The following is a 56191-nucleotide window of genomic DNA, read 5'->3' as shown; positions in this document are numbered from 1 at the left end:
CCGCTTATCAGCGCTACTGGCTGTGGCTGCCGCTGGCGGCGCCCCTGCTGGCCGCGCTGGCGCCACTGTGCCCGACCCGCCGCGGCCAGGGTTTGCTGCTGGTGTGCGTGGCCGGCACGGGCCTGGCCGCCCTGCTGGCAACCGGTTACGCGATCGGGCCGCAAGGCTGGGCATGGTTTGGCTGGCAGGATGGCCTGTGGGCGCTGCCGGTCGGGCAATACGGCATGGGCTGGGGCGGCGCGCTGGTGTTGCTGGCGCTGCTGATGCAGCTGGCGCTGGGCGTGGCCCGCCTCGGCTATTTCCAGGGCAATGAATTCGTGGCGGGCGCGGTGCTGCTGTGCTCCGCGCTGTTAATCCTGTTCATTGCCTTCCCCGTGCTGAAATCGCTGTCGGGCGCTTTCCTGGACGAGGCCGGCGGCATCAGCGGCGCCGAAGCGTGGCACCGCCTGTCCAGCGAACGGATCTGGAACCTCGGTTGCCTGCAAGGGAAGAATACCTGCGGCGTGGCCTGGAATACGCTGGCGCTGGCGCTGGCGACCGCCGCCGGCACGACAGTGCTCGGCACGTTGCTGGCGCTGCTGACCGAGCGTTCCCTGGTGCGCGCCCGGCCACTGGTGCGGGTGCTGTCGACCTTGCCGATCGTGACGCCGCCATTCGTCGTGGGCCTGGGCCTGATCCTGCTGTTCGGCCGCGCCGGACTGGTCAACCAGGCGATCGAGCAACTGTTCGGCATCGAGCCGTCGCGCTGGTTCTACAGCGCCAAGGGCGTATGGCTGGCGCAAATGATCGCGTTCACGCCGATCGCCTACATGATGATGCGCAGCGTCGCACAATCGGTGGCCCCGACCCTGGAAGAAGCGGCGCAGACCCTGCGCGCCAAACCGATGCGGGCCTTCATGACGGTAACCTTGCCGTTGCTGGGCCCCGGCCTGGCCAACGCGTTCCTGGTGGGCTTTATTGAATCGATGGCCGACTTTGGCAACCCGATCGTGGTGGGCGGCCAGTTCTCCGTGCTGTCGACGGAAATTTTCTTCGCCATTGTCGGCGCCCAGCTCGACCCCGGCCGCGCCGCATCGCTGGCGCTGATTCTCAGCACCTTTGCGCTGGCCGTGTTTGTCCTGCAGCGCATGGCGCTGGGCAAAGGCAGTTATACCAGCATGTCCGGCAAGGGCGATAACGGCATTCCGCCGCCGCTGCCGGCGCCGGTGCGCCGCGTCGCCATGGGCGTGGCGATGCCCTGGCTGGCCTTTACCGCCATCATCTACCTGTTCGCGTTTGCCGGCGGTTTCGTCAAGCTGTGGGGCCGCGACTTCAGCCTGACCCTGCAGCACTTCCAGACCGGTTTTGGTTTTGAATGGGACCACGGCATCGTGTGGCTGGGCGCGGGCTGGGATTCGCTCTGGACCACGCTACGCCTGGCCGGCATGGCGGCGCCGCTGACGGCGATCCTGGGCCTGCTGATGGCGTACCTGCTGGCGCGCGTGCAGTTCCGTGGCCGTAACGCGTTTGAATTCGGCGCGCTGCTGGCGTTTGCCGTGCCGGGCACCGTACTGGGCGTGGCCTACGTGATGGCGTTCAACGTGCCGCCATTCGAACTGACCGGCACCGGCCTGATCATCCTGCTGTGCTTTGTCTTCCGCAACCTGCCCGTCAGCATCCGCGCCGGTTCGGCGGCATTGAAGCAAATCGACAAGAGCCTCGACGAGGCGTCCGCCATGCTGGGCGGCTCGACCCTGACCACATTGCGCCGCGTGGTGCTGCCGCTGCTGCGGCCGGCATTGGTGGCGTCGCTGGTGTATGGCTTCGTGCGCGCCATGACCACCGTGTCGTCGGTGATCTTCCTGGTCAGCGCCGAGTACGAACTGGCCACCACTTTCATTATCGGCCGCGTCGGCAATGGCGAATACGGCGTGGCGCTGGCGTATTGCACGGTGCTGACCATCCTGATGCTGGGCGCGACCGGCATGGTGCAGTGGCTGGTGGGCGAACGGAAACTGGGGCGCCGCACGACGCAAGCGGCGCCGGAGCAGGCGCAGGCGCAGGAACAAGCGCCGGCGCTGGCGCAGGCGTGACGACAATCAAGGAGAACACAATATGAAGCCGGGTATCGAATTCAGGAACATCACCAAGGCCTACACCGACAAGGGTGCGCTGGCCGTGAAGGGCATCAGTTTCACGGTGCCGAAAGGAACGCTGACCACCTTGCTGGGCCCGTCGGGCTGCGGCAAGACCACCACGCTGCGCATGATTGCCGGGCTGGAAAGCCCGACCGGCGGCGAGATCTGGATCGACGGCGCCAACGTCACCACGATGTCGGCGGCGGACCGCCACGTCAGCCTGGTCTTCCAGAACTATGCGCTGTTCCCGCACATGCGCATTGTCGACAATGTCGCGTATGGCCTGGTGGTGGCGGGCGTGGGGGCCGCCAGTATCGCGCAACGCGTGGAGGCCGCGTTGACCACCGTGGGCCTGACGGGCTACGGCGGGCGCTGGCCGGGTGAATTGTCCGGCGGCCAGCAACAGCGCGTGGCGCTGGCGCGGGCGCTGGTGCTGGAACCGGCCGTGCTGCTGTTCGACGAACCCTTGTCGAACCTGGACGCGCGGCTGCGGCGCCAGATGCGCGATGAAATCCGCGCGCTGCAGCAGCGCCTGCAACTGACGGTGGCGTACGTGACCCACGACCAGAGCGAGGCGCTGGCGGTGTCGGACCAGATCATCGTGATGCGCGACGGCCTGATCGCCCAGGCCGGCTCGCCGGCCGACCTGTACGAGCGGCCCAACAGCGAATTCGTGGCCGGCTTCATGGGCGAAGCCCTGCTGTTGCCGGGGCGTGTGACGATCGGCGGCGACGTGCGGCTGGGACCATTGAAATGGCGCGCGCCGAAATCCATGCCGGCCGGCGCCGTGAAAGTGGCGGTGCGTCCCGAGGCTTGGCGCGTGGGAGACGCCGGGGAATTCGGCCTGGCCGCGCAAGTGCTCAAGTCGACTTACCTGGGCGGCTTTTACGAATACACGCTGGCCACGGAAATCGGCGAGCTGTTCGTGGTGTGCCCCCACGTCGACCGCCCGCGGCGGCAGCAGGAAGCCGTCAGCCTGGGCATGCACGGACGGGGCATATCGCTGGTGGTCAATTAAACCGGACGGCGCCAGCGAAGCGCCACCGGGAACAAGGGTGAAGAGGAGAACGACATGGCATGTATTTCGAATCTCAACATCGGCGCCCGGCTGGCGCTGGGCTTCGGCCTGGTGCTGCTGTGCGCCGCCGCCTTGCTGGGCATAGGACTCTGGCGCATGGGTGTGCAACAGGCCGATACCGGGCAACTGGTCGGGGCCCGCCTGGCCAGCCTGACCGGCGCGCTGCAAATGCGCCAGGGCGGCGCGGCCATCGCACTGGCGTTGCGCCAACTGGCCGCGCCCACCGATGCCAACGAAAGCGCCGGGGCCGCGCGCAGGCTGGCCGACCTGCTGGCCGGCTACGATAGCGCCGAGCGGGCCCTGCAGGACGTCGTCATCGATGCCGAAGCACTGGCGGCGGCGCGCGCCAGCAAGCAGGCCCTGATGCCGCTGCTGGCCAGGATCCAGTCCATTATTGCAGAAGGCAATTACTTCGACGCGGCGGCCTTGCTCAAGAGCGACTTCACACCGTTGCATGAACGCTGGATGGACCGCCTGGGCTTGCTGGCCGAACGCGAGCAAGCCGCCATGGCCCGCACGCGGGACGCTTCATCTGAACAATACCAGGCGGCGCGGGCCGGCATGCTGGCGGTCGGTTTGCTGGGACTGGTGTTCGGCGCGGCGTGCGCGGCATACATCACGCGCTCGATCACCACGCCGCTGCGGCATGCCGCCCACATTGCCGATGCCATCGCGGCCGGCGACTTGCGCGTGGCGGTTGCCGATGGCGGCCGCGACGAGGCGGGCCAACTGATGCGCGCGCTCAGGCTGATGCAGGGTAACCTCGCGCAAGCGATGGCGCAGATCACCGGCAGCAGTGCGGCGGTGCTGACGGCCGCAGGCGATATCGCGGCGGGCAACAATGACCTTTCCAGCCGCACCGCGCGCCAGGCCGGCGCGCTGCACCAGGCGGCGCAAGCGATGCAACTGCTGGCCGGCACCGTGAATGGCAACGCGAACGATGCGCGCCAGGCCAGCGAGGCCGGCGACGCCGCGCGCGAACGGGCGCTGCGGGGGCAAGCCGTGGCAACCCGGGTGTCGGACACGATGGGGGTGATCAAGGCCGGGTCGGACAAGATCGTCGGTCACGTCGCGGTCATCGATGGCATCGCCTTCCAGACCAACTTGCTGGCCTTGAACGCGGCAGTGGAGGCGGCGCGCGCCGGAGAAACCGGGCGCGGTTTTGCCGTGGTGGCGGGCGAAGTGCGCGCGCTGGCGCAGCGCACGGCCGACGCGGCCAGGGAAATCAAGGGATTGATTGCCGAGTCGGCGGCGCAGATCGACCTGGGCAACAAGCTGGTGGATGAAGCGGCAGTGACGATGGCCGATATTGTCGCCGCCGTGTTGCGGGCGGCCCAGCTGGCGCGGCAAATCTCGGCGGCCAGCCGCGCGCAGGGCGACGGCATCGGCCAGGTCAGCAAGGTATTGGCCGAGCTGGAAGCGATGACACGGCAGAACGCGGCGCTGGTGGTACAGGCGGCCGCCGCGGCGGAAGGTTTGCGGGGCCAGTCGGCAACACTGGTGCGGGCGGTGGCGCGGTTCGAGCCGGGCAGCGGCACGCGGCCACTGCTGCTTGACGCGGGTTAAGCGACAGCGGCGGGGGACAGCAGTCGCGTCTGTGACGCCCATGATGCCCCCGCCCCGGCCGCACATGCGGCCGGTAATGCCGTTACTGCTTACTTGCGGTCGTTCTTGTGGCTTTGACGGCCGGCTTCGGCATGCTGCTCCGGCGTGCCGCCACGGGTACCGCCGGACGAGCCGCTATTGCCGGACGAACCGGAGGAACCGGAAGAGCCTGAAGAACCGGACGAGCCACGGTCCGAACCCGACGAACCACCCGAACCCGACTGGCGGTTGCCATCGTTTTTATGGCTCTGGCTGCCAGCTTCGCGGGCCTCTTCCGACGTGAACTCATGCGCCTTGCCGGAAGCATGCGCAGCACGCCCCCCTTCGGCCGCGATTTCACGCTGGCGTTCCGGATCCATCGATGCGAAACCACGGTTGCTGGTGTCGCCCGACTGCTTGCTGCCGCTGTCCTTGCTGGTGCTGTCCTTGCCGCCTTGTGCACTGCCCTGGTTGCCGCCACGGTTGCCGCGATCGTCATCGTCCTGGTCGCGGCCTTGATTTGGTTGCTTGGTCATAATGTGCTCCTTGATGGTTGGGGTAAGCCTTGTCACATCGGCATTGCCGCCTGGTGGCGGGGCGATGCGTTCAAGGAGTCGTCATGCTAAGCCGTCCGATGGCTCAAGGATGTAGGTGTGCCAGCGTTGTCCATGTAGGACTGGACCACGCAAAAATGGAACACAACCGTTACAGCGTGCGCAGGTACGCGAGCAAATTCGCGATGCGCTGTTCATCGGCGATGCCCCAGAAACGCATCTTGTTATCGGGGACAACCTTTTGCGGCGCCTTCACGAACGCCGCCAGCATCGGCGCCGTCCAAACAATGCCGGAATTCTTCATCGCTGCCGAATAGTTATAGTCGGTTGCCGCCCCGGCGCGGCGGCCGACTATCCCCGTCAATTGCGGACCGAAGCCGCTGCGCGCCGACGGCCCCGCCTGGTGGCACCACTGGCAACGCGCGAACTCGGCCCGGCCGGCTTCGACATTGCCCGCCGGCGCCGTCCTGGCCGATGCGCCTGCCGATGCGCCATCACCGGCCCGCGCCCCCGGGACGGCCGCCAGCGCGGCCAGCAGCAGCACCGTCACACGCAGCCATGTCACCCGCCACCTCATCGCATGCAACGCCATCACCGCCCCTTGTGCAGCGCCGCGATCACGCTGCCCAAGGCCGCGTCAAACCGTTCCGGCTGTTCGGCCAGCAGCGCCCACACGCGGTTGTGCTGGCCGCCTTCCACCACCATCAGTTCACGCTGCCGTGCGCGCCCTGCCGCCGCCACCAGCCGCTCGGGGATTTCCAGCGGAATCACCGCGTCATGCTCGGCGGCGACCACCAGCAGCGCCCCCTCGAAGCGCGCCAGGATGTCCCACGCATCGGTGTCCATCCAGCTGCGCTCGCGCCGGATCACGGCGGAGAATGCCGGACCGAACGGCACCTCGTACGCGTCCGGCGGATACACGCCCGGCACCATCAGCACCAGCGCATCGACCGGATGCGATTGCGTCAGCCGGATCGCGTTGTACGCCCCCATGCTGATGCCGATCAGCGCCAGCGGCTCGTCCATGGCGCGCGCGGCGATCACGGCTTCGGCCTGGCGCGTGCGGCTGGCCACCGACGATTGCGCCAGCAGGCCGCCCGTCTCGCCATGCCCCACGCACTCGAAACAGGTGGTGCCCACGCCGCGCTCCTGCAGCGCATTGCGCAGCAAGTGGTGCATGTGGCGCGTGCTGGCGCCGGCGCCGTGCAGCAGCAAGGTATGGTTGCTGCGCGCACCCGCGTAATGGTCGCCCCGCAATAGGAAGTCGCCGTAGGGTACGCCGAACTGTTCGATCCGTGCCGTCATGGGTGATACCGGGAAGTTAACAAAAGCGCCATTCTAAGGCAGGGCCGTCCCGGCAGTCCAAAGATTCGGACCGCCCGCGCACACCCAGTCCAACCCCTCATACGCGGCATGTGCCGCACGCCCTCCCCATCACAAAAATCCAATTACAAAACAAAGGCTTACGGAAATGTAACGAATCTTTTCAGGCAGGCACGGCGATTGCTATAAGAGGTCAGCCCCGCAGCTTACCCGCTGTGGACCCTGACAACAATGGAGACTGCTATGCAAAAAAAGCGCCCAATCACTGTATATATCCTGTTCGCGATGCTGCTCGGTATCGCGGTCGGATATGCGTGCCACACGATTTTCCCTGACAAGAAAATCGCCGCCACGATTTCCGGTCACATTTCCCTCATCACCGACATCTTCCTGCGCCTGATCAAGATGATCATCGCACTGCTGGTGTTCTCGACCCTGACGGTCGGCATCGCCAACCTGTCGGACGGCAAAGCCGCCGGCCGCATCGGCGCCAAGGCGTTCGCCTGGTTCATGGGCGCGTCGCTGGTATCGCTGACCCTGGGCATGGTCCTGTCCAACCTGTTCCAGCTGGGCACCAACCTGGGCCTGCCGCTGCCTGACGTGACCGCGACGACCGGCCTGAAAACCGCCGCCTTCACGCTGAAGGACTTCGTCTCGCACGTGGTGCCGAAGTCGCCGATCGAAGCCATGGCCAACAATGAGATCCTGCAAGTGCTGGTGTTCTCGATCTTCTTCGGTTCCGCGCTGGGCGCACTGGGCGAGCATGGCAAGCGCCTGCTGGCCGTCATCGATGAACTGTCGCAAGTGATGCTGAACATTACCGGTGCGATCATGAACATGGCGCCGCTGGCCGTCTTCGCCGCCACCGCGTCGGTGGTCACCACCAACGGCCTGGGCATCCTGGCCACGTTCGCCAAATTCATGGGCGGCTTCTACTTCGCGCTGGCCTGCCTGTGGACCCTGCTGATCGCCGCCGGCTTTGCCGTCATCGGCCCGCGCGTGTTCAAGCTGCTGGGCCTGATCCGCGAACCATTCCTGCTGGCCTTCTCCACCGCCAGCTCGGAAGCCGCTTATCCAAAACTGCTGATCGCGCTGGACAAGTTCGGCGTGCAGCGCCGCATTTCCAGCTTCGTCATGCCGATGGGTTATTCGTTCAACCTCGATGGCTCGATGATGTACTGCACCTTCGCCGTGCTGTTCATTGCCCAGGCTTATGGCATCGACCTGTCGATCGGCACCCAGATCACCATGCTGCTGCTGTTGATGCTGACGTCGAAAGGCATCGCCGGCGTGCCGCGCGCATCGCTGGTGGTGATCGCCGCCACGCTGACCCAGTTCAACATCCCGGAAGCAGGCTTGCTGCTGCTGATGGGCGTCGACCAGTTCCTCGACATGGGCCGTTCCGCCACCAACGCGGTCGGCAACGCCATCGCCACGGCAGTCGTCGCGAAATGGGAAGGCGCGCTGGGCGAGCAGGAGAAGGACGCCGGCGAACGCGCTTACCCGCACGCGGCCTGATGCCGCAACGGCCCGCGCTCCGGCATGGCCGGACGCCGGGCCGGTAGAACACACAGAACACCACCTATACCTATACAAAAGGAGTCACCATGAAACACACCGCAACCGCCCTCGCCGTTTTCCTGTCGCTGGGCTGCGGAGCCGTCCAGGCGGAATCGGGCATCAAAGTCTATGGCGTCGCTGACGCGGGCATCGTCGTCGAGCGCGGCGGCCCTGGCGGGACCAACACCTATGTCAGCAGTGGCCTCAATTCCGGCTCGCGCATCGGTTTCAAGGGCACCGAAGACCTGGGCAGCGGCCTGAAGGCCATGTTCGTCATCGAGGGCGGTGTCGGCATCGACACCGGCGCGTCCGGCCAGGGCGGCCTGACGTTCGGCCGCCAGTCGTTCGTCGGCCTGTCGGGCAACTGGGGAACGGTCAGCATCGGCCGCCAGTACTCCGCGTATTACAAGGCCCTGCGTGACGTGGCCGATCCGTTCGAGGACGGCCTGGCAGGCCAGGCGCCCAACATCATGGCCGCGCCGCGCCGCATCGACAACTCCGTCAGCTTCTCGTCCTACCGCTATGCCGGCTGGGCGCTGGACGCCACCTACGGTGCCGGCGAAGTGGCGGCCGACAGCACCCGCAAGCGTTCGCTGAGCGTGGCGGCCAACTACGTGCAAGGTCCGCTGGCCGTCGTACTGGCGCACCACCGCCGCGAGGAAGCCGTGCTGCCCGACCATACGCGCAATTCGCTGGCCACCGTGCGCTACACGGTCGGCGCCTACACGGGCCACCTGGCCTACGCGCAAAACCGCGCCGTCGGCGGTGCGGACAGCAGCGACATCCTGGCCGGCCTGTCCGCGGCATTCGGCCCGCACCGCGTGCTGGGTTCCGTGCTGCAGCACAACGACCGCAGCAAGGCCAATCAGGATGCGCGCCAGTTCGGCGTCGCGTACATGTATGCGCTGTCCAAGCGCACCGACCTGTACACGGCGTATGGCCATATCAACAATGAAAATGGCGCGAGCTTCAAGGTCGGCAACGCCACCGACGATGGCCACACCCCGACCGCGTTCAACCTGGGCATACGCCACCTGTTTTAATTCGCCTTGCGCGGAATAACGGGGTAACCTTCGGAGGCGGCCACTGCGGACATTACGGAGTGGCCGCTTCCCACATCTTTGCTATAGTCATTCGATGCCACCATTGCACGACACCACCACGCTTCCGTCGGCGCTTGCGCCGGGCGTATCGGCCGCGCGCACGCCCCGCCGCCGCTGGCGCGGCGCGCTGGCATGGTGCGTGGTGGCGCTGGTGGGCGCCGCGCTGGCCTGGCTGGCCTACTGGTGGCTGGAAGAACTCAACACGGAGCGGGTGCGCACGGCAGGTGCGCGCCGGCTGGAAACCTATGCGGCCAGCCTGGAAAACCTGCTCGACAAATACGAATTCCTGCCGCGCATGCTGGAACTGGACAAGGACGTGGTGGCGCTGCTGCAGCACCAGGACGATCCGGCCTTGCGCCACACCGTCAACGATTACCTGGAACGCCTGAACCGCCAGGCCGGCACCAGCACGATTTATATCGTCAACCTGCAAGGCCGCACGCAGGCGGCCAGCAACTGGCGCCAGAAAGACAGTTTTGTCGGCGACTATGTCGCGTTCCGCCCGTATTTGCAGGATGCGTTGCGCGGTCGCTCGGGACGCTTCTACGGCGTCGGCACCACCAACCGCGAAGCGGGCTACTTTTTCGCGCAGGGCATTTACCGCGACGGCAAGATGCTGGGCGTGGCGACCGTCAAGGTCAACATCAGCGAGCTGGAAAAAAGCTGGAACACCGGCACCCTGGACAAAGTCATGCTGGCCGACAGCAATGGCGTGATCTTCCTCAGTTCCGCTCCCGCATGGCGCTACCGTACCCTGGGCCCCCTGCCCGCCGCCGTGCGCGCGCACCTGGAACAGACGCGCCAATATCACCAGGAAGCGCTGCCGCCGCTGCGTTTCGATGCCGATGTGCCGCGCGCGGACGGCACGCGCGTGGTGACGATCCGCGATCCCGGCGCGCCGGACCATATGCGGGCGCTGCCGATGCTGGCGCAAACGCGCATGCTGGCGCCGCGCCAGTGGAATTTCATATACCTGTCCGACCTGTCGACCGTGCGCGCCAATTCGCGCATCGGCATGGTGTTCGCCATCCTCGCCTACGGCTTCCTGGTGCTGCTGTTCCTGTTCTTCAGGCAGCGGCGACGCGCACTGCGCCAGCGCATGCAGGCGCGCGAAGACTTGCTGTCGGCCTATAACAGCCTGGAAGCCATGGTGGCGGAGCGTACGTCGCGGCTGGAAAAGATCACGCAAAGCCTGTCCGAGGAAATCGAAGTGCGGCGCCAGGCGGAACAGCAATTGCACCGCACGCAAAGCGAATTGTTCCACGCCGGAAAAATGGCCGTGCTGGGGCAAATGTCGGCCAGCATCACGCATGAATTGAACCAGCCGCTGACGGCGTTGCGCACCATGTCCGACAATGCCGTGCTGCTGTTCGAGCGCGGCCGGGTCGACGACGCCCGCAACAACCTGAAAAATATTTCGCAGATCGTGGCCCGCATGGGCACCATCACGGGCAAACTGAAGACGTTCGCCCGCAAATCCAACGACGCGCTGGTGGCGGTATCGATCGAAACGGCCATCTCCAACACGCTGGTGCTGATCGAGCGCCGCCTGTCGCTGGAAAAGGTGACGTTCCAGCTGCGCATCGCGGAACCGGAACTGTACGCACTGTGCGACAGCAACCGGCTGGAACAGGTATTACTGAACCTGATGACCAATGCGCTCGATTCGATGGCGTCCTGCGGCGAAAAGGTGCTGAGCCTGAGCGCCGGCTTGTCCGACGCTGCCGGCGAATGGCTGGAAATCCGGGTGGCCGATACGGGACCCGGCCTGTCGGAAGAAGCGCGCGCCCGGCTGTTCGAACCGTTTTACACGACCAAGCCGCAGGGACAGGGACTGGGCCTGGGCCTGGCGATCTCGGCGCAGATCGTGCAGGACTTTGGCGGTACATTAAGTGCGGAGCAGACCGGCGCCGGTGCATGTTTCGTCATCAAATTAAAAACGGCGCCGCTGGAGATATAGAACATGATGGACAGCATTTACGACATTGAAATCCTGCTGGTCGAAGACGACCCGACCGTGCGCGCCGGCAGCGCGCAGGCGCTGGACCTGGCGGGCTTTAACGTGCGCGAATTCGTCGAGGCGGAAAAAGCGCTGGCGCAACTGGAAGCGCACAGCCCGTTCGTGCTGGTCACGGACGTGCGCCTGCCCGGCATGAGCGGCCTGGATTTGCTGCTGGCCGCGCGCAAGATCGATCCCGACATGCCCGTCATCGTCGTCACGGGCCACGGCGATATCGCAATGGCCGTGCAGGCCATGCACGACGGCGCCTACGATTTCATAGAAAAGCCCTATTCGTCCGAACAACTGGCCGACGTGGTGCGGCGCGCGGCCGACAAGCGCGCGCTGCAACTGGAAGTGCACAACCTGCGCCAGCGGCTGACCGCCAACCAGGGCATTGCCGCCACCCTGCTGGGCAATGCGCCGGCCATGGCGGAATTGCGCCGCCTGATCGACAGCGTGGCCAGCCAGCCGGCCGACGTGCTGATTTACGGCGAAACCGGCACCGGCAAGGAACTGGTGGCGCGCTGCCTGCACCAGTTCAGCCAGCGCGCCGCCAGCCCGTACGTGGCGATCAATTGCGGCGCCGTGCCGGAAACCATCTTTGAAAGCGAATTGTTCGGCCACGAAGCGGGTTCGTTCACGGGCGCCGCCAAGCGCCAGGTGGGCAAGATCGAACATGCCGATGGCGGCACCCTGTTCCTCGACGAAATCGAAAGCTTGCCGCTGACCTTGCAGGTGAAATTGCTGCGCGTGCTGCAGGAACGCTATATCGAGCGCCTGGGATCGAACTCGCCGGTGCCGGTCAATGTGCGCGTGGTGGCCGCATCGAAAGTGGATTTGAAAGAGTTTTCCGACCAGGGCAAATTCCGCAGCGACCTGTATTACCGCCTGAACCTGATCGTGCTGCGCATCCCGCCGCTGCGCGAGCGGCGCGAAGATATCCCGCTGCTGTTCCAGCACTTCCTGATGGATGCGTGTTCGCGCTACAACCGCGACATGCCGCCGGTCCCGGCCGCCCACATGCAGGCGCTGATGGCGCACCACTGGCCGGGCAATGTGCGCGAACTGCGCAACGCGGCCGACCGCTTCGCGCTGGGAATGGGCGCAGGCCCCACCGGCGCGATTGCCGAACCGGCGCCGCTGGCCGACCAGGTGGCGGCATTCGAACGCGCGCTGATCGAACTGGAATTGCGCAACGCGGGCGGCAGCGTGGCCGATGCGTGCACGGCGCTGTCGGTGCCGAAACAGACGCTGTATCACAAGATGCAAAAGTACGGCCTGGCCGCCGACGATTACCGCTAAAACCCGCTGCCTCCACCGCGTGGCGTCCACCGGATGCCGCGCGCGCCATTCCTCCTTTCCGCGCTGCATATTATCTCCTTGCGGGAGATAATATTTCCCTTCATTAATTTCTTTAAGCATATTCGGCATGCAACCGGCTGATTTGGCACATTAAAGAAGTTATTTGTCACCTTTTCGCATTTCATCCCCTCCGCCATTCCGGCATGATTTCGCCTGCGCCGCCGGGACACTATTCTGGTGTGGCGATTAAACCGGGAAAATATGTAAGCCATCTTTTCCCGGTTTATTACCGGACTCCTCCCATTCACTGACACCGAGATCACACATGAGTAAAGTTACGGCATTACGCAGCACGCTAACCAAAAAACACAACACACTGACCCAGCACCCGGTATTCAGCGCAGTGCGCAGCATCGATGATTTACGCCTATTTATGGAGTGGCATGTCTTCGCGGTCTGGGATTTTATGTCGCTTGTCAAACGCCTGCAAAATGACTTGACCGTCACGACCCTGCCATGGGTACCGCCTGAAAATCCGCTGGCGGCCCGCCTGATTAATGAAATTGTTCTCGGTGAAGAATCCGATGAAACGCCACAGGGCGCCGTCAGCCATTTTGACTTATACATCAGCGCCATGCGTGAAGTTGGCGCATCGACTGATCAAATTGAAACCTTTGTTTCCCTGATTCGCGCAGGTATTCCTGTCGCCAGTGCGCTGGCCAGCGTCAAAGCGCCCAAGCCTGTCGAGCAATTCGTGACGGCCACCATGGATGCGTGTTTGAAGGGGAAAGTGCACGATGTGCTCGGCAATTTCTTTTATGGCCGTGAAAACGTCATTCCGGACATGTTCCGCACGCTGTTGAGCCAATGGCAGATCGCTGACAAAGAGGTTGCCACGCTGGTGTTTTACCTGGAGCGCCATATCGAAGTGGATTCCGGCGACCATGGCCCCGCTGCGGAAAAAATCATTGGACAGCTCTGCCATGGCGACCAGTCGAAACTGGAAGCCGTGCTCTCTTCCGGCATTGCCGCAATCGAACAGCGCCAGGCGCTATGGGACGGACTGCTGCAGCAGATGGAGCAGGTCCAGGCTGCATACGCTGCCGATTGAGGGGAACGCCATGGAAATCATTCATCGCATCGAGCAGGCGGAATGGCACCGGCCAGCCGGATTCGATCCCGGCATTGACCAGTTCATTGTGGCCGATACGCTGGATCAGGAGCGCAAAACCGGCATGCGCACCCGCTTCGTGCGGTTTGCGCCGGGCGCCGCCACCAAGGTTCCCTTTATTCACGACTACGACGAAGAAGTCTATCTGGTCGAAGGCGATCAAAACCTGCTTGATAAAAACTTACTGCAAGAAATAAAACAGTATCAGCAAGGCGCCTATTTTGTCCGTCCGGCCGGCACTTACCACGGCCCTTTTTCCAGCACGGACGGTTGCCTGTTACTTGAAATCCACTCCTATCCAGCCTGACCGGACATACCCATAATGATACAACATCAATATGAGAGCCATTCACCGATCTGGGAATCGCGCGCGACAATAAGGTCGCGGCCGCGGCGCCAGATTGAGGATGATGCCCTCCAATATTACCCCATTGAGCGCCAGCCCTTATGCCTTCACCCATTGATTGTTGAACTGGGCAGCGAGGTGGAGAAATACATCCTGATTCAAAGCCTGTACAAATATATCAACGACATCATTATATTTGAGACGGAAATTGTCAATCGCACGGCGCGCAGCATCGCCAAGGGTTTATTTTTATTTGATTTCCCCTTTGCCTGCCGCTATGACGCCATGTCCGTGGTCATCGATGAAGATTATCACGCGTATGTGGCAATGGATTATTTAAACCAGGTACAGACCCAAACCGGCATTTCCCCTATCGTCATGCCGGCGGAAATCGAATTGTCGCGCGCCATTCCCCGTACCCTGGCGACCCTGGAAGAAAAATACCGCGATGGCATGGAGTTGCTGGCGGTAGCCATCTCGGAAAATACCATTACTGCCGACGTTGCGGCATTTTCCCGCAATCTCACCATCAAGCGCTCCGTCAAAGGCATGATGGCGGACCATTTGGCTGATGAAGGCCGGCATTCGTCATTTTGGATCAAGCTCGTCAAAATATACTGGTCGAATATCGATGAAGCTACCCGTCTGGCAATCGGCGCGGCACTGCCATATTTCCTGCAGCAATATCTGACCAATGACATCCAGGCGGAATTCGACCGGCGGCTGGTGATGGCCATTGCCATGCCCGAAAGCTCCCGGCGCGATGTGATGGCGGACATGGTGAGTTCGTACCCGATCACCAAACAGCACCCGATGATGGTCAACATATTCAACTTCTTCAAGGCCAGCGGCTTGCTGGACCACGGGCCCACGCGCCGCAGCCTTGACGTGTTTATTTGACAGGCGCCCCATGAAATCTCTTACTTTCGGCATTTCCGGGACGGATGGATTGGCAATCAAGGTCATGGTTGCCCTGTTCGAACTGGGACATGACGTCCTGACATTGCCCGGCAGCGGCGAGCAATTCCTTGAAATTGCCTCCAGCCTGGGCATCCCCGCAGCGCCACGCCTCGCACCGGCGCTGGACGCGGTCTTCCCGCTGGCCGCACACGACGCTGCCGCAGCCACGCACACCGCTGGGCCCATGGCAATCCGGTTCGGCATGGCCACGCACTCTGTTGACGGATACTGCGGCGAGCTGGCCTGGACCATGGGACCGCCGGGCAATGCGCAAACGCTGTGCGGCGGCGACTTCGACTTCAATACGCTCTCCAGCGGCGCAGACGTTGCCGCCGCCGTCGCGGAACTGGCGCTCGGCCTGCTGGTCGAAGCCGTGAATTACGCGGCGCGGCACAACGGCGCGTGGCCGAAACCGGCGCAGCGCGCCGTGGCGGCGCAGGCCACGTCGCTGGCCCTGCTGGAAAGCCTGGCCTTCCGCCACCGTTCCAACCAGCCCGCGCTGCCGGATGCGCCGCAAGGTTCGCTGTTCGCCCAGTTCGCCGCCAGCGCGGCCCGCTATCCCGGCCACACGGCGCTGGTCGCTCCCGACGGCACGCTGACCTATGACGACTTGTTCCACTATGCCGCCGCGATTGCCGTCGACCTGGAACGGCAGGGCCTCGCGCCGCACGGGGATGGCGACGTGGTGATCGGTGTCGCCATGCCGAAATCCACCCGCCTGTATGCCACCATCCTGGCGATCCTGGGCATGGGAGCCGCCTACGTGCCGCTCGATCCCGCCTATCCGCTGGCGCGGCTGACGGCCATTGCGGAAGACGCGGGCCTGCAGCTGGTGCTGACCGATGCCAGCCATGCCGCCACCTTTGAGCAAATAGGCCTGCGAACCGTGCAAGTTCCGTCCTTCCAGCATGGCCAGTGCCGGACGCGGTCCGTCCCGCCGGCATGGGCGCTTGGCGAAGCGCGCTATCAGCCGCACCGCCTGGCCACGCTGATCTACACCTCGGGGTCGACCGGACGCCCCAAGGGCGCCATGCTGGAGCAGCGTAATCTCACCGCGTTTTGCCACTGGTACCGGCACTACGTCAGCCTGGCGCCGACGTCCCGGGCACTGCAGTTTTCCACGATTTCTTTCGACGCGTCCATTCTCGACATGCTTCCGGTCTTGCTGGCCGGCGGCTGCCTGGTGGCGCCGTCCGAGCAGCAGCGCCATGACTTCGGCGCGCTCGACCAGCTGGTCCGGTCCCAGGCAATTACCCACGCATTCCTGCCTCCAGCGCTGCTGGCCAGCCTGCCGGATTATGCGTGGCCGACGCTGGAACACCTGGTGACAGGCGGCGACGTATGCGATCCGGACACCATCGAGCGCTGGCGCGGCGGCCGCCAGTTCCACAATATTTACGGCCCAACCGAATGCACGGTACTGGCCACCACGTCCAACTTTGCCATCGACAGCGACAACAAGAACATCGGCGTGCCGATCGCCGGCGCGCACGTGTATGTGCTGGACGATAACCAGAAACCCGTCAAGAGCGGCGAGCCAGGCGAATTGTTCATCGGCGGCGCCGGCGTGGGGCGCGGCTATTACGGCCAGCCCGCCATGACAGCCGAACGTTTCCTGGACGACCCCATGGCGCCCGGCAGCAAGATGTACCGCACCGGCGACATCGTGAAACGGCGCGCGGACGGCGGCCTGCAGTTTATCGGCCGCCGCGATTGCCAGGTCAAGATCCGCGGCTTCCGCGTGGAACTGGGCGAAATCGAAAATACGCTGCTGGCTTGCGGCATGTACAAGCATTGCGCCGTCGTCGTCGATGAGCGCAAACGCATCCTTGCCTTTGTCGCCAGGCCCACGACCGCAACGTCCGGCGTCGCCGAACTCAAAGCCGCGCTGCGCCAGCGCCTGCCCGACTACATGGTGCCATCCCACGTGATTGCCGTGCCGTCGCTGCCGGCCACCGACAATGGCAAGATCGACCGCCGCGCCCTGCTGTCCATGCCAATTCCCGCCACGCACAGCGCTGCTGGCGAAGTGCTGAACGAGACGGAGTCCCGCCTGCGCAGTATCTGGGCCACCGTGCTGTCGCTGAATGAAACGGAGATCGGCAAGAGCGATTCCTTCTTTGATCTTGGCGGCCACTCGCTGCTGGTGTCGCGCATGCTGCTGGCGATCAAGAAGGCGTGGGCCGTCAGCACCCCGCTGGCGCGCTTCATGGAGCAGCCCACCATCGCATCGCTGGCCCTGCTGCTGACGGATGACACCATCCGCAAAGGCGACCGCATTTCCGGGCAAGTGTATGCCGACATGGTGTTGCCGGAAACCGTGCGTCCTCTGCCTGGTGCCCAACCTGCCCTGCGCGCGCCCCGCGCCGTGCTGCTCACGGGCGCCAACGGATTCCTCGGCGTGTTCCTGCTGCAGCAAATCCTGCAACAGACCGATGCCATCGTCTATTGCCTGGTCCGCGCCGCCACGGTGGAACAAGGCAGCAGCAAACTGGACGCGGCGCTGGCCGCCAACGGCTTGCCGGGCCTGGCCGGCCATGCGCGCATCCGCATCGTCACAGGCGACCTGGAACAGGCGGACCTGGGCCTGGCGCCGCACCAGTTCACCGACCTGGCCGCGCGCATCGATGCGATTTACCACAACGGCGCCAGCGTCAACCACGTGTATGACTACCGCCACCTGGCGGCCGCCAATGTCCACGCCACGCTGGCGCTTCTGCGGCTGGCCACCACGGGGAAAAACAAGGCCATGCATTACGTTTCCACACTGTCCGCCGCCAGCAATGTCGATGCTGCCGGCCGTATTGTCGAAGACGGGCCATCCAGGACCCCGCCGGCGTTTGTCAACAATGGCTACAACCTGACCAAGTGGGTATCCGAACACCTGGTCTGGCAAGCCATCGGCCGCGGAGTCGCGGGAACCATCATCCGCCCTGGCAATATCAGCGGCCACACGCAATCGGGCCTGTGCCAGCCAGACCAGAACCGCATCATGCTGCTCATCAAAGGCTCGATCCAGCTGGGCTGCGCGCCCGCGTGGGAAAGCGGTTTCGACCTGTGTCCCGTCGACTTCCTGGCCGAAGCCGCAGTGCGCTGCACCCTGGCGCAACCGCCTGCCACCCCGGTCCTGCATTTCCACAATCCCAAGCCGCTGCGCTGGGTAGATTACCTGCGCCACTGGCAGGAGCGCGGCTATGCGCTGGAACTGGTGGCCCCGGACGAATGGCGCCGCCGCATCGTCGACGTCGACGAGTCGAACGCGCTGTACAACGTGCTGTCGTTTTACCTGGACGACGACAACGAAGACATCGGCGACATGTCCCATATCGACCATGCGCGCACTGCGGCGGCCCTGGCGCAGGTTGGCATGGCCTTCCCCGATAAGGACGCCGCGCTGATCGAAGCGAACATGCGCTACCTGCTCGAGTGCGGCTTCATGCCCGCCTTGCCGGCCGAGGCGCTGGACTGATCCCGCTGCACCTTTCCCTCTGAACTCCATCACGACGTAACACTACATAAAGGAATACACCATGCTGCAAAAAACCGCACAACTCACCGCTGCCCCAGACACGCTGGTCCGCAACCCTTGCACGCCTGTTTTGTCCGGCTCGACGGAATTGCCAGTGGCTGCGCGCCAGGCCTGGGCCGTCGTGGGTGACTTTTCCGGCTTTTCAAAGTTCATCACCGGTCTGGAACGCACGGAAATGACGGGCGAAGGCATCCGCAGCGTCCGCAAGAAGTTCTTCGCCGACGGCAACGTCGTACTGGAACAATTGAATTCCCATGACGATGCCCGCATGGTGATGACGTGGAGCCTGCTGTACACCACCTTCAATATCGGCAACCTGTGGGCCGCCATGCGCGTGGAAGAGCTGGGCGCCAGCCGCTGCAAGGTTACGTGGGACATCGTGGGTGAACCATGGACCGGCGGTCCGGAAGCACAGCCCGCCTTCAATGCATTCGTTGCCGGATTCCTGGAGATGGCGATGAGCAACCTGCGCACCGTGTTCCAACAGTAAATTCCGCTCCTGCCGCGGCTACCGGCCGCGGCAGGACGGACTCCGTGCCGAACGACTTTCCTACTTCCCCCATGACTCCCTTTTCCTTATTCCTGGTGATCCTGGTTCCCTTTATCTGGGGAATGCAGGCTGTAATGCTCAAGATCGGTTTGCATCAGTTTCCGCCGATCTTTATGGTCGGTATGCGCTTCGTCATGATGAGCGTGATATTGCTGCCATTCCTGCGCGGCATCCGCGGTAAAACCGGACCCGCGCTGATGGTCAGCCTGACGCAGGGCGTCGCCCACTTTGCGCTGCTGTACATTGGTTTCCGCTATGTCGACGTGTCCACCGGCATCATCGCCTACCAGACCAACGCGATTTTCACGGTGATCCTGGGCGCCATCCTGCTGCGGGAACAAATCACCAGGCTGGGCATGCTGGGGATCTTTGTGGCGTTTGCCGGCGTATCGCTGATCGTGGGCGAGCCCAAATCCAGCGGCAGCGCCGCTTCCCTGTTCATCATTATTGGTTCCGCGTTCATGTTTGCTGTCGGCAATATCGTGGCGCGCCGTTTCGGTCCCATGAAACCTGCCGCCCTCAATGCCGTCGTATCGCTGGCCGCCGGCCCGTCGCTGCTGCTGATTTCACTGATGTTTGAACACGGCCAGTGGGAAGCCGTACAGCATGCCGACTGGGTCGGCTGGAGCGCATTGATGTATACAGTCCTGGCGGGCGGTATTGCCGGTTTTGGCATCTGGTATTGGCTGTTGAACCGCTATCCCGTTGATAAGATTGCGCCTTTTGGCTTGCTGATGCCTTTCTTCGCCATGCTGGGCAGCGTATTCCTGTTACAAGAACATATCACTGTCATGAACATCATCGGCGCCGTGCTGACCGTGCTGGGCGTCGCGATTGCCCAGTTTGGCAAAACGCTGGCAGGCTGGTTCACCCGGTCCGCCGTGCTGGCCAAAGCCAACTGATTGCGCACTCTCCAAGGCCGCTGCATCAGCGGCCTTTTAACTTTTAATTTGGTTGTTACTTCCGCCTTTTTCTGCCAACGTGCAGACATTTGACAACAGTGGCATTCACCCTTACACTGAAATAATTATCAATTAATAAACATTGATAATACAACCCGCATCACGGGATTTCAGGACACCACGCCAGCTCAACCAGCTGCCAACGTCGTGCAGCGCTGATGCGCCCACGGCTATTCCTGTCGCCGTTCATCCGACGGCCATTCTTACAACCAACATCCCGGCGCATGCCTGCCTGCGCAGCGCCATTTGCCGCCCCCCGACTCTGACCGGGCCGGCAAATGAATGGATGCATATAAGGATGCATATGCCACACACGTCACATTCGGAACCTACATTTGCCTTGGCGGACAGCCAACCCTGCTGGGGCAACGCCCCCCATTACCAGGAAGCGGAAGCACAGGTCACGGTCCTGTCGGCGGACTTGAGCGCCGATTTCGTCTCACCGGTACATGACCACGCCCGTGGCCAGCTTATTTATGCGCCCAAAGGCATCATAATGGCCAACGTGGACGGCAAATCATGGGTCCTGTCGCCCACGCGGGCGGCCTGGGTCACGCCCAGTGCGCCCCACTCCATTGCCTGCCTGACCCACAGCCATATTTCAACGCTGTACGTCGACAGTGCGCTGTGCGAACGCTTGCCGCAAGATTCCTGCCTGATGTCGATCACGCCGCTGTTCAAGGAAATGGTACGCAAACTGTCGAGCTTTCCCGACCACTTCGATCCGGATTCCGCCAAAGCCCGGCTGATTCCCAGCGTGATCGATGAATTGCAGGCCCTGCCCCTGCAGCCGCTGGTGCTGACCATGCCGACCGACCGCCGCCTGCGGCGCATGTGCGAACGCCTGCAGCGCAGCCCTGCCTATGATGCGCCGATCCACGTACTGGCTAAGGAAGCGGGACTGAGTTCACGCCACCTGATGCGCCTGTTCCATATTGAGACCGGCATGCAGTTCGGCACCTGGCGCCAGCAAATGCGGCTGATGGCATCGCTGCCGTTTCTCGCTGATGGCGTGCCTGTCATGCGCGCCTCGCAGAACGTCGGCTACAACAGCGTGGCAGCTTTTTCGACTGCCTTTAAACGTACTTTTGGCACGTCGCCCAGCCAGTACTTCTTGCCTGACAGCGCGGAATGTGCGGCGCCACTTTCGCGCAAGTGACATCTCTTGCGGCGAAGTGACGAAATGGCCGCGCGCCGTTGACACGCCGTGGCAGCCACTTATAGGATCATTTCATACAGTCACACAGCACAGACGCTCATCCATGTCCCGCTTGTCGTTCCACATCGCACATCGCGCGCTACCCGGCGCGCTATCCCGCCCGCTAGCCAGCGCTGGCTGAAATGCGGATGCCCGGCCTGAAGGCCGGGCGCCCATGTTGCCGAAACCGCGCTGCCACGTAGCGCCGGCAAGCTTCCAACCTGTTTCCCCCTCTGTCCCTCTCGTTGAAAGGAGATGCATCATGCTGCGCAACCCAGAAGTGAAATACCGTCCCGCCCAGGCTGTTGACTTGCCCGACCGTCATTGGCCCAACCAGCGCATCAGCCAGGCGCCAATCTGGATGAGCACGGACTTACGCGACGGTAACCAGGCCCTGATCGAGCCCATGAATGCGGAACGCAAACTGCGCTTTTTCAAGCAACTGGTGAAAATCGGCTTGAAACAGATTGAAGTGGCCTTCCCGTCCGCTTCGGAAACGGATTTCCAGTTTGTCCGCTCGCTGATCGAAGGCCAGCTGATCCCGGACGACGTGACGATCGAAGTCTTGACACAATCGCGGGAAGATTTGATCCGCCGCACCATCGAGTCGCTGCGCGGCGCCAGGCAAGCCATTGTCCACTTGTATAACCCGATCGCACCGGCGTTTCGCCGCATCGTGTTCGGTATGAGCCAGGAGGAAGTCAAAGCCATTGCCGTCAACGGCACGCGCCTGATCAAGGAATTGACGGATGCGGCGCCGGAAACCGCGTGGACTTTTGAATATTCACCGGAAACGTTCAGCATGGCTGAACTGGCGTTTGCCAAGGAAGTGTGCGACGCCGTGTCGGCCGTGTGGCAACCGACGCCTGAGCGCAAGATGATCATCAATCTGCCCTCCACCGTCGAATGCACGACGCCCAACGTCTATGCCGACCAGATCGAATGGATGCACCGCAACCTGGCCCGCCGCGACAGTATTATCCTCAGCGTCCACCCGCACAACGACCGCGGCACGGCGGTGGCTTCCGCGGAACTGGCCGTCATGGCCGGCGCGGAAAGGATTGAAGGCTGTTTGTTCGGTAATGGCGAACGGACCGGCAATGTCGACCTGGTGACCCTGGCCTTGAATCTGTACACGCAAGGGATCAGCCCGGGTCTGGACTTCTCCGACATCGATGAAGTGCGGCAATGCGTGGAGTATTGCAATGAAATCCCCGTACACCCGCGCCATCCCTACGCAGGCGACCTCGTGTTTACCGCATTTTCCGGCTCGCACCAGGACGCCATCAAGAAAGGCTTTGCCCAGCAAGCTGCCGACGCCATCTGGGAAGTGCCCTACCTGCCCATCGATCCCGCCGACCTGGGGCGCAATTATGACGCGGTGATCCGTGTCAACAGCCAATCCGGCAAAGGAGGCATCGCGTATTTGCTGGAAAACGACCATGGCTTGAACTTACCCCGCCGCCTGCAAATTGAATTCAGCCGCGCGGTCCAGCGCGTGACGGATGAGACGGGTCGGGAAGTGCGTTCGGCCGACGTGCACGCGCTGTTCACGCGCGAATACATCGAAGAAAGCGGACCGTATGCATACCGTGCCCACCGCCTGACGGAAAATTCGCTGGCCACCGACGGTGTGGGCATCGAGGTCGACTTGATACACGCCCATGTGCCGACCACCGTGGCCGCACACGGCAATGGCCCGATCGATGCATTTGTCGCCGCGCTGGACAGTGAAATCACCATCATGAATTACTTTGAACATTCGCTGTCCACGGGCGCCAATGCCAAGGCTGTCTGCTATATTGAAATGCGCGTGAATGGCGGCCCCAGCGGCTTTGGTGTCGGCATCGACCAGAATATCGTGACGGCATCGCTGAAAGCCGTGGTATCGGGCTTGAACCGCCATGTCCGCGTGCAGGGCACGGCAGACAGGGCATGCCTGGCCGCGTAACCGAAAAAAAAGGCGCTGTCTGCAACCTTCGTGGAACTCTGCTTTTCGCTCCCGGTCCAAGCAATATCATCCCGGGACTGGAGGCAGATCATGGAAACGCAGGCATTCGCATCGCTGTTGGCGCAACTGGCGTTACTGACTTCACGGCAATGCGCCCAGCTGCAGTTCCGGCTGGGGCAGGCCGACGCCAGGCAGCAGGTGGGCCGGCTGCTGGACCAGGCGGCGCAGGAAAAACTGTGCTGTCCGCGCTGCGCCGGCACCCGCTGGTACCGGCACGGCCGCGAAAGCGGCCTGCAGCGCTACCGCTGCCGCACGTGCGATAAAACCTTCAATACGCTGACCGGCACGCCGCTGGCCCGGCTCCACTATAAGGAGCGCTGGCTGGCCTACCTCGACGGCATGCTGGCGTCGCACTCGCTGCGCCATGCCGCCAGCCGCCTCGGCGTGCACCGCAATACCACGTTCCGCTGGCGCCACCGCTTCCTGGCGCTGCCGCGCACCGACCGCGCACCGCTGCTGCATGGCATTGCCGAGGCCGACGAGATGTTCTTGCTGGAATCGCAGAAGGGATCACGCCACCTGGACCGGCCGCCGCGCCGCCGGGGCGGGCACGCTCGCCGGCGCGGCATTTCACATGAGCAGGTGTGCATTCTGGTGGCGCGCGACCGCAATGGCCGCACGCTCGACTTCGTCACAGGACGCGGCGCGCTCACCCGCACCGCCCTGCACCAGTGCCTGCGGCCGGCGCTCGATCCCGACATCCTGCTGGTGACCGATGCTAACGCGGCTTACCGCGCCTTTGCCCGCGAGAGCGGGATCACCCATGAAGCGGTCAACCTGCGCGCCGGTGTGCGCACGCGCGGCGCGCTGCATGTCCAAAACGTCAACGCCTACCACAGCCGTTTCCGCTCCTGGCTGCACCGTTTCCACGGTGTCGCCACGCGTTACCTGCCGAATTACCTGGGCTGGCGCTGCATCCTTGATGCACATCGCATCGATACTGCGGAATCTCTGCTTAAAGCGGCAATTGGGCACTTTCCACGGTTTGCGGTGACATAGCCAAAAAAAACCGCCGGGCTTGCGCACCGGCGGTTTTCATTTCAGCCTGACACAGCTTACTGTGCAGCAGCCTGATTGGCTTCTTCAGCCACGGCTTTCATCGACAGCTTCAGGCGGCCGCGCTCGTCGGTCTCCAGGACCTTGACGCGCACTTGCTGGCCTTCTTTCAGGTAGTCGGCCACGGCGTTCACGCGCTCGTTGGCGATCTGCGAAATGTGCAGCAGGCCGTCTTTGCCCGGCATCACTTGCACGATGGCGCCGAAGTCCAGCAGCTTGAGCACGGTACCGTCGTAGGTCTTGCCCACTTCGACCGATGCGGTCAGCTCTTCGATGCGGCGCTTGGCTTCCTGGCCGGCAGCGGCGTCCACCGAAGCGATGGTGACGATGCCTTCGTCGCTGATGTCGATCTGCGTGCCGGTTTCTTCGGTCAGCGCGCGGATCACGGCGCCGCCCTTGCCGATCACGTCACGGATCTTCTCAGGATTGATCTTGATGGTGATCAGGCGCGGTGCGAAGTCCGACAGTTCGGTCTTCACGTGCGGCATGGCCTTTTGCATTTCACCCAGGATGTGCTCGCGGCCTTCCTTGGCTTGCGCCAGCGCCACTTGCATGATTTCCTTGGTGATGCCCTGGATCTTGATGTCCATCTGCAGCGCGGTAATACCGTTGGCGGTACCGGCCACTTTGAAGTCCATGTCACCCAGGTGGTCTTCGTCGCCCAGGATGTCGGACAGCACGGCAAAACGGCCGCCTTCCTTGATCAGGCCCATCGCGATACCGGCCACGTGCGCTTTCATCGGCACGCCGGCATCCATCAACGCCAGGCAGCCGCCGCAGACGGAAGCCATCGACGACGAACCGTTCGACTCGGTGATTTCCGACACCAGGCGCACCGAGTAGCTGAAATCTTCCGGCGCTGGCAGCGCCGCGATCAGCGCGCGCTTGGCCAGGCGGCCGTGGCCCACTTCACGGCGCTTCGGCGTACCGACACGGCCCGTTTCGCCGGTGGCGAACGGAGGCATGTTGTAGTGCAGCATGAAGTCGTCGGTGTATTCGCCCATCAGCGCATCGATTTTTTGCGAGTCGCGCGCGGTGCCCAGGGTGGCGACAACCAGCGCCTGGGTTTCACCACGGGTGAACAGTGCCGAACCGTGGGTACGTGGCAGCACGGACGAACGGATCGCGATTGGACGCACGGTGCGGGTGTCGCGGCCGTCGATACGCGGCTCGCCTTCCAGGATCTGCGAACGCACGACCTTGGCTTCCATGTCGAACAGGATGTTGCCCACTTCGACGGCGTCCGGTGCGGCGGCGCCGGCGGCAGCTGCTTCGGCTTCCAGGTCGGCTTGCACTTGCGATTGCATCGCGCGCAGTTTTTCAGTACGGGCTTGCTTGTCTTTGGTCTGGTACGCTTCGCGGATTTTCGCTTCAGCGAAGTGCGTCACGCGGGCGATCAGCGCTTCGTTTTTCGGCGCGGGAGCCCAGACGTGCTCTGGCTTGCCGCCATCACGCACCAGTTCGTGGATCGCGTCGATCACGACTTTCATTTGCTCGTGGCCATAGACCACGGCGCCCAGCATGACTTCTTCGGACAGTTGTTGCGCTTCCGATTCCACCATCAGCACGGCGGTTTCGGTACCGGCCACCACCAGGTCCATTTGCGACGTTTTCAGTTGCGACGCGGTCGGGTTCAGGATGTACTGGCCATCCTTGTAGCCCACGCGGGCGGCGCCGATCGGGCCGTTGAACGGTACGCCGGCCACGCACAGGGCGGCGGAAGCGCCGATCATCGATGCGATGTCCGGATCGATTTCAGGGTTAACCGACAGAACGTGCACAATCACTTGCACTTCGTTCATGTAACCTTCCGGGAACAGCGGACGGATTGGACGGTCGATCAGGCGGGAGGTCAGCGTTTCTTTTTCGGAAGGACGGCCTTCGCGCTTGAAGAAACCGCCAGGGATTTTACCTGCCGCATAGGTTTTTTCCAGGTAGTCCACGGTCAGCGGGAAGAAGTCCTGGCCGGGTTTCGCGTCTTTACGCGCCACCACCGTTGCCAGCACCACGGTGTCATCCACCGAAACCATGACGGCGCCGGAGGCCTGGCGAGCGATCTCGCCGGTTTCCAGGGTCACGGTGTGTTGGCCGTACTGGAAGGTTTTCGTAACTTTGTTAAACATGGGTAATCCCTTTCTATTTGCCGACAGATTTTCAGGAGCTGTCGTTCACCTCACCACGGGCAGCGGCCTGTCGCTTGCCGCCGCCTTTACTGCATTTACTGCAACATCTTGCTGGATTTCCCGATGGGCGCCCGGCGCTTAAATGACAAAATGCCCGCGGCAGCGAACTGACGCAGGCATCTCGATTAAGCCGGGACGTACAAAGATTACTTACGCAGGCCCAGTTTAGCGATCAGGTCGCGGTAACGGGTTGCATCTTTGTTTTTCAGGTAAGCCAGCAGGCTCTTACGACGGTTAACCATCATGATCAGGCCACGGCGGGAGTGGTGATCTTTGCTGTGGGCTTTGAAGTGACCGTTCAGTTCGTTGATGCGTGCGGTCAGCAGTGCAACTTGAACTTCTGGCGAGCCGGTGTCGTTCTGGCCACGTGCGTTGTCCGCGATAATGGCGGCCTTGTTGATGTTTTCTACGGTCATTTTGATACCTTTCACATGCGGTGGTCGGAGTTGGCACCCCATTCACCGTGACTACGTTAATAAAAAAGCCTGGCCCGATAAAAGGCCAGACCCGGAAGTATAGCGGAATTTCGCGCCGTGGGCACTTTGTTTCGGCCTAGAATGGGCGCCTGGGAGGAAAAAACGTGAAAAGACTGCAATTTATCGCCATGTTGGCGTTACTGGCGGGCTGCGCCGGCCTGTCCGGGCCGCCCAATCCGGACGCCACGGACGCCACCTTTGCCGCGCTGCGGCCCGGCGTGGATACCCAGGCCAGCATCGCGCAAAAACTGGGGCGCCCGTATGACACCACGTACCTGTCGCTGCGCGACATGAACGTCTGGTCGTATAAATACCGCCAGGCCGGCATCTGGCATTCGCTGATGCACCTGCACTTCGACCGCCAGGGCGTGCTGCGCGAACTGATGTCCGGCCCGGATCCCGACTACGAAGACCGGCGCTCGTTCTGACCCGTGCGCACCCGGCCGCCCCTCACTCCGTTTGCGGATTGAGCCGCTCGGTCTTCGAGTGCAATTTATTCAAGCCCGATAAATACGCCTTGGCGGACGCCACCACGATATCGGGATCGGCCCCCACGCCATTGACGATGCGGCCCGCGTTCGACAGGCGCATCGTCACCTCGCCCTGCGACTGGGTACCCGTGCTGATCGCGTTGATCGAGAACAGCACCAGTTCCGCGCCCGTCTGCGCCGCGCTTTCAATCGCATTCACCATGGCGTCGACCGGGCCATCGCCCGTGCCTTCACAGGTATGCTCCTTGCCGCCGATGGAAAACACCATGCGCGCGTGGGGCATTTCGCCGGTTTCGGAGCGCTGCGCCAGCGACACGAAGCGGTAATGCTCGTTTTCGTGCGCATGTTCTTCATCGGTCACCAGCGCCACGATGTCTTCATCGAAGATTTCCGCCTTGCGGTCGGCCAGTTCCTTGAAGCGGGTGAAGGCGGCATTGATTTCCGCTTCCGATTCCATCTCGATGCCCAGTTCCTGCAGGCGCTGCTTGAAAGCGTTGCGGCCGGACAGTTTGCCCAGCACGATCTTGTTGGCGGTCCAGCCCACGTCTTCCGCGCGCATGATTTCATAGGTTTCACGCGCCTTCAGGATGCCGTCCTGGTGGATGCCGGACGCGTGGGCAAACGCATTGGCGCCCACCACGGCCTTGTTCGGCTGCACGGCAAAGCCGGTGATTTGCGACACCATTTTCGACGCCGCCACGATTTGCGTGGTATCGATATTCGTCGTCAGGTTGTAATAGGCGCCCCGCGTGCGCAGCGCCATCACCACTTCTTCCAGCGCCGTGTTGCCGGCCCGCTCGCCCAGGCCGTTGATGGTGCACTCGATCTGGCGCGCGCCGCCGATCATGACGCCGGCCAGCGAATTGGCCACCGCCAGACCCAGGTCGTTGTGGCAGTGCACCGACCAGATCGCCTTATCGGAATTGGGGATGCGTTCGCGCAGGCGGCGGATGGTTTCGCCGAACAGTTCCGGCACGGCATAGCCGACCGTGTCGGGGAAATTGATGGTGGTGGCGCCTTCGGCAATCACGCCTTCCAGCACGCGGCACAGGAAATCCTCTTCCGAGCGGCTGCCGTCTTCCGGTGAAAACTCGATATCGTCGGTATGGTTGCGGGCGAAGCGCACGGCCAGTTTGGCCTGTTCCAGCACCTGTTCCGGCGCCATGCGCAATTTCATTTGCATGTGCAGCGGCGACGTGGCGATGAAGGTGTGGATGCGCTTGCGGGCGGCCGGCTGCAATGCCTCGGCGGCGCGGGCAATGTCGCGGTCGTTGGCGCGCGACAGCGAGCAGACAGTGGACTCCTTGACCGCGGCGGCAATCGCGCGGATCGATTCGAAATCGCCCTGCGACGCCGCGGCAAAGCCCGCCTCGATCACGTCCACCCGCAGCCGTTCCAGCTGCTTGGCAATGCGCAGTTTTTCTTCGCGCGTCATCGACGCGCCCGGCGATTGTTCGCCGTCGCGCAAGGTGGTATCGAAAATGATGAGGCGGTCACTGTTGCTCATAATGGCTCCTTGGTTATCACCGCCCAGTTAGTCATCAACTGCGGGTCAGCGGCGTTCGCTCTGGTCTACTGGTTCGTCGTCAGTCTGGATCATCGAGACTGGTTTGCCCTTGGCCATGCGCCAGAAAAACACGGCATAGCCGGACAAGCCGTAAATCAGGAACAACGGGAACATGACTTTCGGCGGGTCGATCGACACCAGTGCAAACACCAGCGCAATGACGAACACGAAAATGAAGGGCACCGACTTACGGAAATTCAATTCCTTGAAACTGTAGAACGGCACGTTGGTCACCATGGTCAGCCCGGCAAACAGGGCAATGGCAAACGAGGTCCACGATAACTGCAAGCCGGGGATTTCCAGGTCATTCATCAGCAGGACAAAGCCCACCACGGTGGCGGCCGCCGCCGGGCTCGGCATACCCTGGAAGAAGCGCTTGTCGACCACTTCGATATTCGTGTTGAAGCGGGCCAGCCGCAATGCGGCGCCCGCGCAATAGACAAACGCGGCAATCCAGCCCAGCTTGCCCATGCCGCGCAGCGACCATTCGTAGATGACCAGCGCCGGCGCGGCGCCAAACGACACCATGTCGGCCAGGCTGTCGTACTGGGCGCCGAATTCGCTTTGGGTGTTGGTCAGGCGCGCGATGCGGCCGTCGAGGCCGTCGAGGATCATGGCGACAAAGATGGCCCAGGCCGCATATTCGAAGCGCTGGTTCATGGCCATGACGATGGCATAAAAACCGCAAAACAGCGCCCCCGTCGTAAAAGCGTTCGGCAACAGGTAAATGCCGCGCGAACGCGGCAATTCATCCTGTCCCCGCACCCTGCGCGCGAATTTTGCAAAGCGCGAGTTCTTGGGCTTGGCCGGGGTAACGCCATTCTTGTTTCTGCGACGGGGGAAAGTTGCCATATGAATCCATTTCTATGCTATCTGCGTCCTATTATATAGAGAGACGAGGTTGCAGCAAAAGAAATAGACTATGGCTTCCAGTCTGCCCGGTTTTACTTGAACCGGACTTTTCCCACCAGGTGCATGTCCAGCGTGGTCTCGCCCGGCTCGAAGCTGGGTTCTTCCACCGACATCTCTTGCGCCGGCGCCGCGGCTTTCATCATCATCATGTCGGAACGGCCGCCGCGCGCGGAACCGCCGCCCGCGTAATTGCCGGAACCTTCAAAATCCACGGTTTCCAGGACGGCGTCCGCCGGATTGCGGCCCATGGCGCGGGAAATCGCGGCGATGCGGTCTTTCAGGTTTTGGTACGACGCGGCAATGCGCTGCTCATCGAGCTTTTTCAGGGCGGGACGGGACAGGCCGAAGTGGATGCCGTTCAGGGTCAGCACTTTTTGCGTGGTCGCCACGGTTTTCGGCAATTTTTCCAGGCTGGTGGTGGTCACCTGCAAGTACTGGCCCACGCGCCACGCGGTGGGCTGGCGCGGCTTGGGCGCCACGCCCGGTGCCTGCGGACGGTCTTCCGGGTACACGGGATACGTGTAATAGCCCTGGGTTTTCAGGGTCGCGGCGGGATCTTCCTTGCGCAGGATATCCATGCCCTGCTTCATTTTCAGGTTGACGCGCGACGCGGCGGCGGCCTTGTCCTTGTCCTGCTCTTCAATCGCCAACGTCACGACGGCCTGGTCATTCGGCGCCGTGACTTCGCCATTGGCGGCCACGATGACTTCGGTACCGGCGGCAGGCGTGGTTTGCGCATAAGCGTGCGAGGCCAGCAGCAAGGTCGCGGCCAGCAGGGATTTGCGGATGGTCATGTTGTTGTTCTCCAAAGTAGTGAACGCACTTTAACTGAAATCAAATGGCCGCCGTGCGCCAGGTGGTGAACGTTTGTAACAGCACACTCCGCCATCCGCACGGCTCACACATTGTCACAGAATTAAATAAATATAAATGTAGCCAATAATGCAATTGTACGCAGTGTGTTGAGAATTAACATATTGTCACCCCTATTCCGTGGGTTCACCTAAGGAGCATAACTTCATGAGAGTCATACACTTGATCCCGGCCCTGTGCCTGCTACCCGCCATGTCGCACGCGGGATTGCAATATTCCGTCAGCAGCCTCGGCTCGGGGCGGGTCATCAGCGGCACCATTACCGGCCTGAACAACAATGGCGTGGTGGTGGGAACTTATACGGCGGTGGGCGGCCCGTCCGATTTATCCTTTATTGGTCACGGCGGCACGCTGTCGGCGCTGCCTGCGGGTTTCTATCCCACTGCGATCAACGATCCCGGCCAGGTGGTTGGCATGAGCAGGTCGCAGGGTGCATTGAGCGCAGCCAGCTATGCCAATGGCCAGGTGACGCCGCTGGGCGACCTGGGCTATGAGTACTATGGAAACCGGTCACGCGCCACGGCCATCAATAATGCGGGGCAGATAGCCGGTTATGCTTATACCAATGAATATGGCAGAGCCGCCGGCCTCATTTACAGCGCAGGCAACGTCACGACGATTTCGTCGCTCTACAACAGCACCAACACCACGCCCAAGGACATCAATACGTCCGGTGTCATTGCCGGCAACGTCGATCCAGGCAACGGCTGGGGGCATGGATTTATTTACGCTAACGGCACCATGACCGACATCGGCACCCTGGGTGGTCTCTACAGCGTTGCGACGGCGATCAATGACAGCGGTGCCGTCGTGGGCTATGGCGACCTCAAGGGAGGCGACAGCTTCAAGGAGTACCACGCATTCCTTTACAGCAATGGCACGATGCATGACCTGGGTGCGCGGGGCGCCCAATGGAGCCAGGCGCTGGACATCAGCGACAACGGCACCATCATCGGCTATTGGGGCACAGGCGGCACCGTGACGCCATTCATCTACACCGGCGGCGTCATGCACGCCGCCAATGACTTGCTGGCCAATCCGAAGCTGAGCGTGAGAAATATCCATGCCATCAATGACAAGGACCAGATCGCCGCGACAGTCTGCGTGAGCCATGGCGACTGCTACCTGAGTTTGCTGACCCCGGTGCCGGAACCGTCGACTTACGCCATGCTGTTGGGCGGACTGGGGGTCGTCGGGGCGGCGGCGCGGCGCCGCCGGCGCGACGCGCACCAGCCGGCATAACGGCCGCCAATAAAAAAACCCGGCCAGCTTGCGCGGGCCGGGTTTTTCTACAGATGGACCGATTAGTTCTTGGACTGGTCAACCATCTTGTTCTTGGCGATCCAAGGCATCATCGCGCGCAGCTGGGCGCCAACGGTTTCGATCTGGTGCTCGGCGTTGATGCGGCGGCGGGAAATCAGGGTCGGTGCGCCGGCCTTGTTTTCCAGGATAAAGGACTTGGCGTATTCGCCGGTCTGGATGTCCTTCAGGCACTGACGCATGGCTTCCTTGGTCGCGGACGTCACGACTTTCGGGCCGGTCACGTACTCGCCGTATTCGGCGTTGTTCGAGATCGAGTAGTTCATGTTGGCGATGCCGCCTTCGTAGATCAGGTCAACGATCAGTTTCAGTTCGTGCAGGCACTCGAAGTACGCCATTTCCGGAGCGTAGCCCGCTTCGGTCAGGGTTTCGAAACCGGCTTTGATCAGTTCAACCGCGCCACCGCACAGAACAGCCTGTTCGCCGAACAGGTCGGTTTCGGTTTCTTCACGGAAGTTGGTTTCAATGATGCCGGCCTTGCCGCCACCGTTGGCCGATGCGTACGACAGGGCGATGTCACGGGCGTTGCCGGACTTGTCCTGGTACACGGCGATCAGGTGAGGAACGCCGCCGCCTTGACGGTAGGTGGCGCGCACGGTGTGGCCCGGGGCCTTCGGTGCAACCATGATCACGTCCAGGTCGGCGCGTGGAACCACTTGGCCGTAGTGCACGTTGAAGCCGTGAGCGAAGGCCAGGACCGCGCCTTGCTTGGCGTGAGGCGCCACGTTTTCGTTGTAAACCTGGGCGATGTTTTCGTCCGGCAGCAGGATCATGATGACGTCGGCAGCGGCAACCGCTTCGTTGACTTCAGCGACTTTCAGGCCGGCCGCTTCCACTTTCTGCCACGACGCGCCGCCTTTACGCAGGCCAACGGTCACGTTGACGCCGGATTCGCTCAGGTTTTGTGCGTGAGCGTGGCCTTGCGAGCCGTAGCCGATGATGGCAACGTTTTTACCCTTGATCAGGGAGAGGTCAGCGTCTTTGTCGTAGAAAACTTTCATGGTTTTTCCTTGGTAAAAATTGGGTATGTACTGCTTATATAAGTGTGTGTTTGCTATCTGAAGCAGATCGGAAGCGGATCAGACTTTCAGGATGCGTTCGCCGCGGCCGATGCCGGAACCACCCGTACGGACGGTTTCCAGGATCGACGTGCGGTCAATCGCATCGATGAAGGCATCCAGCTTGCTCTTCGCGCCGGTCAGCTCGATGGTGTACGTCTTCTCGGTCACATCGATGATGCGGCCACGGAAGATGTCGGCGGTGCGCTTCATTTCTTCGCGCTCCTTGCCCACGGCCCGGACCTTGATCAGCATCAGCTCGCGCTCGATATGCTGGCCTTCGGTCAAGTCCACCACTTTCACCACTTCGATCAGGCGGTTCAGGTGCTTGGTGATCTGTTCAATGATGTCGTCGGAACCCGAGGTGACGATGGTCATCCGCGACAGCGTCGGGTCTTCCGTCGGCGCCACCGTCAGGGTTTCGATGTTATAGCCGCGGGCCGAGAACAGGCCAACCACACGGGACAATGCGCCGGCTTCGTTTTCCAGCAGTACAGAAATAATATGTCGCATTACAAATCCTCCGAACCCAGCAGCATTTCGGAGAGGCCTTTGCCAGCCTTCACCATTGGCCACACGTTTTCACTTGGATCGGTAATGAAGTTCATGAACACCAGTCGATCCTTCATACCGAACGCTTCTTTCAGGGCGCCTTCGACGTCGCCCGGCTTCTCGATGCGCATGCCGACGTGGCCATACGCTTCGGCCAGTTTTTCAAAGTCGGGCAGCGAGTCCATGTACGACTCCGAGTAGCGCGAACCGTAATCGATTTGCTGCCACTGGCGAACCATACCGAGGAAGCGGTTGTTCAGCAGGATGATCTTGGGGGTCAGGTGATACTGTTTGCAGGTCGCGAGTTCCTGGATGTTCATCTGGATCGAACCTTCGCCCGTGATACATGCCACGGTCGCGTTCGGGTTCGCCATTTGCACGCCCATCGCGTACGGCAAGCCGACACCCATGGTGCCCAGGCCGCCGGAGTTCAGCCAGCGGCGCGGCTTGTCGAATTTGTAGTACTGGGCAGCCCACATCTGGTGCTGGCCCACGTCGGACGTCACGTAGGCATCGCCACGGGTCACGTCCCACAGCGATTCCACCACTTGCTGCGGCTTGATCACGAGGTCGGACGTCGCGTATTTCAGGCATTCGCGGCCGCGCCATTCGTTGATCTGCTTCCACCAGTTCGACAGGGCGGCCTGGTTCGGCTTTTGCTCGGCCGCATCCAGCTGCGCGAGGAACTCGATCAGCACGTCCTTGACGTTGCCGACGATAGGAATGTCGACTTTGACGCGCTTGGAAATCGACGACGGGTCGATGTCCACGTGGATGATCTTGCGCGGGTTGCTGGCGAAGTGTTTCGGGTTGCCGATCACGCGGTCGTCGAAGCGGGCGCCAATGGCAATCAGCACGTCGCAATTCTGCATCGCCATGTTGGCTTCGTACGTACCGTGCATGCCCGGCATGCCAACGAATTTATCGCTGGAGGCAGGATAAGCGCCCAGGCCCATCAGCGTATTCGTGACAGGGAAACCGAGGCGGTCGCACAGCTTGGTCAGCTCATTGGCGGCGTTGGCCAGGATGACGCCGCCGCCCGTGTAAATCATCGGACGTTCGGCTTGCAGCAGCATTTGCACGGCCTTGCGGATCTGGCCCGAGTGGCCTTTGTCCACTGGACGGTAGGAACGCATCTCCACCTCTTTCGGGTAGGAGTACACGGCCTTTTGCATGCTGATGTCTTTAGGGATATCGACCAGCACCGGGCCTGGACGGCCGGTTTTGGCGATAAAGAAAGCTTTCTTGATGGTCTCCGCCAGGTCTTTGACATCCTTCACCAGGAAGTTGTGCTTGACGACCGGACGGGTGATACCGACGGTGTCGCATTCCTGGAAAGCATCCTGGCCGATGGCGTGGCTGGGCACCTGGCCCGAAATCACGACCATGGGAATCGAGTCCATGTAGGCGGTGGACAGACCGGTCACGGCATTGGTAACGCCCGGGCCGGAAGTCACCAGCGCGACGCCGACTTTTTGCGAGCAGCGCGAATACGCGTCGGCAGCATGGATAGCGGCCTGCTCGTGGCGCACGAGAATGTGCTGGAACTTGTCTTGTTTGAAAATGGCGTCGTAGATGTACAGCACAGCGCCGCCGGGATAGCCAAAGACGTGTTCAACACCTTCTTCAGCGAGGCAACGTACGACAATTTCCGCGCCCGTGATGGGTGCGTTGGCTTCGGTGTTCATGAAACATTCCTTTCAAGGTCCATACGGGAGATTGATCGGATGCTCTGGCCTGGCGAAGCATGCTGAACGACGTGACAGAACCCTTAGCCGTCCCTTCTTTCTGCGGTCACGGCGTAAATTCCCATGCCCATGGAGAGGCAAGGTTCAGGACGACGCAAACGCAACTCGTTTGGCCAGAGTGTCTGCCGCGGTATTGCATACTTCTCGCGCTTGTGGCACGGGTTAGAGCAAACTGCTGACAAATGAAAGCGGGATTTACCGATGGTGACGTTGTGTGTCGCCGGATAAAACCAAGGGCTTCGTGGTGTGCAAAGCTTCTAGCAAGGTACCAAGACACATGATTTTGGTCAAGAAAAATTTGATATATCGCTCATTGCCTTGCAAATATGGTGCATTCCCGTACGTGGAAGCGCTGAAGTTGCGCCGTCCGGGCGCATTTTTTGCTAAGATGCACGCCTCCCCGCAGCACGCTTCCCCAACGCATGGCAACAGACAAAGAATTATCGGACTTCCTCGAAAACGTCGAGCGGCGCGCCTATAAACAAGCCCTCTACGCGGTTCGCAAGGAGGAAAGCGCGCTTGATATCGTGCAGGACGCGATGATCAAGCTGGCCGAGAAGTACGGCGACAAACCGGCGGCCGAATTGCCCATGCTGTTCCAGCGCATCCTGCAAACCACGATTCTGGATTATTTCCGACGTGAAAAAGTTCGTAACACGTGGGTCAGCCTGTTTTCCGGCATGTCATCCTCCGCGGATGACCATGAAGACTTTGACATACTGGAAACTTACGAAGCGGAACAAGGGTCGGAAGCATCGGAATCCAGCGCCGACAAAGTCGAACGCATGCAGGTGCTGAGCGCCATCGATGCAGAGGTACAAAAGCTGCCGGCGCGTCAACGGGAAGCCTTCCTCATGCGTTACTTGCATGATCTGGATGTGGCTGAAACCGCCGAAGCAATGGGATGTTCCGAAGGGAGCGTAAAAACACATTGCTCCCGCGCAACCCATACGTTAGCTGAAGCATTGAAAGCCCAGGGAATTAAATTATGAACACCGAAGACCTCAATTTCGCTTACAAGGTGCGCCACGCGCTCAATGAAAAGCTGGAAGAGCTGCCGGCTTCGACCACGGACCGCCTGGCCGCCGCCCGCAAAGCCGCGATGGCCCGCAAGAAACCCCATGTCCCGGTACGCGTGACGCAATCGGAGCTGGCCACGGCCGGCGCCGGCGGCTTCTTCTCGCACCCGTTTGGCTGGCTGGGCCGCATGAGCGTGGCGTTGCCGCTGCTGGTGCTGGTGGCCGGCATGGTGGGTTTATACCAGTACGAACAGCAGCAGCGCATCAACGAACTGGCTGAACTCGACGCCGCCGTGCTGTCGGACGAACTGCCGTTGTCCGCTTACCTGGACCATGGCTTTAATACTTATCTGGAAGAAAGTCGCGAGCAATAAGGATGGCGCGTACCTGCGTTAAATACTCTACCCGGGCCGGAATGCTCGTCTCCGCCCTGCTGGCCGCCGGCGCTTTCGCGCAGGCGCCGGTTTCGTCCACGCCGCCGGCAGCCCCGCCCGCCGCATCGGCCATCGTCCCCGCACCACAGGCTTCCGCACCCGCCTCTGTACCCGCCTCTGCACTGGTAAGCGCTTCCGCCGCGCAGCCTGCGGCCGGCAAACCGGCGCCGGGCGGCAAACCCGCCGTGGCGCCGATCGCCATGGAAAAGCCGCTGTGGAAAGACTTGTCGGCGGCGCAGCAGCGCGCGCTGGAACCGCTGAAAGGCGAATGGGACAAGCTGGAAGGGTTGCGCAAGCAAAAATGGCTGGAAATCGCCAACCGCTATAACGCGATGAAACCGGACGAACAGGCCCGCGTGCAGGAACGCATGCGCGACTGGGTACGCCTGACGCCGGACCAGCGCCGCATGGTGCGCGAAAACTTCGCCCGCTCGCAAAAAGTCGCGCCCGTACCAGGCCAAAAATCCGCGCAGTGGGAGCAATACCAGCAATTGCCGGAAGAACAAAAGAAACAGCTGGCTGACAAGGCGCCCAAGAAGCAAGTGGTGAATCCGCCGTCGCCGGCACAGAGCAAGATCCAGACGGTGCAGCCGGTGAAGCGCGTCGTACCGGGCGCCACCCCCGCCGCGCCAGCGGCCGGCACAACGCCCGTCGCAGGCGCGCCGGCGCCGGTTCCTGCCGCAGCGCCCGCGGCGCCTGGCACGCCTGCCCCGGCCGCCGCTTCCGCCACCAGCACCCCGCCCGCGTCCAATGCAAAATAACGCCAAGCACGACCCGGCGCCCGCCATCAAGCGGCGCCTGATTGCCATTGTCTATGAAATGCTGCTGGCGTTCGCCGTGCTGTTCCTGCCGTTCCTGATCCTGGAAGTGGCAATGCAGGCCGCCCATACGTCGCTGGCCGAACACTTGCGCCAGGCACTGGCGTTCCTGGTGCTGGGCGCCTATTTCATTCACCAGTGGTCGCGTGAAGGCCAGACGCTGGCCATGCGCACGTGGCGCATCAAGCTGGTGTTCCCCGGCTACAGCCACGTGCCGTTGAAAATTGCCGCCTTGCGCTACCTGCTGTCGTGGGGCTGGGTGATGCCCGGCATCGTCGCGTCGTATGCACTGAAACTGTCGCACTGGCATGCGCTGTACGCGATATTTGCCAGCATGGGCGCGTGGGCGCTGCTGGCGCTGCTGGACAAGGACCGCCAGTTCCTGCACGACCGGCTGGCCGGCACGCGCCTCGTGCAATTGCCCAAGCCGGAAAAGAAAGCGGCGGCGCAGCCGGCCGCTTAACCGTTCACTTCACCGTTCGCCAATTTTCCAATCGCATCGCCCTGCACGCGATGCACCACCAGTTCATCCTTGCGGCGCGCACCCACCGATGCGTAGAACCGCAACGCCGCCTCATTGGTATTGAGCGCCCACCATTCGAACCGCGCGCAGTGCCGCTGCCGCGCAATATTGGCCACGTGCGCCAGCAGCGCCTTGCCATAGCCCCGCCCCTGGAATGCCGGCCGCACGAATAAATCGTCGAGGTGCAGCCCGCGCTTGCCGGTGGTGGTGGCAAAGGTTTCGTAATACACGGCGAAGCCCGCCACCCTGCCCTCCGCTTCGGCGATCAGCGCATGGGCCGCCGGCCTTGGACCGAACAGGCTGGCCAGCAAATCGGCGGGCGTGACGGTCACGGCATGAGGGAAATCCTCCGCCACCGCCAGTTCACGGATCAAGTCCGCCAGCAGCGCAACGTCCGATGCCAGCGCCGCGCGGATGGCCAGGTCAGCTTGCATCAGAACTCCCCGCTTTCATCGCCAGCCGCCCCACCCTCGCCCGGCGCCCACTCGATGATGTCGCCCGGCTGGCACTGCAGCTTTTCGCATATCCGCTCCAGCGTGGCGAAGCGGATGCCCTTGACCTTGCCCGACTTGAGCAGGCTGAGATTCTGTTCCGTGATGCCGACATATTGCGCCAGTTCGCGCGATTTGATTTTCCGCTTCGCCAGCATCACGTCGAGGTGCAGCACGATGGCCATCAGATGAAACCCTCGTTTTCCTCGGCCAGGCGGCGGCCTTCCTGCAGCACGCCGCCAAACAGGTAAAACAGGCCGCACGCCACCATCATCAGCAGCGCTTCCGACGACACCCCCACTTGCAGCGCGGCGCCATGGTCGCCCAGAACGTGCCGCCACAGCAGGCCGCGCAGCGGCTGCTCCAGGATCGCCAGCAGCAGCGCGCCCAGCGCCGCCCCGGCAAAGGCCCGCACATGGCCGATGGCGGCGACGGCAAACAAGTCGCGCGCCTGGAACGCGCGCAGCAAGCCGTCCAGCCGCCACGACGCATACACCAGCAGCACCAGCGTTGGCAGCGAAGCCAGCGCCCCCGTCCAGCGCTGCGCGGACGGCAATGCATGGGCAGCTTCCATCGTCAGCCCGTCCGGCCAGAACGCCATCCGGAAACCGGGCATGGGGATAGCGTGCGGATAAAACCACGACAAACCAAAGTACGTCGCCTGCAACAGCACGAACAGCAGCAGGAAAAACCGGAAAGTTTTGATGGACATGATTGTTTTATGATAATGTTTTACTGTAAAACGATAAAACTTAACTGTAATTCAATCAGTATACGTTAAAGGAAGCCCTATGCGCACCACCCTGCTGTTCGCCGGCCTGGCCCTGCTGGCCGGCTGCAAAACCATCACGGTCGAAGAACGCCACATCATCCGTCCCGATGCGCTGTCCGGCAAGGCGCCGAAGCAGCGGCTGGACATGCCCGGCGTGGAGGAACTGGAACTGGCGCGCCCCGATGGCGCCGTATTGAAAGGCGTGCTGCTGCAAAAGCCGGGTGCGAAACTCACGGTGCTGTACTTCGGCGGCAACCTGTTCCACCTCGATGACGCCGGCGATAAAGTCGCGGCCGCGCTGGCGCCATGCGACGTGAACCTGGCGATGGTGGATTACCGCGGCTATGGCCGCAGCAGCGGCACGCCGACCGTGGCGAATATGACGGACGACGCGCTGGCCACGTTCGATTACCTGAACCAGCGCTATCCGGACGCCGTGGCGGTCCACGGCCAGTCGCTGGGCAGCTTTGTCGCGGCGCAGGTGGCGCGCCAGCGCAATGTGGCGGGCCTGGTGCTGGAATCGACCACCACCAATGCGCGCGACATGGTCAACGGCAGCATCCCGTGGTACTTCAAGCCGTTCATCCAGGTCAGTCTGGCGCCATCGCTGCAAGCGATCGACAACACGGACGTGGTGTCCCACGTGCAGGCGCCGACGCTGGTGCTGACGGGCGACGCCGACAAGGACACGCCGCCCGCACTGGCCCTGAAGGTGTTCGATGCGCTGCCCTCCCGGCACAAGCGGTTCCTGCTGACGCGGGGTGCGGGACATAACGATGTGCTGTCGAACCCCGCCACGGCGGGCGCGCTATGCCCGTTCCTGCGCGATCCCGCCATGCTTTAATGGGCGGTGGTCACGACCGGCATGTCGGTGCCGGATTTGAACTCGACTTTGCGGATATAGCTGTCGTCCTGGCACACGGCCATTTCGTCATCGAAGACGACGCGGCCGTTCTTGAAGACCGTGGCATGCGCGCCGCTGGTCGCGCCGCACTGCCACTGGGCGTTGCTGGCGCCTGGCACGCCACGGAAGCGCACCACATACTTGTCTTTGCCAATCACGCAGTGGCGCTCGACTTCATAAACGTCCGTAAGGAACCAGGTGGTGGTATCGAATTTCACCAGGTCGGACGTCTTCCACAAATCCATTGCCCGGCGCGGCGGCTTGTCCGGGTAAAAGAAACCCAGTTCCAGCTTGCGTTGCTTGCGCTGGCAATCCATGCCCACCAGCGACACCCCGTCGGCCATCGGCTGGCGGTAATCATACTGGGGCACGACGGCCTTGCTCTGCACCGCCGCCACCAATGACACCGCTACAACCAGAACCGACATCACTACTCCTGCAATATTATTCGATCAATAATGATTATATGCCGAATCGAACCGATCAGAACCGTTCGGATGGCTTCAGGTAGCGCCACTGCCCGACCGGCAGCGACGACATCGCGACGCGGCCGATGCGGATGCGCTTCATCGTCACCACTTCCAGCCCCACGGCACGGCACATGTGGGCAATCTGTCCCGGCTTCGGCGCCTTCACGGCAAAGCGCAGGCGGTGCTCATTTTGCCAGCTTGCCTTCAGCGGCGGCAACGGCTTGCCATTGAAGGACAGGCCGTGATTCAGCAGCGCCAGGCCGTCGGTGGCGATTTGCCCCTTCACTTCGACGATGAATTCCTGCTCCAGCCCCTCCTGCAGGCGGCGCGACACGCCAAATTCCTGCGTCAGCACCACCAGCCCGGTCGCCTGCGTGTCCAGCCACGGTTCCATGGTCAGGTTTTTCAGGTGGCGCTTCAGGAAGCGTTCGCCGCGCACCGTTTCGACACGCGCCTCTTCGCGCAGGCAGCCCAGCAGCGGCAAGCCGTCGCTGCCGATGCCCGCGTTCACGCCGGCCGGCTTGTTGACGATGATGGTGACCGGCGTGATTTCCAGCAGCGACGCATCGGGCGCCAGCGTCACCGCTTGCCCGTCCGTGACGCGCGCGCCCGGTTCCTCGACGATGACGCCATCGACCTGCACATAGCCGCCTTCGATATACAGCTCCGCTTCGCGCCGCGAACACGGCACCTGGTCCGCCACGCGCTTGGCGAGGCGTATAGAATTTTCCTGATCCATCGTTAATCTTTAAAGTAATGCGCAAATACTTGCGCGGTGGTTGCCATGTCGGCGCGCGTCACGTCGAGGTGCGTCACCAGCCGCAGGCGGGGCGCCATTGCCACGCGGATGTGCTGCGCGGCCAGCGCGTCGGCCAGGCCGTTCATCGCGTCGCGCGGCACGTCGACGTACACGATATTGGTCTGCGGCGTGCTCACCGACAGGCCCGGGATCTTCGCCAGTTCGCCCGCCAGGAACGCCGCATTGTCATGGTCGTCCGCCAGCCGCTGCACGTTGTGCCGCAGCGCATACAAGCCCGCCGCCGCCAGCATGCCGGCCTGGCGCATGCCGCCGCCCAGCATCTTGCGCCAGCGCTTGCCCTGTTCGACCAGCGCGCGCGAACCGCACAGGATCGAACCCACCGGCGCGCCCAGCCCCTTCGACAGGCACACCGACACGCTGTCGAATCCCGCCACCGCTTCGCGCAGGCTGACGCCCTGCCGCACCGCCGCGTTGCAGATGCGGGCGCCGTCGAGGTGCGTGGCCAGCCCCTGCTGGTGAGCGAAGCCGGTTGCCTGCGCCACGTAGTCGCGCGGCAGCACCCTGCCGCCGATGGTGTTTTCCAGGGCCAGCAAACGGGTGCGGGCGAAATGCACATCGTCCGGCTTGATTTGCCCGGCGATATCGGCCAGCGCCAGGCTGCCGTCCGGCTGGTTGGCGATCGGCTGCGGCTGGATGCTGCCCAGCACCGCCGCGCCGCCCCCTTCATAGCGGTAGGTGTGCGCTTCCTGCCCCACCAGGTATTCGTCGCCACGGCCGCAATGGGCCAGCAGCGCGATCAGGTTGGTTTGCGTGCCGGATGGCGCGAACAGCGCCGCTTCATAGCCGAACAGGTTGGCGGCCGTATCCTGCAGCAGGTTGACGGTGGGGTCGTCGCCATAGACGTCATCGCCTACCGGCGCCGATTGCATCATGTCGCGCATGGCAGCCGACGGTTTGGTCACGGTGTCGCTGCGCAGGTCGATCCAAAAATCAGTCATGAAGCCTCCTGGTCAAAAACAAAACGGCGGACCCGAAGATCCGCCGGTGATGTGCTGCACGCTGCTTACTCCGCCACGTGCGCCGAATAAAACCGCTGTCCCATTTCCTGCAAGCCCAGCGTTTCCAGCACTTCCTGCAAGCGCTCGCTGGGGCGGCGGCGCGGCAGGTTTTTATAGGTCGCGATGATCAATTCGTTTTTCATCGAGTGTTCCCAGCCCACCAGTTCCGTCACGTTGACCTGGTAGCCATGCGCTTCCAGTTGCAGGCAGCGCAGCACGTTGGTGACCTGGCTGCCGAATTCCCGCGTGTGGATCGGGTGGCGCCAGATTTCCGTCAGCGCGCTCTTGCCCAGCGACTGACCCTTGTTCTTGCGCAGCACGGAAGCCACTTCGGCCTGGCAGCACGGCACCAGCACCATGTGCCTGGCCTTTTTCTTCAGCGCGAAATCGATGGCGTCATCGGTCGCCGTGTTACACGCATGCAGCGCCGTGACGATATCGATCTGTTCCGGCAACGCTTGCGACGTGGTCGATTCGGCCACCGACAGCGGCAGGAACGACATGCCGGGGAAATTGAATTTCACGGCCAATTGCTGCGACTTTTCAACGAGCTCGGCACGCGTTTCAATGCCGTAGATGTGCGATGCGTCGTTCAAACCCTTGAAGAACAGATCGTACAGGATAAAGCCGAGATACGATTTGCCCGCGCCATGGTCGACCAGCGACACGCCGCGCTCACCGCTTTGTTCGCGCACTTCCTTCAACAGCGGCTCGATGAACTGGTACAGGTGATAGACCTGCTTCAGTTTGCGGCGGCTGTCCTGGTTCAGCTTGCCATCGCGCGTCAGGATGTGCAATTCCTGCAGCAGCTCGATGGACTGGCCAGGACGCACCTCAGGTGGCAAACCCGGTGGCAAACCCCGCGGCGATGCCGCAGGCGCAGCAGCGGCCTTATTGCGCTTCATCGATCCACGCCTGTTGAATCGCTTCCAGCACGCGCTCGCCGCCGCGCGTATGGTCGTCGTCGAAACCGTCCAGGTCCACCACCCAGTTGTGCAAGTCGACGAAGCGGATCGTCAGCGGGTCGACGTCCGGGTATTTGTCATACAGCGCTTCGGCAATCGCCGTCACGTCGGTCCATTTCATCAGTGGCCCCCTTCGCTGGCGTGGTTGATCGTGTATTTCGGGATCTCGATCACGAGGTCTTCGTCGGCCACCACGGCCTGGCACGACAGGCGCGACACGGCTTCCAGGCCCCAGGCCTTGTCCAGCAAGTCTTCTTCCGTTTCCGTCGCTTCGTTGAGCGAATTAAAACCTTCGCGCACCAGCACGTGGCAGGTGGTGCAGGCGCACGATTTTTCGCAGGCGTGTTCGATGTGGATGTCATTGTCCAGCATCACGTCGCACAGCGTCTTGCCGGCTGGCGCTTCAACGACGGCGCCGTCCGGGCACAGTTTGGCGTGGGGGAGGAATACGATTTGGGGCACTTCTTGACCTCTTTGGGATTCAATGTAAATCCCCGCCTGTGCGGGGATGGCAGTTCTTTACGAGACCTGGTCGAGCGATTTACCGGCCAGTGCGCTGCGCACCGAGCGGTCCATGCGGCGCGACGCGAATTCTTCCGTGCCGCGCGCCAGTTCTTCCACGGCCAGCTTGACGGCCGTGTGGTCCACCGCGCCGTCGACGGACTGCGCAAGCGTGGCGCGGGTGCGGTCCATCAGCGCGACGACGTCGGCCCGTTCGGCATCCGACAGCAACGCCGCGTCTTCATCGAGCGCCGCTTGCGTGGCCAGCAGGATGCGTTCCGCTTCCACCTGTTCTTCGCGCAGCGCGCGGGCTTTCATGTCGGCGCCGGCGGACTGGTAAGAATCCTGCAGCATGCGCGCCACGTCGTCATCGCCCAGGCCGTACGACGGCTTGACGGTGATCGACGCTTCCACGCCGGAGCGCAGTTCGCGCGCCGACACGGACAGCAAGCCGTCCGCATCGACCTGGTAGGTGATGCGGATACGGGCCGCGCCGGCCGCCATCGGCGGAATGCCGCGCAATTCAAAGCGCGCCAGCGAGCGGCAGTCGCCCACCAGTTCACGCTCGCCCTGCAGCACGTGCACGGCCAGCGCGGTCTGGCCATCCTTGAAGGTGGTGAATTCCTGCGCGCGGGCGCATGGAATCGTCGAGTTGCGGGGAATGATTTTTTCCACCAGCCCGCCCATGGTCTCGATACCCAGCGACAGCGGCGTCACGTCCAGCAACAGCCAGTCGTCGCCCGGCGCGCGGTTACCGGCCAGCAGGTTGGCCTGGATCGCGGCCCCCAGCGCCACGACCTTGTCCGGATCGATGTTCGCGTGCGGGATCGTGTGGAAATGGTCGCCCACGGCGCGCTGCACGTGCGGCATGCGCGTGGCGCCGCCCACCATCACCACGCCGTCGATGTCGTCCGCGTCGACATTGGCGTCGCGCAGCGCTTTCTTGACGGCGTTCATGGTCTTGGCGACCAGGTGCTTCGTGATTTCCGCGAATTTCTCCGCCGTGACTTTCAAATGCACTTCTTCGCCGGAACCGAGGATCGCGTCCACCGTGACTTCGGACTTGGTCGACAGCAGTTCCTTGGCTTCGCGCGCCTTCACCATCAGCACCGCCGTGTCTTCATCGGACAGCGGCGCCAGCTTTTCCTGTTCGTGGATCCAGCAGAACAGGCGGTGGTCGAAGTCGTCGCCGCCCAGCGCGGAATCGCCGCCCGTGGCCAGCACTTCGAACACGCCCTTCGACAGTTTCAGCACGGAGATGTCGAACGTGCCGCCGCCCAAGTCGTACACGGCGAACAAGCCTTCCGACGCGTTGTCCAGGCCGTAGGCAATCGCGGCCGCCGTCGGTTCCGACAGCAATCGCAGCACGTTCAGGCCCGCCAGTTGCGCGGCATCCTTGGTGGCCTGGCGCTGCGCATCGTCAAAGTACGCCGGTACCGTGATCACGGCGCCGACCAGGTCGTCGCCCAGCGCATCTTCGGCGCGCTGGCGCAAGGTGGCCAGGATTTGCGCCGAGGTTTCCACCGGCGACTTCACGCCGGCCACGGTTTTCAATTGCACCATGCCAGGCGCATCGACGAAATCGTATGGCAGGTTTTCCGCGTAAGCGATGTCTTTCAGGCCGCGGCCCATGAAGCGCTTGACCGAGACGATGGTGTTTTTCGGGTCGGTGGTTTGCGCGGCCTGCGCCTTGTAACCGATATGGGCGTGGCCGTTCGGCAGGTAGCGCACTACGGACGGCAGCAGCGCATGGCCGTCTTCATCGTTCAGCACTTCGGGAATGCTGTTGCGCACGGTGGCGACCAGCGAATTGGTGGTGCCCAGGTCGATACCCACCGCCAGCCGGTGCTGGTGCGGCGCCGTCGACATGCCTGGTTCAGAGATTTGCAGAAGTGCCATAGGTTTTTCTTATTCGATCGCGTCGAAGGCGAAGCGGACTTCTTCGCCGAATTTTTCCAGGAACATCAGGGCGCGCACGCCCTGCGCGGCCGCGTGGAAGTCGCCGCCATTCAACTGGTTTTCAATGTCTTTCAATTGCGCCTTGCGAGCGCCGCGCAACTGGCCGTCGAGCTGCTCGAGCTCGCCGATATCCTTTTGCGCACGGGCGTCTTCCAGTGCCTCGCGCCATTCCATCTGCTGCATCAGGAACGCCGGCGGCATGGCGGTATTGGACTCGGTCTGCAAGTCCACGCCGTTCAATTCGCACAGGTAACGTGCGCGCAACTGGGGATTTTTCAGCGTCTGGTACGCTTCGTTGGCGCGGGTCGCCCATTGCATGGCGACGCGCTTTTCCGCGTCCGTGGCATTCACAAACCGGTCTGGATGGACCCGGCCCTGGACATCACGAAAGGCGCTGTTGAGCGCCTCCATGTCGATTGCAAACTGCTGTGGCAGGTTGAAGAGTTCGAAGTGGTTCTGCACGGTCTGAATGATTAAATGCGGAAGCTTTCGCCGCAGCCGCACGCATCTTTTTCGTTCGGGTTGTTAAACTTGAAGCCTTCGTTCAAGCCTTCCCGCGCGAAATCGAGTTCCGTGCCATCGATGTACGGCAAGCTTTTCGGGTCGACGAACACTTTCACGCCGTGCGACTCGAAGACGCTGTCTTCGGCATCCGCTTCGTCCACGTATTCCAGCTTGTAGGCAAGACCGGAGCAGCCAGTGGTCCGCACGCCAAAGCGCAGGCCGAGGCCTTTGCCACGGCGTTCGATATACCGGTTGATGTGCTTGGCCGCTTTTTCGGTCAGGGTAATCGCCATACTGTCCTCCAGCTTAAGCCGAGTGCTTGGCCTTGTAATCGTTGACTGCCGCCTTGATCGCGTCTTCAGCCAGGATCGAGCAGTGAATCTTCACTGGCGGCAGCGCCAGTTCTTCCGCGATGGCCGTGTTCTTGATGGCCAGTGCCTCGTCCAGGGATTTGCCTTTCACCCATTCCGTCACCAGCGACGACGAGGCGATCGCGGAACCGCAACCATAGGTCTTGAACTTCGCGTCTTCGATCAAGCCGTCCGCGCCCACCTTGATTTGCAGCTTCATCACGTCGCCGCAAGCAGGCGCACCCACCATGCCGGTCCCAACGGATTCGTCGCCCTTTTCAAAGGAACCGACGTTGCGCGGGTTTTCATAGTGGTCCAATACTTTTTCCGAGTAAGCCATTTGATGCTCCTAATATCTGTAAATGATCGTTGCCAGGCTGCTTAGTGAGCGGCCCACTGGATGGAACTGATGTCAACGCCATCCTTGTACATTTCCCACAGCGGCGACAGTTCGCGCAGCTTGCCCACCTTGGACTTCATCAAGTCCACGGCGAAGTCGATGTCTTTTTCGGTCGTGAAACGGCCGATGGTGAAGCGGATCGAGCTGTGCGCCAGTTCGTCGCTGCGGCCCAGTGCGCGCAGCACGTACGACGGTTCCAGCGAGGCCGACGTGCAGGCGGAACCGGACGACACGGCCAGGTCTTTCACGGCCATGATCAGCGATTCGCCTTCCACGTAGTTGAACGACACGTTCAGGTTGTGCGGTACGCGCGCATCCATGTCGCCGTTGATGTAGACCTCTTCGATTTCCTGCAAGCCCTTGGCCAGGCGGTCGCGCAGCGCCTTGATGCGGCCGATCTCGCTGTCCATCTCGACCTTGGCCAGGCGGAACGCTTCGCCCATGCCGACGATCTGGTGGGTCGGCAGGGTGCCGGAACGCAGGCCGCGCTCGTGGCCGCCGCCGTGCATTTGCGCTTCAATGCGCACGCGCGGTTTGCGGCAGACGTACAGCGCGCCCACGCCTTTCGGGCCGTAGGTCTTGTGCGCCGTGAAAGTCATCAGGTCGACCTTGGTTTTCTGCAGGTCGATCACGACCTTGCCCGTCGCTTGCGCCGCGTCGCAGTGGAAGATGATGCCTTTCGAGCGGCACAGTTCGCCGATTTCCGCGATCGGCTGGATCACGCCGATTTCGTTATTCACCAGCATGACGGAAATCACGATGGTGTCCGGGCGGATCGCCGCGGTCAGCTGTTCGATCGTGATCAGGCCGTTGTCCTGCGGTTCCAGGTACGTCGCTTCAAAACCCTGGCGCTCCAGTTCACGCACCGTGTCCAGCACGGATTTGTGCTCGGTCTTCACGGTGATGATGTGCTTGCCCTTGGTCTTGTAGAAATTCGCCGCGCCCTTCAGCGCCAGGTTGTTCGATTCGGTCGCGCCGGAAGTCCAGATGATTTCACGCGGGTCGGCATTGACCAGCGCCGCCACGTGGCCACGCGCCTCTTCCACTGCTTTTTCGGCGGTCCAGCCATACATGTGGCTGCGGGAAGCGGGATTGCCGAACTGTTCGCGCAGGTACGGGATCATCTGGTCGGCCACACGCGGGTCGATCGGCGTGGTGGCCGAATAGTCCATGTAGATCGGGAAGTGCGGGGCGGTGTGGAATTCCACGGGAGCGACCTGGGCGACAGTTTTTTCAGGGGCGTTCATCTATTACTCCAATATTTGCAACTGGTTTAGCCTAAAGCGGCGTTGCGATGCATGACAACGACGTTTTGCTCGGCATGCTTCTGTTTTTGCTGATCGACCAGGTCCTGCAGGGAAACGGAGTCCAGGTAATCGACCATTTTTTCATTCAAGGTGGCCCACAGCTCGTGGGTCATGCAGCGGGCGCCCGTGGCGGCATCGGCGCCATGGCAATTTTCCTTGCCGCCGCACTGGGTGGCGTCCAGCGGTTCATCGACTGCAATGATGATGTCGGCCACCGTGACCTTGTCGGCACGGCGGGCCAGGCTGTAGCCACCGCCGGGACCACGGATCGATTCAACGATTTCGTGGCGGCGCAGCTTGCCGAATAATTGTTCCAGGTAAGACAGCGAAATCGCCTGGCGTTGCGAAATGCCAGACAACGTGACCGGGCCTTTGCCTTGGCGCAAAGCCAGATCGATCATCGCAGTCACTGCAAAACGGCCTTTGGTGGTCAGACGCATCACAACCTCGGTTGGGTTAAAATACAGCGCAGTTTCAACATCATTCAACCTTCCTCAAAGTCGGATTAGTTGAACGATTTAGTCAAGTATACCTTATTTGACTATTCTTGTCAGGCGACGCCCCTGGCGCCGCCGGTGGAGGTTGTGCGCTGTCTTTTCAGCAGCGTAACAACTGCATCGGCTCAAACAGCGCGTGCATATTGCTATTGGTAATAAAGGTCAAGTTATAAGGGTGTTCCGCGGCAATTTGCGGTAACGCCTGCGCTTCCGGCAATTTGTTGAGTTGTTCGGCGATCTTTCCCCACAGAACCAACGTTGGCTGCCGCGCTTGCAGCGCGGCCAATACCGTTTGCAGGAACGGCATCCACGCTTTCGCGTCTTTCACCGGCGCGACGGTTTCCCGGAACACCAGCGTGGCGTTCAACAGCAGGAAACCCGCATCGAAGAACTTTTGCTGGATCTCGCCCAGCGTCTGCACGATACCGGGTACACCGCGCGACGCCGCCGCAATGCGGGACAGCGCCAGCGTGCCGGTATCGTCCGGCGCCAGGCGCCCCTCGGCGACCAGCAGCATCTTCATGAAATTGCGCAGCGACGTGGCCTTATTGACGGCTTTCGACAGGCCGCCGCCCTCCTCGTCCGACCACAGGCCTTTGACGGTGCCATCCATGAAGCACACGCCGGTGGCGCTTTCCGCGCGGGGATACGGGCCTTCGCCGACCAGCACATAGCGTACCCGGTCCATCGGTTGGGCAAACGCGGCAAACAGGCGCTGGTCGGTCGGCAGGAAGTCAACCAGGGTATCGAAGTAATCCGGCGTGGCGGCCTGCATGGCGTGCAAGCCTGCCAACAGCACGGGACGCCAGGTGGCATCGGCGCGGTCAAGCGCCTCAAGGAGGTGGGAGGGAATCGGCATGGCGCGGAAGGATAGGCAAAAGGGCCGATTTTAGCAGAGTGCTGCACGATTCCCTTGAGGCAATAGTTACAGACTATAAGTACACTGTCGGTTTTTCTTACAATTACCCATGAATAAAATTCAAGTCCGGACAGCAACACATTGATTCTGCGACGATTTTTCCTATAGGCATGTATTATGCTAGGGAAACAGACATCCAGTCCGTGTACGCCTTTCCAGAAGGATGTCGCCATGACACTGCCAGCGATTGTGCGAAAGGCCGCCGCACTATGCCTGCTCCTGGCCAGCAATGCCGCCAGCACCACCATCCTGACGTTACCGGCGCCAGGTGCCGACGAACGCCAGTTGTACAAGCACCTCGATCCCGGTGCACCGGCCTTGCTGTCCGCCTGCGGGTCCGCCGCCGATTGCCAGCTCCTGTCCAGCCTGCCGCTGGCGTCTTCGACTGGCGAGGGCATGGCGCCGCCCCCGGTCAATGGCCGGAACTACTTCACGTCGTCCATTGCCGCCGGCGGTATCGACATGTTCCGCTCCCGGACAGGCCAACAATTCATGACTTACCCGGACGAGCCGATCTTTGCCAATGATGCCATTGACGACGACGGCAGCGACGAGGAACTTGAGTGGAAAGTGAAGCTCAGACTGCTGCAGGCCTACACGAACATGCGTACGCTGGTTGCCACGGATGACATCAGCCAGGGCAACGCCCGGGATGCGGGCAAGGCCGGCGCCAATGCCGGAAACGCCGCCGGCAGCGCTGTTCCCGACCTGGGGAGCCTGTGCGTGGGCCGCGACGGCAGCTTCAACATCACCGGTGCGTCCGCCAGGAGCGATTGCCCGACCGGCAGTATTTATGTCAGCACCAAGCGCGGCGCCAGCATGGCGGAGGCGGAATATGCCGCCTACGCGCAATCGGTGAGCTTCCCAGGGAGAGGCATCGCCTCTTCCCACGCCCTGCAAACGGCCGATTTGCGTTACACACGAAATGACCCCACGCTCAGGCAATACCGGCGCTGCGACGATTGCGACGTCGACCCGGCCAGCCTGTCAGAACCCGGTCCGCTGCAAAAGTTGGTGCGATGGATGAAGCATCCCGTCTCCCTGGCGGTGCTGGCCCTGGGGCTGATCGCCACGATCGTCGCCGACGCGGTCGGCAAATCCCGCCGCGCCTGAACACCGCCGCCGCAGGTCTGCCGAGTCCGCCCGGGACCGGCAGACCTGCCTGCACTTCCCGCCCCGCCTCGCCGCTCCCTCCCCGCCAGCATTTCCGCAATGCACCAACAATAACCTGTATGCAATATGTCGGTTTTCTTTACAGTGACTTCTTGTTAAAAAACCAAACCCGACAGTAACTCATTGATTATGTAACTAGCTTAACCGTAGGTACACATTATGCTAGAGCTAACGGTGATCAAACATTTATAAGGGGATGTCACCATGATCACTTCCGCCATCGTACGAAAGATCACCGCGCTCTGCCTGTTGCTGCTCGGCTGCGCAGCCAATGCCACTGTGTTGACCCTGCCAACCCCGAACGCCTACGAGGGGCAACTGTTCAACAACTTCAATATCTATTCGCTGGACTTGCTTCAAAAATGCGCTTCCGACCCGCGCTGCCAGCCTCAGGCAGGTGTCCCCGTCGCTTCGTCGCCGGGCCAGATTGCCGACCAGGCCATTGTGCTGACATCGGCCAACGGCATGAGTAACTTCACGTCACCATTTGCCGCGGGCAGCGCCGTCGACGATGTGTTCCTGAGCCCCACCGGTAACCAGTCGGCGACGTATCCCAACCTGCCCACGTTCGGCAATGACGCCGGCGGCCAGTTCACCGGCGACCAGGCCTTTACATGGGAAATCAACCTCGGCCTGCTGCAGTCTTACCTGGGCCTGCACGACCTGGTGTTCCTGTTCGACAATAACCAGGGCAACGCCAACGGCGGGGGCAATGTCTCCCTGTTGGCCCAGGCGCGCATTATCGATGCGGCGGGCAATACCGTGGCAGGCCAATGCTACGAAATGAGCGCTGCCGGCGCGAACGCCGGTTGCGTGGGCGGCGGTTATGTCCCGGTATTAAGCAGCTTGTGCGTGGCCAGCGATGGCAGCTACAACACCATCGGCGCATCCAACCAGGGCGATTGCCCTGCCGGCAGTATTTATGTCAGTAACAACCTGGGCACCAGCACGGCGGAATACGCCGCTTATTCGCAATCGCTGAGCAATTTTGCAAAAAATGCCGCCAACGCGAATTACCTGCTGTCGGTGGACGTGCGCTACATCGGCAATGAATCCGGCGCAGAACAGCTGTGGCTGTGCAGCGAATGCGACGTTTCGCAAAACCGCGTACCGGAACCCGGCTCCCTGCTGCTGCTCGCCATGGGCCTGGCCGCCCTGCTGTTCACAGGCAATTCCAAAGCCCGCCGCGCATGATCGCATGGCGCCGCCGAACCTTTGGCAGGTTCGGCGGATTTTCCATAAGGGATACCCGGAGTCGCTTTTTTTTACACTAAAAACCCTGTCCCGCCAGCCCCGCAGCCAGCGCCAGCATGATGGCGCCCGTCAGCGCTTCGATCCCTTTCCACACCAGCGGCCGCCGCAACCACGCGGACAGGCGGCTGGCGCCATACCCCAGCGCGGTGAACCACAACAGCGACGCCGTCATGGCGCCCACGGCAAAGCTGGGACGCTCGGCTTGCGCATACTGGCCGCCCAGTGAACCCAGCAGCACCAGCGTATCGATATAAACATGGGGATTGAGCAGCGACAGCGCCAGCACCGTCACCAGCGCGCGCCGCCCATCCACCTGCATCGCGTCATCCCGCACCTCGAGCGCATTGGCGCGCAGCAGCGCCGCCCAGCTGCGCAAACCGTACCAGGCCAGGAACGCCGCGCCGCCCCAGCGCGCCATGCCCAGCAGCAATGGCGAGGACTGGATCAGCGCCCCCATGCCCGCCACCCCGGCGGCAATCAGCACGATATCGACGGCAATGCAGGCCGCCACAGTGATCCCCACGTGGCGCCGCCAGACACCCATGCGCAGCACGTGTGCATTTTGCGCGCCGATCGCCATGATCAGGCTGGCGCCCATTCCCAGGCCATTGAAAAACACGACGGGTGTCAGCATGGTGAACTCCTTTTCTATGTGAATGCAGCCATGTTCTCCTTTCCACCCGTTAAAATGAAGCTGGATTAATATTTATGAAGATAGTTAAGAATGTCTAAAGAAAGGCCTTCCCATGCTGCCCGATTCCCGCCAGGCTGAAACGCTGCTGGCCATTCTCGACACCGGCAGCTTCGAACAGGCCGCCGCGCAATTGCACATCACGGCGTCGGCGGTGTCGCAGCGCATCGGCGCGCTGGAAGCGGCGCAGGGCGCGCCGCTGGTGATCCGCAGCCGCCCCTGCCGCCCCACGCGCGCGGGCCAGCACCTGGCCCAGTATTTGCGCCGCAGTAAATTGCTGGAACAGGAATTCCTGGCCGAATCCAGCGAAGACAGTGCGCGGCCCCTGTCGGTGCCAATGGCCGTCAATCACGACACGCTGGCCAACTGGCTGTTGCCGGAACTGGCGCCATTCCTGATCGAGGAAAACCTGATGCTCGATATCGCGCTGGACGACCAGGACCACACGTACACGTTGCTGGAGCGGGGCCTGGCGCTGGCGGCCGTGTCGGCCGAACCGCAGCCGATGCGGGGCTGCATGGTGCAGCCGCTGGGCGTGATGCGCTACAACATGATGGCTTCACCCGCGTTTGCCCGCCGCTGGTTTCCCGGCGGACTGGCGCGCGAACCGGCGCGGCGCGCGCCCATGCTGGTGTTCGACCGCAAGGACTTGCTGCAAGCGAACTTCATGCTGCGCGAATTCGGCCTGGCGGCGGGCAGCTATCCATGCCACTACATCCCGTCCAGCCCCGCGTTCGTGCAGGCGATCGAACTGGGACTGGGCTACGGTATGGTGCCGGAACAACAAGTCGGCGACCGCGTGCACCAGGGCGCCATCGTCGACATGGCCCCGGGCCGGCACAGCGACGTGACCTTGTACTGGCACAGCTGGCGGGTGCAATCGCCTAAACTGGAACGTCTGAGCGCGGCGGTGCTGGCGGCCGGGCGCCATATCTTGCGCCCGCTGCCCCCCGCAGGGTAACGGAAAGCACTTGTGGCCGGTACGTGCGCCGCGTACCGTGTCATCGTGCCAAGATGGCATGGATTGCATCGCATTCCGCCGCGCATTCCCCCGATTCGCCAGGCGGCATCACGTAAAAGCGAGACCACGTTGAACGAGCCTATTCACGCATACTTGCCGCCGGCGCGCGACACCCGGCAAAGCAGCCTCGCGTTCCTGGCCGCCCCGGGAGAAATGGGAAAGCGCATCGCCGACTACGACTGGACCGATACCCCGCTGGGGGATTTGCACGCGTGGCCGCAAAGCTTGCGCACGGTGGTCAGCCTGATGCTCAATTCCAGCCACCCGATGTGGATAGGCTGGGGGCCGGAAGCGACTTTTTTATACAACGATGCGTATATCGACGTGCTCAGCCACGCCAAGCATCCGCTGGCGCTGGGCCGCCCCGCCAGCCAGGTGTGGGCCGAAATCTGGGACTATTGCGCACCGCTGGTCGACAAAGTGTTCCTGCGCGGCGAATCGTCGTATGAACACGTGCAACTGTTCATGAACCGTGGCAGCTGGATCGAGGAAACCTGGTATTCGTTCTCGTACAGTCCGGTGGTCGACGAATCCGGCGGCGTGGGCGGCCTGTTCTGCCCGTCCACCAACACCACGTCATCCAACCAGAACACGCGCAGGCTGGCGTCGCTGTCCGCCCTGTCGGCCGAAGCGCTGCGCGAAGATTGCGTGGCGGGCGCCTGCGACAAGGCCATGCAGGCGATTGCCGCCAACCCGCAGGACATCCCGTTTGCGCTGCTGTACACCATCGACAACGGCGTGGCGCATTTGCAGCAGGCGGCGCACGTGCCGGCCGACCACGATGCGCCCGGCATAGCGCCGGCCTGCGTCGTGCTGCATGACGACGCGGCGCCGCCCGGCGCGGCGCCCGCTTCCTCGCCCGCTTCCCCGCCCAATTCGCCGTTCGCCGCCGGCGCGGCGTGCCGCTGGCCGCTGCGCCAGTTGTGGCTGGGCGGCGGCACGCAACTGTTGCCGGTGGGGGACTTTGACGCGCTGCCGCTGGGCCTGGCCAACCAGCGCATTACGCAGGCACTGGCGCTGCCGCTGCAATTGCAGGGACAGGACCGTCCCGCCGGCGTGCTGGTCATGGGCGTCAGCCCCGCCTGCAAGCTCGACGGGGAGTACCGCACCTTTTTCGAACTGGTGGCCGGGCAGGTGGCCTCCGCCATGCAGAACGCCAGGGCCGCTCAGGCGCAGCGGGAACGGGCCGACATGCTGGCCGAGCTCGACCAGGCCAAGACGGCATTCTTTTCCAACGTCAGTCATGAATTCCGCACGCCGCTGACCCTGATGCTGGGCCCGTTGGAAGACGCGCTGGCCGACAGCGCCGGCCTGCCGCCGGAGCAGCACGGCCGCCTGCGGCTGGCGCACCGCAATGCGCTGCGCCTGCAACGCCTCGTCAATACCCTGCTGGACTTTTCCCGCGTGCAAGCCGGCCGCATGCACGCGGCGTTTGCGCCGACCGACCTTGCCGCGCTGACCAGCGACCTGGCCAGCGGCTTCCGCTCCATCGTCGAACACGCGGGACTGGCGCTGGACGTGCACTGCGCGCCGATGCAGGGGGCCGTGTATGTGGATGCGTCGCTGTGGGAAAAGATCGTGCTGAATTTACTGTCGAACGCCTTCAAGTTCACATTCGATGGCCGGATCAGTGTCACGCTGGAACAGCAAGGCGGCGATGCCGTCCTGCGCGTGGCAGACAGCGGCGTGGGTATCGCACCGGACGATTTGCCGCATATTTTCGAACGGTTCCGCCGCATCGAAGGCGCGAAGTCGCGTACCCACGAAGGCAGCGGCATCGGCCTGGCGCTGGTGCGCGACCTGGTGGAACTGCAC

General features: G+C 62.3%; 55 protein-coding genes (2 of these 55 only partly in view). 27 read left to right on the top strand and 28 right to left on the bottom strand.

The genetic code is table 11. The features are described from left to right. The 3 genes in view from GJ700_RS28585 to GJ700_RS28575 are tightly spaced (at most 54 nt apart) and all read left to right on the top strand, a layout consistent with a single transcriptional unit that may run on beyond the window. Window positions 1-2072, top strand: the 3' portion of a protein-coding gene (locus GJ700_RS28585; RefSeq protein ID WP_154380455.1) for an ABC transporter permease. It extends 166 nt beyond the left edge of the window; the window shows 2072 of its 2238 coding nt (coding positions 167-2238); the start codon falls outside the window, past its left edge; its stop codon occupies window positions 2070-2072. 22 nt (window positions 2073-2094) lie between these two features. Next, window positions 2095-3135: an ABC transporter ATP-binding protein gene (locus tag GJ700_RS28580; RefSeq protein ID WP_154380453.1), complete on the top strand. Its 1041-nt coding sequence runs from the start codon at window positions 2095-2097 to the stop codon at window positions 3133-3135. Between the two features lie 54 nt (window positions 3136-3189). Further along, window positions 3190-4761 (top strand): methyl-accepting chemotaxis protein, encoded by a 1572-nt coding sequence (locus GJ700_RS28575; protein ID WP_154380451.1) that lies wholly within the window; start codon window positions 3190-3192, stop codon window positions 4759-4761. Window positions 4762-4850: 89 nt separating this feature from the next. Here GJ700_RS28575 and GJ700_RS28570 read toward each other — a convergent pair whose 3' ends face one another. From GJ700_RS28570 to GJ700_RS28560, 3 genes are all read right to left on the bottom strand, one after another. Further along, window positions 4851-5315 (bottom strand): KGG domain-containing protein, encoded by a 465-nt coding sequence (locus GJ700_RS28570; protein WP_154380449.1) that lies wholly within the window; start codon window positions 5313-5315, stop codon window positions 4851-4853. A gap of 169 nt (window positions 5316-5484) precedes the next feature. Beyond that, window positions 5485-5898: a c-type cytochrome gene (locus GJ700_RS28565; RefSeq protein ID WP_371868174.1), complete on the bottom strand. Its 414-nt coding sequence runs from the start codon at window positions 5896-5898 to the stop codon at window positions 5485-5487. A gap of 26 nt (window positions 5899-5924) precedes the next feature. Then, the gene (locus GJ700_RS28560) at window positions 5925-6638 is read right to left on the bottom strand and encodes an alpha/beta fold hydrolase (protein WP_154380447.1); all 714 of its coding nucleotides are present in this window, start codon (window positions 6636-6638) and stop codon (window positions 5925-5927) included. Between the two features lie 261 nt (window positions 6639-6899). On the opposite strand from GJ700_RS28560, the gene GJ700_RS28555 reads away from it, so the two are divergent. From GJ700_RS28555 to GJ700_RS28495, 13 genes are all read left to right on the top strand, one after another. Continuing rightward, complete coding sequence (locus tag GJ700_RS28555; RefSeq protein ID WP_154380445.1) at window positions 6900-8174, top strand: dicarboxylate/amino acid:cation symporter; 1275 nt, start codon at window positions 6900-6902, stop codon at window positions 8172-8174. 89 nt (window positions 8175-8263) lie between these two features. Next, a complete protein-coding gene (locus tag GJ700_RS28550; protein ID WP_154380443.1) occupies window positions 8264-9259 on the top strand; it encodes a porin in 996 nt (331 codons plus the stop codon). 94 nt (window positions 9260-9353) lie between these two features. Then, window positions 9354-11279: a sensor histidine kinase gene (locus tag GJ700_RS28545; protein WP_154380441.1), complete on the top strand. Its 1926-nt coding sequence runs from the start codon at window positions 9354-9356 to the stop codon at window positions 11277-11279. A gap of 3 nt (window positions 11280-11282) precedes the next feature. Next, window positions 11283-12623, top strand: a complete 1341-nt coding sequence (locus GJ700_RS28540) for a sigma-54-dependent transcriptional regulator (RefSeq protein WP_154380439.1) — start codon at window positions 11283-11285, stop codon at window positions 12621-12623. 325 nt (window positions 12624-12948) lie between these two features. After that, entirely contained in the window at window positions 12949-13734 is a 786-nt protein-coding gene (locus GJ700_RS28535; protein WP_154380437.1) for a DUF3050 domain-containing protein, read from the top strand. Between the two features lie 10 nt (window positions 13735-13744). Beyond that, window positions 13745-14101 (top strand): cupin domain-containing protein, encoded by a 357-nt coding sequence (locus tag GJ700_RS28530; RefSeq protein WP_154380435.1) that lies wholly within the window; start codon window positions 13745-13747, stop codon window positions 14099-14101. A gap of 15 nt (window positions 14102-14116) precedes the next feature. Beyond that, window positions 14117-15040, top strand: coding sequence for a diiron oxygenase (locus tag GJ700_RS28525; RefSeq protein ID WP_154380433.1), 924 nt, complete (start codon window positions 14117-14119; stop codon window positions 15038-15040). Window positions 15041-15050: 10 nt separating this feature from the next. Beyond that, complete coding sequence (locus GJ700_RS28520; protein WP_154380431.1) at window positions 15051-18569, top strand: non-ribosomal peptide synthetase; 3519 nt, start codon at window positions 15051-15053, stop codon at window positions 18567-18569. Window positions 18570-18630: 61 nt separating this feature from the next. Continuing rightward, the gene (locus tag GJ700_RS28515) at window positions 18631-19119 is read left to right on the top strand and encodes an SRPBCC family protein (protein WP_154380429.1); all 489 of its coding nucleotides are present in this window, start codon (window positions 18631-18633) and stop codon (window positions 19117-19119) included. Then, window positions 19020-20081 (top strand): DMT family transporter, encoded by a 1062-nt coding sequence (locus GJ700_RS28510; RefSeq protein ID WP_154380427.1) that lies wholly within the window; start codon window positions 19020-19022, stop codon window positions 20079-20081. The genes GJ700_RS28515 and GJ700_RS28510 overlap by 100 nt, the downstream gene beginning before the upstream one ends. A 400-nt stretch (window positions 20082-20481) precedes the next feature. Then, entirely contained in the window at window positions 20482-21300 is an 819-nt protein-coding gene (locus tag GJ700_RS28505) for an AraC family transcriptional regulator (protein WP_195764037.1), read from the top strand. Between the two features lie 301 nt (window positions 21301-21601). Further along, entirely contained in the window at window positions 21602-23290 is a 1689-nt protein-coding gene (leuA, locus tag GJ700_RS28500) for a 2-isopropylmalate synthase (protein WP_154380423.1), read from the top strand. 90 nt (window positions 23291-23380) lie between these two features. After that, a complete protein-coding gene (locus GJ700_RS28495) occupies window positions 23381-24349 on the top strand; it encodes an IS1595 family transposase (protein WP_154380421.1) in 969 nt (322 codons plus the stop codon). A 56-nt stretch (window positions 24350-24405) separates the two neighbouring features. Here the strand turns inward: GJ700_RS28495 and pnp are convergent, their stop codons facing one another. Beyond that, complete coding sequence (pnp, locus tag GJ700_RS28490) at window positions 24406-26529, bottom strand: polyribonucleotide nucleotidyltransferase (protein WP_154380419.1); 2124 nt, start codon at window positions 26527-26529, stop codon at window positions 24406-24408. Window positions 26530-26735: 206 nt separating this feature from the next. Beyond that, window positions 26736-27005: a 30S ribosomal protein S15 gene (rpsO, locus tag GJ700_RS28485; protein ID WP_093556317.1), complete on the bottom strand. Its 270-nt coding sequence runs from the start codon at window positions 27003-27005 to the stop codon at window positions 26736-26738. 164 nt (window positions 27006-27169) lie between these two features. Here rpsO and GJ700_RS28480 point away from each other — a divergent pair, with 164 nt between their 5' ends. Further along, window positions 27170-27493, top strand: coding sequence for a hypothetical protein (locus tag GJ700_RS28480; protein ID WP_371868173.1), 324 nt, complete (start codon window positions 27170-27172; stop codon window positions 27491-27493). A gap of 22 nt (window positions 27494-27515) precedes the next feature. Here GJ700_RS28480 and GJ700_RS28475 read toward each other — a convergent pair whose 3' ends face one another. The 3 genes from GJ700_RS28475 to GJ700_RS28465 all read right to left on the bottom strand — a co-directional run bounded on the left by GJ700_RS28475 (window position 27516) and on the right by GJ700_RS28465 (window position 30829). Continuing rightward, window positions 27516-29063 (bottom strand): 2-isopropylmalate synthase, encoded by a 1548-nt coding sequence (locus GJ700_RS28475; RefSeq protein WP_154380417.1) that lies wholly within the window; start codon window positions 29061-29063, stop codon window positions 27516-27518. Between the two features lie 45 nt (window positions 29064-29108). Beyond that, entirely contained in the window at window positions 29109-29975 is an 867-nt protein-coding gene (gene pssA / locus GJ700_RS28470) for a CDP-diacylglycerol--serine O-phosphatidyltransferase (RefSeq protein ID WP_154380415.1), read from the bottom strand. 92 nt (window positions 29976-30067) lie between these two features. Beyond that, the gene (locus GJ700_RS28465) at window positions 30068-30829 is read right to left on the bottom strand and encodes an SIMPL domain-containing protein (protein ID WP_154380413.1); all 762 of its coding nucleotides are present in this window, start codon (window positions 30827-30829) and stop codon (window positions 30068-30070) included. Window positions 30830-31055: 226 nt separating this feature from the next. Here GJ700_RS28465 and GJ700_RS28460 point away from each other — a divergent pair, with 226 nt between their 5' ends. Continuing rightward, complete coding sequence (locus GJ700_RS28460; RefSeq protein WP_154380507.1) at window positions 31056-32150, top strand: PEPxxWA-CTERM sorting domain-containing protein; 1095 nt, start codon at window positions 31056-31058, stop codon at window positions 32148-32150. Window positions 32151-32212: 62 nt separating this feature from the next. Here the strand turns inward: GJ700_RS28460 and ilvC are convergent, their stop codons facing one another. The 3 genes from ilvC to GJ700_RS28445 all read right to left on the bottom strand — a co-directional run bounded on the left by ilvC (window position 32213) and on the right by GJ700_RS28445 (window position 35526). After that, on the bottom strand, window positions 32213-33229 hold the full coding sequence (ilvC, locus tag GJ700_RS28455; protein ID WP_154380411.1) for a ketol-acid reductoisomerase: 1017 nt from the start codon (window positions 33227-33229) through the stop codon (window positions 32213-32215). A gap of 78 nt (window positions 33230-33307) precedes the next feature. Beyond that, window positions 33308-33799 carry an acetolactate synthase small subunit gene (ilvN, locus tag GJ700_RS28450; RefSeq protein WP_154380409.1) on the bottom strand — a complete coding sequence of 164 codons (492 nt, stop codon included), beginning with the start codon at window positions 33797-33799 and terminating at the stop codon, window positions 33308-33310. Then, window positions 33799-35526, bottom strand: coding sequence for an acetolactate synthase 3 catalytic subunit (locus tag GJ700_RS28445; protein WP_154380407.1), 1728 nt, complete (start codon window positions 35524-35526; stop codon window positions 33799-33801). Before GJ700_RS28445 ends, ilvN begins: the two co-directional genes overlap by 1 nt. Window positions 35527-36008: 482 nt before the next feature. Here GJ700_RS28445 and GJ700_RS28440 point away from each other — a divergent pair, with 482 nt between their 5' ends. From GJ700_RS28440 to GJ700_RS28425, 4 genes are read left to right on the top strand one after another with little or no spacing between them, the layout of a single operon-like run. Next, complete coding sequence (locus GJ700_RS28440; protein ID WP_154380405.1) at window positions 36009-36578, top strand: RNA polymerase sigma factor; 570 nt, start codon at window positions 36009-36011, stop codon at window positions 36576-36578. After that, window positions 36575-36979: a DUF3619 family protein gene (locus tag GJ700_RS28435; RefSeq protein WP_154380403.1), complete on the top strand. Its 405-nt coding sequence runs from the start codon at window positions 36575-36577 to the stop codon at window positions 36977-36979. The genes GJ700_RS28440 and GJ700_RS28435 overlap by 4 nt, the downstream gene beginning before the upstream one ends. Before the next feature lie 41 nt (window positions 36980-37020). Next, on the top strand, window positions 37021-37800 hold the full coding sequence (locus GJ700_RS28430; RefSeq protein ID WP_154380401.1) for a DUF3106 domain-containing protein: 780 nt from the start codon (window positions 37021-37023) through the stop codon (window positions 37798-37800). Then, window positions 37790-38320: an RDD family protein gene (locus GJ700_RS28425; protein ID WP_154380399.1), complete on the top strand. Its 531-nt coding sequence runs from the start codon at window positions 37790-37792 to the stop codon at window positions 38318-38320. The genes GJ700_RS28430 and GJ700_RS28425 overlap by 11 nt, the downstream gene beginning before the upstream one ends. Here the strand turns inward: GJ700_RS28425 and GJ700_RS28420 are convergent. The 3 genes from GJ700_RS28420 to GJ700_RS28410 are packed head-to-tail and all read right to left on the bottom strand — an operon-like array spanning window position 38317 to window position 39583. Then, a complete protein-coding gene (locus GJ700_RS28420; RefSeq protein ID WP_154380397.1) occupies window positions 38317-38814 on the bottom strand; it encodes a GNAT family N-acetyltransferase in 498 nt (165 codons plus the stop codon). The two genes, GJ700_RS28425 and GJ700_RS28420, sit on opposite strands and share 4 nt — an antisense overlap. Then, a complete protein-coding gene (locus GJ700_RS28415; RefSeq protein ID WP_154380395.1) occupies window positions 38814-39056 on the bottom strand; it encodes a helix-turn-helix domain-containing protein in 243 nt (80 codons plus the stop codon). The genes GJ700_RS28420 and GJ700_RS28415 overlap by 1 nt, the downstream gene beginning before the upstream one ends. Then, entirely contained in the window at window positions 39056-39583 is a 528-nt protein-coding gene (locus GJ700_RS28410) for a DUF2975 domain-containing protein (protein WP_154380393.1), read from the bottom strand. Before GJ700_RS28410 ends, GJ700_RS28415 begins: the two co-directional genes overlap by 1 nt. A gap of 79 nt (window positions 39584-39662) precedes the next feature. Between GJ700_RS28410 and GJ700_RS28405 the strand changes: the two genes are divergently transcribed. After that, window positions 39663-40487, top strand: coding sequence for an alpha/beta hydrolase (locus tag GJ700_RS28405; protein ID WP_154380391.1), 825 nt, complete (start codon window positions 39663-39665; stop codon window positions 40485-40487). Here GJ700_RS28405 and GJ700_RS28400 read toward each other — a convergent pair. From GJ700_RS28400 to GJ700_RS28340, 13 genes are all read right to left on the bottom strand, one after another. After that, window positions 40484-40975, bottom strand: coding sequence for a hypothetical protein (locus GJ700_RS28400; protein WP_154380389.1), 492 nt, complete (start codon window positions 40973-40975; stop codon window positions 40484-40486). The two genes, GJ700_RS28405 and GJ700_RS28400, sit on opposite strands and share 4 nt — an antisense overlap. A 55-nt stretch (window positions 40976-41030) precedes the next feature. Then, window positions 41031-41756: an RNA pseudouridine synthase gene (locus tag GJ700_RS28395; protein WP_154380387.1), complete on the bottom strand. Its 726-nt coding sequence runs from the start codon at window positions 41754-41756 to the stop codon at window positions 41031-41033. Between the two features lie 2 nt (window positions 41757-41758). After that, a complete protein-coding gene (gene ltaE / locus GJ700_RS28390; protein WP_154380385.1) occupies window positions 41759-42775 on the bottom strand; it encodes a low-specificity L-threonine aldolase in 1017 nt (338 codons plus the stop codon). A gap of 65 nt (window positions 42776-42840) precedes the next feature. Further along, window positions 42841-43740 (bottom strand): class I SAM-dependent methyltransferase, encoded by a 900-nt coding sequence (locus tag GJ700_RS28385; RefSeq protein ID WP_154380383.1) that lies wholly within the window; start codon window positions 43738-43740, stop codon window positions 42841-42843. Continuing rightward, window positions 43727-43921, bottom strand: a complete 195-nt coding sequence (gene iscX / locus GJ700_RS28380) for a Fe-S cluster assembly protein IscX (protein ID WP_154380381.1) — start codon at window positions 43919-43921, stop codon at window positions 43727-43729. Before iscX ends, GJ700_RS28385 begins: the two co-directional genes overlap by 14 nt. Next, window positions 43921-44262: an ISC system 2Fe-2S type ferredoxin gene (fdx, locus tag GJ700_RS28375; RefSeq protein WP_371868172.1), complete on the bottom strand. Its 342-nt coding sequence runs from the start codon at window positions 44260-44262 to the stop codon at window positions 43921-43923. The genes iscX and fdx overlap by 1 nt, the downstream gene beginning before the upstream one ends. Before the next feature lie 57 nt (window positions 44263-44319). Then, entirely contained in the window at window positions 44320-46200 is a 1881-nt protein-coding gene (gene hscA, locus GJ700_RS28370) for a Fe-S protein assembly chaperone HscA (protein ID WP_154380379.1), read from the bottom strand. Between the two features lie 9 nt (window positions 46201-46209). Further along, the gene (gene hscB, locus GJ700_RS28365) at window positions 46210-46722 is read right to left on the bottom strand and encodes a Fe-S protein assembly co-chaperone HscB (protein WP_371868171.1); all 513 of its coding nucleotides are present in this window, start codon (window positions 46720-46722) and stop codon (window positions 46210-46212) included. A gap of 11 nt (window positions 46723-46733) precedes the next feature. Next, on the bottom strand, window positions 46734-47057 hold the full coding sequence (gene iscA / locus GJ700_RS28360; RefSeq protein WP_154380377.1) for an iron-sulfur cluster assembly protein IscA: 324 nt from the start codon (window positions 47055-47057) through the stop codon (window positions 46734-46736). Window positions 47058-47070: 13 nt separating this feature from the next. After that, window positions 47071-47454 (bottom strand): Fe-S cluster assembly scaffold IscU, encoded by a 384-nt coding sequence (gene iscU / locus GJ700_RS28355; RefSeq protein ID WP_154380375.1) that lies wholly within the window; start codon window positions 47452-47454, stop codon window positions 47071-47073. A gap of 41 nt (window positions 47455-47495) precedes the next feature. After that, window positions 47496-48761: an IscS subfamily cysteine desulfurase gene (locus GJ700_RS28350; RefSeq protein WP_154380373.1), complete on the bottom strand. Its 1266-nt coding sequence runs from the start codon at window positions 48759-48761 to the stop codon at window positions 47496-47498. Window positions 48762-48787: 26 nt separating this feature from the next. Beyond that, complete coding sequence (gene iscR / locus GJ700_RS28345) at window positions 48788-49261, bottom strand: Fe-S cluster assembly transcriptional regulator IscR (RefSeq protein WP_154380371.1); 474 nt, start codon at window positions 49259-49261, stop codon at window positions 48788-48790. 157 nt (window positions 49262-49418) lie between these two features. Continuing rightward, entirely contained in the window at window positions 49419-50177 is a 759-nt protein-coding gene (locus GJ700_RS28340) for a uracil-DNA glycosylase family protein (RefSeq protein ID WP_154380369.1), read from the bottom strand. 231 nt (window positions 50178-50408) lie between these two features. Here GJ700_RS28340 and GJ700_RS28335 point away from each other — a divergent pair, with 231 nt between their 5' ends. Both GJ700_RS28335 and GJ700_RS28330 read left to right on the top strand, forming a co-directional pair. Continuing rightward, a complete protein-coding gene (locus GJ700_RS28335) occupies window positions 50409-51350 on the top strand; it encodes a hypothetical protein (RefSeq protein WP_154380366.1) in 942 nt (313 codons plus the stop codon). Window positions 51351-51614: 264 nt separating this feature from the next. Further along, entirely contained in the window at window positions 51615-52604 is a 990-nt protein-coding gene (locus tag GJ700_RS28330) for a PEP-CTERM sorting domain-containing protein (protein ID WP_154380364.1), read from the top strand. 76 nt (window positions 52605-52680) lie between these two features. Here the strand turns inward: GJ700_RS28330 and GJ700_RS28325 are convergent, their stop codons facing one another. Then, the gene (locus tag GJ700_RS28325; RefSeq protein WP_154380362.1) at window positions 52681-53298 is read right to left on the bottom strand and encodes a LysE/ArgO family amino acid transporter; all 618 of its coding nucleotides are present in this window, start codon (window positions 53296-53298) and stop codon (window positions 52681-52683) included. A 112-nt stretch (window positions 53299-53410) separates the two neighbouring features. Here GJ700_RS28325 and GJ700_RS28320 point away from each other — a divergent pair, with 112 nt between their 5' ends. Then, window positions 53411-54316, top strand: a complete 906-nt coding sequence (locus GJ700_RS28320) for a LysR family transcriptional regulator ArgP (protein WP_154380360.1) — start codon at window positions 53411-53413, stop codon at window positions 54314-54316. Between the two features lie 129 nt (window positions 54317-54445). Further along, window positions 54446-56191, top strand: the beginning of a protein-coding gene (locus GJ700_RS28315) for an ATP-binding protein (protein ID WP_229507305.1). It continues 2193 nt past the right edge of the window; the window shows 1746 of its 3939 coding nt (coding positions 1-1746); it begins with the start codon at window positions 54446-54448; its stop codon lies beyond the right edge, outside the window.

It is taken from the genome of Pseudoduganella rivuli, assembly GCF_009674485.1.
GTDB classification, from domain to species: Bacteria; Pseudomonadota; Gammaproteobacteria; order Burkholderiales; family Burkholderiaceae_D; genus Rugamonas; species Rugamonas rivuli_B.
The sequence above is the reverse complement of the archived record's forward strand: the minus strand, read 5'-3'. Positions and strand labels throughout refer to the sequence as shown.

Excerpts from the sequence above, each read along its gene's own strand:
- GJ700_RS28580 (WP_154380453.1), top strand. The coding sequence starts at position 2,095 with ATGAAGCCGGGTATCGAATTCAGGAACATCACCAAGGCCTACACCGAC.
- GJ700_RS28575 (WP_154380451.1), top strand. The coding sequence starts at position 3,190 with ATGGCATGTATTTCGAATCTCAACATCGGCGCCCGGCTGGCGCTGGGC.
- GJ700_RS28570 (WP_154380449.1), bottom strand. The coding sequence starts at position 5,315 with ATGACCAAGCAACCAAATCAAGGCCGCGACCAGGACGATGACGATCGC.
- GJ700_RS28560 (WP_154380447.1), bottom strand. The coding sequence starts at position 6,638 with ATGACGGCACGGATCGAACAGTTCGGCGTACCCTACGGCGACTTCCTA.
- GJ700_RS28555 (WP_154380445.1), top strand. The coding sequence starts at position 6,900 with ATGCAAAAAAAGCGCCCAATCACTGTATATATCCTGTTCGCGATGCTG.
- GJ700_RS28550 (WP_154380443.1), top strand. The coding sequence starts at position 8,264 with ATGAAACACACCGCAACCGCCCTCGCCGTTTTCCTGTCGCTGGGCTGC.
- GJ700_RS28545 (WP_154380441.1), top strand. The coding sequence starts at position 9,354 with ATGCCACCATTGCACGACACCACCACGCTTCCGTCGGCGCTTGCGCCG.
- GJ700_RS28540 (WP_154380439.1), top strand. The coding sequence starts at position 11,283 with ATGATGGACAGCATTTACGACATTGAAATCCTGCTGGTCGAAGACGAC.
- GJ700_RS28535 (WP_154380437.1), top strand. The coding sequence starts at position 12,949 with ATGAGTAAAGTTACGGCATTACGCAGCACGCTAACCAAAAAACACAAC.
- GJ700_RS28530 (WP_154380435.1), top strand. The coding sequence starts at position 13,745 with ATGGAAATCATTCATCGCATCGAGCAGGCGGAATGGCACCGGCCAGCC.
- GJ700_RS28525 (WP_154380433.1), top strand. The coding sequence starts at position 14,117 with ATGATACAACATCAATATGAGAGCCATTCACCGATCTGGGAATCGCGC.
- GJ700_RS28520 (WP_154380431.1), top strand. The coding sequence starts at position 15,051 with ATGAAATCTCTTACTTTCGGCATTTCCGGGACGGATGGATTGGCAATC.
- GJ700_RS28515 (WP_154380429.1), top strand. The coding sequence starts at position 18,631 with ATGCTGCAAAAAACCGCACAACTCACCGCTGCCCCAGACACGCTGGTC.
- GJ700_RS28510 (WP_154380427.1), top strand. The coding sequence starts at position 19,020 with ATGGACCGGCGGTCCGGAAGCACAGCCCGCCTTCAATGCATTCGTTGC.
- leuA (WP_154380423.1), top strand. The coding sequence starts at position 21,602 with ATGCTGCGCAACCCAGAAGTGAAATACCGTCCCGCCCAGGCTGTTGAC.
- GJ700_RS28495 (WP_154380421.1), top strand. The coding sequence starts at position 23,381 with ATGGAAACGCAGGCATTCGCATCGCTGTTGGCGCAACTGGCGTTACTG.
- pnp (WP_154380419.1), bottom strand. The coding sequence starts at position 26,529 with ATGTTTAACAAAGTTACGAAAACCTTCCAGTACGGCCAACACACCGTG.
- rpsO (WP_093556317.1), bottom strand. The coding sequence starts at position 27,005 with ATGACCGTAGAAAACATCAACAAGGCCGCCATTATCGCGGACAACGCA.
- GJ700_RS28475 (WP_154380417.1), bottom strand. The coding sequence starts at position 29,063 with ATGAGCAACAGTGACCGCCTCATCATTTTCGATACCACCTTGCGCGAC.
- pssA (WP_154380415.1), bottom strand. The coding sequence starts at position 29,975 with ATGGCAACTTTCCCCCGTCGCAGAAACAAGAATGGCGTTACCCCGGCC.
- GJ700_RS28465 (WP_154380413.1), bottom strand. The coding sequence starts at position 30,829 with ATGACCATCCGCAAATCCCTGCTGGCCGCGACCTTGCTGCTGGCCTCG.
- GJ700_RS28460 (WP_154380507.1), top strand. The coding sequence starts at position 31,056 with ATGAGAGTCATACACTTGATCCCGGCCCTGTGCCTGCTACCCGCCATG.
- ilvC (WP_154380411.1), bottom strand. The coding sequence starts at position 33,229 with ATGAAAGTTTTCTACGACAAAGACGCTGACCTCTCCCTGATCAAGGGT.
- ilvN (WP_154380409.1), bottom strand. The coding sequence starts at position 33,799 with ATGCGACATATTATTTCTGTACTGCTGGAAAACGAAGCCGGCGCATTG.
- GJ700_RS28445 (WP_154380407.1), bottom strand. The coding sequence starts at position 35,526 with ATGAACACCGAAGCCAACGCACCCATCACGGGCGCGGAAATTGTCGTA.
- GJ700_RS28440 (WP_154380405.1), top strand. The coding sequence starts at position 36,009 with ATGGCAACAGACAAAGAATTATCGGACTTCCTCGAAAACGTCGAGCGG.
- GJ700_RS28435 (WP_154380403.1), top strand. The coding sequence starts at position 36,575 with ATGAACACCGAAGACCTCAATTTCGCTTACAAGGTGCGCCACGCGCTC.
- GJ700_RS28430 (WP_154380401.1), top strand. The coding sequence starts at position 37,021 with ATGCTCGTCTCCGCCCTGCTGGCCGCCGGCGCTTTCGCGCAGGCGCCG.
- GJ700_RS28425 (WP_154380399.1), top strand. The coding sequence starts at position 37,790 with ATGCAAAATAACGCCAAGCACGACCCGGCGCCCGCCATCAAGCGGCGC.
- GJ700_RS28420 (WP_154380397.1), bottom strand. The coding sequence starts at position 38,814 with ATGCAAGCTGACCTGGCCATCCGCGCGGCGCTGGCATCGGACGTTGCG.
- GJ700_RS28415 (WP_154380395.1), bottom strand. The coding sequence starts at position 39,056 with ATGGCCATCGTGCTGCACCTCGACGTGATGCTGGCGAAGCGGAAAATC.
- GJ700_RS28410 (WP_154380393.1), bottom strand. The coding sequence starts at position 39,583 with ATGTCCATCAAAACTTTCCGGTTTTTCCTGCTGCTGTTCGTGCTGTTG.
- GJ700_RS28405 (WP_154380391.1), top strand. The coding sequence starts at position 39,663 with ATGCGCACCACCCTGCTGTTCGCCGGCCTGGCCCTGCTGGCCGGCTGC.
- GJ700_RS28400 (WP_154380389.1), bottom strand. The coding sequence starts at position 40,975 with ATGTCGGTTCTGGTTGTAGCGGTGTCATTGGTGGCGGCGGTGCAGAGC.
- GJ700_RS28395 (WP_154380387.1), bottom strand. The coding sequence starts at position 41,756 with ATGGATCAGGAAAATTCTATACGCCTCGCCAAGCGCGTGGCGGACCAG.
- ltaE (WP_154380385.1), bottom strand. The coding sequence starts at position 42,775 with ATGACTGATTTTTGGATCGACCTGCGCAGCGACACCGTGACCAAACCG.
- GJ700_RS28385 (WP_154380383.1), bottom strand. The coding sequence starts at position 43,740 with ATGAAGCGCAATAAGGCCGCTGCTGCGCCTGCGGCATCGCCGCGGGGT.
- iscX (WP_154380381.1), bottom strand. The coding sequence starts at position 43,921 with ATGAAATGGACCGACGTGACGGCGATTGCCGAAGCGCTGTATGACAAA.
- hscA (WP_154380379.1), bottom strand. The coding sequence starts at position 46,200 with ATGGCACTTCTGCAAATCTCTGAACCAGGCATGTCGACGGCGCCGCAC.
- iscA (WP_154380377.1), bottom strand. The coding sequence starts at position 47,057 with ATGGCGATTACCCTGACCGAAAAAGCGGCCAAGCACATCAACCGGTAT.
- iscU (WP_154380375.1), bottom strand. The coding sequence starts at position 47,454 with ATGGCTTACTCGGAAAAAGTATTGGACCACTATGAAAACCCGCGCAAC.
- GJ700_RS28350 (WP_154380373.1), bottom strand. The coding sequence starts at position 48,761 with ATGAACGCCCCTGAAAAAACTGTCGCCCAGGTCGCTCCCGTGGAATTC.
- iscR (WP_154380371.1), bottom strand. The coding sequence starts at position 49,261 with ATGCGTCTGACCACCAAAGGCCGTTTTGCAGTGACTGCGATGATCGAT.
- GJ700_RS28340 (WP_154380369.1), bottom strand. The coding sequence starts at position 50,177 with ATGCCGATTCCCTCCCACCTCCTTGAGGCGCTTGACCGCGCCGATGCC.
- GJ700_RS28335 (WP_154380366.1), top strand. The coding sequence starts at position 50,409 with ATGACACTGCCAGCGATTGTGCGAAAGGCCGCCGCACTATGCCTGCTC.
- GJ700_RS28330 (WP_154380364.1), top strand. The coding sequence starts at position 51,615 with ATGATCACTTCCGCCATCGTACGAAAGATCACCGCGCTCTGCCTGTTG.
- GJ700_RS28325 (WP_154380362.1), bottom strand. The coding sequence starts at position 53,298 with ATGCTGACACCCGTCGTGTTTTTCAATGGCCTGGGAATGGGCGCCAGC.
- GJ700_RS28320 (WP_154380360.1), top strand. The coding sequence starts at position 53,411 with ATGCTGCCCGATTCCCGCCAGGCTGAAACGCTGCTGGCCATTCTCGAC.